This window comes from Vibrio sp. E150_011 (genome assembly GCF_053544015.1).
The window spans coordinates 115344-173014 of the sequence record NZ_JBHFOL010000005.1; the positions used below are offsets into that span (position 1 = coordinate 115344).

Here is a 57671-nt window from a genome sequence, read left to right on the forward strand (position 1 = left end):
CTCACATCAAGCACGAAAACCTCTTTTGGTTTTCGTCACTTACGTTCCCCAAAGTACTTAAAGAACGGCAGCAATGCCTTTGCACAACGGAGTCATATTGGATTTTGTCATGCCAGCAACGCTGATTCGACCAGAGCCTACAATGTAGATCGCAAACTCGTCTTTTAGCTGATTCACTTGCTCTTTAGACAGACCTGAGAAAGAAAACATACCGTTTTGTCTTTCAATGAAGCTGAAGTCTGCATTGACGCCTTCAGCTTTCAGGGTTTCCACAAAAAGGCCGCGCATTTCTTGAATACGGTCACGCATTTCTGCGACTTCATTTTCCCATTCTGCGCGAAGGGCTGCGTCGTTTAGAATATAAGTCACGACCGCCGCACCATGTGCTGGTGGGTTAGAGTAAATAGAGCGAATGATGCCTTTTACTTGAGAAAAAGCGGTTTCTGCGATGTCGTTCGACGCGGCAACTAAAGTAAAGGCACCGACACGTTCGTTATAAAGGCCGAAGTTTTTCGAGAACGAGCTCGCGACCAATATCTCTTTGTTGTGTTTTGCAAAAATGCGCAGACCCTGAGCATCTTCTTCCACGCCCTTAGCGAAGCCTTGGTAGGCAAAATCAAATAATGGAATAAGACCTTTATCAGCCACTAATTTTGCTAGTTCTTCCCATTCAGGCAATGTTGGGTCAATACCGGTTGGGTTGTGACAACAGCCGTGCAGAAGAACAATATCACCTGCGCTTGCTTGCTCTAAATCCGCAACCATCCCAGCAAAGTCTTTGTCTTTGGTCTCTGAATTGTAGTAGCTATATTGAGCCGTTTCGATACCAGCTGCAGCAAAGACACCATTATGGTTAGCCCATGTTGGGTTACTGATCCAAATTTTTGCGCCCGTCAGTTGACGTTTAATGAATTCACCAGCGACGCGTAAGGCACCCGTACCACCTGGCGCTTGCGCAGTTTTTGCGAGCTTTTGGGTGACGATTTGAGACTCTTCACCAAACAGGAGTTTTTGTACAGCAAGACCATACTCAGCCGTGCCTTCAATCGTGAGATAAGATTTGGTTTTTTCGTTTTCTAGAAGTGCGGCTTCCGCTTTCTTTACGGTAGCAAGAACAGGGGTCTGACCTTGCTCATTTTTATAAATACCCACACCAAGGTTAATCTTCTCAGCTCGAGTATCTTTTTTAAACTCTTCAGTGAGGCCTAGTATAGGGTCAGCGGGCGCGGCAACAACTTTTTCAAACATAATCTTCATCCATGTTAATTGAAGGGGCAAATGTGAACATATTTTGTAACGATAACAGCCTAGTTATACCTTTGTAGGCTATACGTGACAACCAGATTAAAGAAGAAAAACAAAAATTAGTTTGATTTGAAGCAGAAAAGGTCATTAATTCATTATTTTTACAGTTTTACTTTGTTATCAGTGTGGTGGGAACTTCGATAACGAGAGCGATCCTGAACGGGTATATTCCATTCAGGATTCATTAACATGTTATTTCGTTGCGTTTATTTCTTTAGGTCTATTTCAGATTCTATTGCTTGGGTTTCGATATCTGGATGTTGGTTAAGTTGATCTTTGAACCATTCGTTCAAATGTCTCACCACGGCGGAAATTGCGTGTTCCTTGGAGGGAGGGACTGCATCAGTTGTATTCAATGTTTCTTTAGGATGCAGGCCAGTTTCGTCTTCCGCGACGTGGAGCCAGTCGGGATGCCAATAATACGGTTGACCATTCGAGGCTTCCCATTTGTGAACGCCATTTGATTCTCCACGATAGTGAATATCTGATTCGGTAAATTTGCTCATTATCATTGCCTTCTCGTCGTTCGGAACCTTAACGTTAAATGTAGTTTGGTCGCGTGAAAAAACCAACATTAACTATGATTTGAAAGCGAAACCTAAAGATGCAATTTTGGTCACTTGAAAACGATGATGCCGACATTAAAAAAGGTCACCCAGAAGGTGACCTTTAATATTCATTGAAGCGTATTAATAGAGCTTATTAACTAAGCCACAATCAATGCTTCTTAGAAGTTAGCTGAGCGTGGTGTTCGTGGGAATGGAATCACGTCACGAACGTTGCCCATGCCCGTTACGTAAGAGACTAAGCGCTCAAAACCAAGACCGAATCCAGCGTGTGGCACTGTGCCGTATTTACGTAGGTCGCGGTACCAGCTCATGTGCTCAGGGTCGATACCCATAGCAATCATACGCTCATCAAGTACGTCTAGACGCTCTTCACGTTGTGCACCACCGATGATTTCACCGATGCCCGGTGCGAGTACGTCCATCGCAGCAACCGTCTTGCCATCGTCGTTTAAGCGCATGTAGAAAGCTTTGATGTCTTTCGGGTAGTTCTTAACGATAACCGGTGCTTTGAAGTGCTCTTCAGCTAGGTAACGCTCATGCTCAGAAGACATGTCAATGCCCCACTCAACGTCAAATTCAAATTTCTTACCAGAATCTAGTAGGATTTGGATGGCGTCAGTGTAGTCAACTTGTGCGAAATCAGCGTCAACAAATTGCTCTAGGCGAGTGATAGCTTGCTTGTCGATGCGAGAAGCAAAGAACTCAAGATCGTCACGGCGCTCTTCAAGAACAGCGGCGAATACATACTTAAGCATGTCTTCAGCGAGTTTTGCTGCATCATCAAGATCTGCAAACGCAATCTCTGGTTCAACCATCCAGAATTCGGCTAGGTGGCGGCTTGTGTTCGAGTTTTCAGCACGGAACGTAGGGCCGAACGTGTAAACTTTGCTTAGTGCACAAGCGTAAGCTTCCGCATTAAGTTGGCCAGATACCGTTAGGAACGTTTCTTTACCGAAGAAATCTTCGTTGAAATCAACCTTGCCTTCGTCGGTACGAGGTAGGTTTTCCATATCTAGCGTAGATACGCGGAACATTTCGCCTGCGCCTTCTGCATCAGATGCAGTGATAAGCGGAGCTGAAGTCCAGAAGAAACCTTGCTCGTGGTAGAAGCGGTGAATCGCTTGGGATAGACAGTTACGAACACGGGCTACTGCGCCGATCACGTTGGTACGTGGACGAAGGTGAGCCACTTCACGAAGGTATTCGATAGAGTGACGTGTCTTAGCCATTGGGTAAGTATCCGCGTCTTCAACCCAACCAACGACTTTGACGTCGGTTGCCGCAAGCTCAAAATCTTGACCTTTTGCAGGAGACTCTACAATCTTACCTGTTACTTCAACAGAGCAGCCAGTGGTTAGCTTAAGTACTTCGTCGTCATAATTATTAAGATTATTAGGGACCACGGCCTGAATCGGGTCGAAACAAGAGCCGTCGTAAATGGCAAGGAAAGAGATTCCAGCTTTGGAATCACGACGTGAACGGATCCAGCCGCGAACAGTGACTTCACTGTCTACCGCTAGCTTGCCGCCAAGTACGTCTGTTACAGGCGCGTAAGTCATGTTATTAATCTTCTCCATGGAGGTAAAAATGCAACCCAATGGCGACTGTTTAAAATACAAGCACGACATTGAGTTGATTATAAATTTCTCGTAAGAGGGATATATTACCTGTCAATTTTCATGGTTCAACCTTTATTGTGGTTATTCAGCTTTTATTATTGCCCTTCAGGCTCGTGTTGAGGCCATTGTGTCCCGTTTTGCTGTTATTTAACGCGTTTTTTACTACGCGACACCATTTTCATTGAACTCAAGATACGGTTTACCTTTGCCGCTATTGAGATTCAGTGCCGTGATTGCTCAACACAAACTGATTGAGTAAGGTTTCTAGCTGATGCGAAAGCTGTTGCAAATCAATACTAATTTGATGTGTCTGCGTCGCTGAGCTTGATGCTTCATTGGCGTGCTCAGTGATCACTGCGGTTTTTTGTCCAACACTTAAACTGGTTTGTCGATTGGTTAGTATCTGGGTTTGAACGTTATTGGCAATCTCAGTTGTCGACTCAATATGTGAGACCATCTGTTGCATTTTTTGAGCAAGGGTTTGGACATCATTGGCACGTTGGTGAGCGGTGATCGATACATCATGAACGGACTGAACCGAGACGCTACTGCCATGCTGGAACTTGACAATAATCGCTTCGATGTCACTGGTTGCTTCTGTTGTTCTACTCGCCAGTGAGCGTACTTCATCGGCCACAACCGCAAAGCCTCGTCCTTGTTCACCTGCTCGTGCTGCTTCGATGGCGGCGTTAAGTGCGAGTAGGTTAGTCTGATCTGCAATCCCTTTGATGGTGGAAAGAATGGCAGATACTTGTACCGTTTGTTCATTGAGTTCAGAAATATGTGTCGATACCTGAGTAATGTCCTGAACTAATGATTCTATGTCATTACTTGCTATATGAGCTTCCGAACTGCTCTGTTTGGTGAGCTCACTAGTTTGTTGCATCAATTGCGAAGCACGTTCCGTTGCGTCGCTAACGGTTGCTTGCTGGCCTTCAAGCATTTGCATGCTGGCTTCTACCGCGGCAGTTTCAGTCAGCTGTCGTTTTGCTGTCGCCTCATTACTTTGCGCAATTCGTGTCAGCTTATCGGCATTCCCACTGACGATTTTTGCTGTTCTTTGGACTTTATTTAAGCTGTCTGAGACGGTGTCTAAAAAGGCGTTCATGTCGGTTGTTAGATCGCCGATTTCGTCATTCTGCTGTGGTGATAGACGAATAGAAAGGTCTTTACTGTCACTGACTTGCTTCATGAACTTTGACGTAGTCTGAACTGGGCCGACAATAAAACGACGAGCAATGAAGATGGTGGCAAGGTAACCGAGCAGGGCAATAGTGCTCATAATCGCGACAGCAATCGCTGTACGTTTGTTGATGAGGGCGTTGACGTGTTCTAGATTGTATTCGATGCGTATGGCACCGAGTACCTCGCCTTCAGGCGTCATATGACATGCAATGCAATTTGTCCCGCGATAGTCTGCACTGGCTGTCATTGGCAGAGCAACCACTAAACCATTCCCCCAATCGGCCTTAAATGGCTCGAGAACCGTTTCTCCACGTAGCGCTCGCTGGTCTATCTGGTCTAATGCAACTTGATTATCTAGCCCCTCGCCATAGATTTTCGTGACGGCGTTACCACGTAACACTCGTACATTTTCTACGTTTTCTTGAGCAAGAGCTTTGTGCCGTAGTGTTTCTTTTTGCGCCATGGTGCCGGTGATCATCATCATGTTCAAGCTGTCAAAATAGTTGCTGGCCTTGTCTTCTAGCTGCTCACTGAGTAATGAATAGATAAGTTCGCGTTGTTGGCTATATTGATAAGCGGTGGAGGCCACGACGACTAAGCTAAATACCAACATGAGGGTAACAAGAAGCTTGTTTGTGATAGAAAGACGTATTTTTTTAATAGATAGACGCATAATGATTATTGTTTTTTTAGTTAGCGTAATGGGCTGATAATGTGAATTTTAAGTTAATTTCTTTGGTTGTTAAAAGGGTATGATATAAAAACCTCGTAATGCTCATGGTTTTACTGCATCGGACAATAAAATATGAGATTTAGTGCAGCTAATTCATTGTTTTAAATAATGTGTTGGGGGTTTCTAACCGGGACTATTACTGGCTTTTATTGTCTCAGCATGAGGTATTTAATCGTGATATGAACCCCATAAAAATATGTGATCTTTGACTTGGCATTGACAGACGCGAGGCTAGAGCGGCGTACAACTCACCTATACTGGTGTAACAATATGTAACTGCGCGAGCTGGGGGTTGATATCAAAGAAAATAATGACGATCGTTGGGTCTGGGGACGATCTAATATTCGACGTATAGCGATAATTATTAGCTTGACCGGCTTATCTCTTTATTACATTTGGGTTTTGTATTTGGCGACACAACCACAAGTTTCCCTTGGCTACCAAACCTATTACATCGATAAGAAAACTCGGTTTTGGGGTAAAGATAATGGTCAGTTATTGTTGGGGGAAAGTGGTGTGATTAATGTTGTTAAGCCGTCTCCTTACTTGAGTCGTGAAGGTTGGAATGACAAGGTCGAAGGCGACTCTCGGGTGTTACTACATCGAGGCGGGTTGTTTTTTAACATGACAACATTGCCAAGCAGTCACCATCTGCATGTTTCGATGACACTCGACAGGGCGATTACTGAACCTGTTTATGCCTCCCTGAATGGAGGTATTCGTGTCGAATTGCATCCACGAAGCACCAACACTCTCGAAGGGGCTGTGGTGTTAACCTCTCATGATATGAAAGAACCACTCCAGCACCTTGAGTTTGAAACACCGGCGAGTCTATCTGTGACACAAATAAAGCTGCTAGCCCAACCCATTACCCATGCACTAGGAAGCCGCTAATGCTATTCAATACTCAGTTATCACCACTCAACAATCGGGTAGGGTCTTGTCAGACTGTTATTACAGAGCGACCAAGTTTATTGGTAAGTAAAGAGCAATGGATAACTATCGTTCTTGCCGTGGTTGTCAGTCGATTAGCATTTTATGTAATCGGTTTATTAGGTGCACAAGCGTTTAACCCGGAAAGTACTGCGGGGTTAGATGTCTGGCACCAAGTCTGTCGTTTTGATTGTATTTGGTTTCAGCGCATTGCAGACAATGGTTACGATCTTGTGCCGACCTGGATGAAGGGAGGGAATGCCGCCAACTGGGCATTTATGCCAATGTCACCCTTTTTGGGTTGGTTGATGGCCAAGTTGACCGGAAGTACAGAACTCGCGTTGATTATCGTCTCCAATATTACATTTTTTCTCAGTGTGCCGGTTTTGCTTATGGCATTGAAGCAACTTAAGTTTTCGGTTGAAACACAGGAAGCGGCGATATGGTTATTGTGCTTCTCTCCTTATACCGTGTACTCGATGGCTGGCTATTCAGAACCCCTTTACATTGCACTTGTCAGTGGCGTATTTCTTGCCTGCTACCGACAACAATGGGCAGTCGTTGCATTACTAGGGATGTTAGCGGCCGTTACTCGAAACCTTGGTGTCATGCTAGTGTTTCCGGTCTTGATTTTTGGTGTGCAATACTACGGCGTGCGAAGCTTTATGCTCTTGAAAGAGAAAGCCTTGCGAGTCGTGCTGTCTATTTGGTTAATCCCCTTAGGCTTTTTCAGTTACATGGCATATCTTCATTTTTGGATGGGCGATGCCTTGGCATTTGGTCATATTCAGATTGCATGGGGAAGAACACTGAGCAACCCGCTTCATTGGCTTAGCTATGGCGTAGAACAAGGGGGGCCCAAGCTGTATTTGGTGATTGTCACGTTGTTTGGTGTTGGACTCAATGTCTATTTGTTTGCGAAGAAGCGATATGCTGAAGCGGTATTTATGATGATCAATTTGTTGATCCCGCTTTCATCAGGCGTGAATGCGATGCCACGATATATTTTTGGCCTCTATCCAACGTTGTTGGCCATTTTAATGCTTTTTGAACGCTACCCTCGTACAAAAGCACCGGTACTATTAGTGTGTTCTTCGGCATCTAGCCTGATTGCAATCGGTTTTTTCTCAAAGTTATTCTTCACAGTATAACTTGAGCAAATGATTCGTTTTCAGTAGGATTGCCTGTCATTTTTATTCAGAGCATTCCTATGAAAACTGAGTTGTATAAAGAGTTCATGTTTGAAGCCGCACATCATCTACCGCATGTTCCAGAGGGGCATAAATGTGGTCGCTTACATGGCCACTCTTTTCTAGTTCGCTTATACGTTGAAGGTGAAGTGGATCCACATACAGGTTGGATTATTGATTTTTCAGAGATAAAAGCTGTATTTAAGCCGATATATGATCGCTTAGACCACTACTACCTGAACGACATTGAGGGGTTAGAGAACCCAACAAGTGAAGTATTGGCTAAGTGGATCTGGGATCAATTAAAACCATCACTTCCTCTGTTGAGTAAAGTTGAGATCAAAGAGACCTGCACGGCTGGTTGTATTTACGTAGGCTAGGGTGTTTCTCTTGAATAAAAAAGCCCAAAGTGAGTCACTTTGGGCTTTTTGCTATTGGATGTCCTGTCTTAAAATATGCCCCGTACTGAAATGTTTTACGCATTGGAATCGAGTCATTTAACAGGGGTAAACGACATTAACACACCACTTTTATAGCAAGGCCACCTTGAGAGGTTTCGCGATATTTGGCGTTCATGTCTTTACCTGTTTCTAGCATGGTTTCAATAACCTTATCTAATGAAACACGAGGCGCCGACGCACGACGTAGCGCCATACGAGTCGAGTTAATCGCCTTCACTGCGGCAATACCATTACGCTCAATACAAGGCACCTGTACTTGGCCTGCAACAGGGTCACAAGTTAAGCCAAGATTATGCTCCATAGCAATTTCTGCGGCCATGCAGACTTGCTCAGGGCTTCCGCCCATAAGCTCAGCAAGACCAGCAGCGGCCATCGAACACGCCACGCCCACTTCACCTTGACAGCCTACCTCAGCGCCAGAAATAGAAGCATTTTGCTTGTATAATCCGCCTACCGCGCCAGACGCCGCGAAATAACGAATGTAATCTTTTTCTGTCACAGTTTGAATGAACTTGTCATAGTAAGCGAGGACAGCAGGGATAATGCCACAAGCGCCATTGGTTGGCGCAGTCACAACACGACCGCCCGCTGCGTTTTCTTCGTTGACGGCAAAAGCATACATGTTCACCCAGTCAACAACAGCCATTGGATCGGTGTTCGTTTTTTCTGATGTCAGTAGCTGCTGGCGAAGCGCCGCCGCACGACGTGGTACACGAAGTGGACCTGGCAAAATGCCTTCAGTGTTCATCCCGCGATCCATACACTCACGCATGGTTTTCCAAATGTTGGCAAAGTAAGTTCGAACGTCATCATCTGAGTAAGCCGCATGCTCGTTCGCCATCACTAACGTGCTAATAGACAAGCCATGTTCTTTACATTGGTTGACTAACTCTTCTGCCGTGTTGAACTCATATGGAGCCTTGATAGCGGACGTCACTTCTTTGCCGAAATTTTCTTCGTCAACAATGAAACCACCACCAATAGAATAATAGGTTTTTGAATAGGCGACGTCTTCATCAATCCAAGCATGGATTTGCATACCGTTTTCATGAAGAGATAAGTTGGAAGAGTGGAAGTTCATTCCGCTGTCGCGAGGAAACGAAACCGTATGGCAATGCATGCCAACAGGTAGACGTTCTGTTTCTTCAACTCGAGCAATAAAGCCTGGAATAGAATCGATATCGACTTTCTCAGGAGAGTTACCTGCTAACCCCATGATAATCGCGATATCAGTGTGGTGACCTTTCCCTGTCAGTGATAGTGATCCATAAACATCTACGGTGATTTTGGTGATGTCGCGTAATTTACCCATCGAACGTAAATCGTCGATAAACTCTTTACCCGCTTTCATTGGACCTACCGTGTGAGAACTTGAAGGACCAACGCCAATTTTATAGATATCGAAAACACTAATCATACTGATTTACCTCTAGAAAAGCCCCCTCGAACGAGGAGGCTTAAATTATTGTTATAGGGTGTTTATTTGGCTAATTGACGGAGTCAATTAAAAAGCGCCGTAGATTACAGAAGTAATGGCTGCGATACCACATAGTGCTGTAAAGATTTGTACAGGCGTAGAGGTTTTCAATTTTGCCATTGCCGGTACTTTGCGCATTGCATAAACAGGCATTAGGAACAAAATAGCCGCAATCATCGGAGCGCCCATGGTTTCAATCATACCAAGGATGCTTGGGTTGATGATTGATACGATCCAAGTAGTGATAACGATGAACAGTAGCGATACTTTTTCAATCTTCTTAATTGGCATTTTAGAGCGAGATTTACCTAAGCCAACTAGACCTTCGTGTGCACCCAAGAAGTGCCCAAAGTAGCTAGAAGTAATCGCAGCGAACGCAACTACTGGACCAAGAATAGAAATAAGTGGCGATTCATGAACGTTTGCTAAGTAAGACAGTACGCTGATGTTTTGCTCTTGAGCGGTCGCAAGTTGTTCTGGTGAAAGAGACAGAACAACGGAGAACACAAAGAACATAACAAATGTCATCAGCATCATTGCTGCGCCACCAGTAATCATGTCTGTTTTCTTCACAGCATCGTCACCGTATACACGACGTTGTTCTTTAGAGAACTGGCTGATAATAGGGCTGTGGTTGAATGAGAAAACGATAATTGGGATGGCTAACCAAATAACAGAAGGCATTGAACCCCAGTCAGGGCTCACGCTTGCCATTGATGTATTCCAATCTGGAATTAGGTACAGCGATAATGCGAGTAAAATCGCAACCAGCGGGTAAACCATTACTGATGTGGCTTTTAGCATAAGCTCTTTACCGAATACCACACCACATGTCATTGCTGCAATTAAACAGCCAGACAGTAACCAACGAGGAATGGATTCCATACCCATTTGGTTGACGAGGAAGGAATCGACTGTGTTAGTGATGCCAACACCGTAGATAAGAACAATAGGATAAATGGCGAAAAAGTAAGCAAAAGTAATAAGGTTTGCGCCAGTTTTACCAAAATGTTCTTCTACCGTATCGGTAATATCGGCATCTGGATTTTTAGCTGAAAGAACAAAGCGCGCTAAACTTTTATGAGCGAACCAAGTCATTGGAGCCGCTATTAGCGCTAGGATAACTAATGGCCAGAAGCCACCCGCACCGGCTTTAATTGGTAGGAAAAGTACACCCGCACCTACCGCGGTACCGAATAAAGACAATGCCCAAGTGAAATCTTTGTAAGTCCACTTAGAAGAAGTGCGGCTAGCAGCCGTAGTTGTTGTTGAAGTAGTCATTTATGTTACTCATTTTTGGGAACAGGAAATAAGTCGGGAGGAGTTTGCAATGTTTTTAAGTGCAAAAATTAGATCTAGGTCATGATTTTGCGGGGTCTATTCATAGTGCTGATGAATTCGTTAATTGGGTCACGTTTTTATTGTGCTACAGATTAGTTCCGCTAACTTTCAGATTAGTTTAACTAATGATAATTAGCGGAAACGATTGCGTTTTGTGACTAAGATGTGAGGCTATTGTTGCGTAAGTTGATGCTGGAGGCTTTGGATTATTTGTGCGGTTACGCCCCATATGAAATGGGTCTTGTATGGGATGGCCAAAACTCGGTGATTCTGCCCCTTTATATTGAAACGGTGCATTGTCATGTTTGATGTATGAGCTAAAAAATCGAGAGGAACTTCGAATAGATAATCGACTTCATTTTTATCTACCCTGGGTTGGTAGGTTGGTTTAACGAAAGCAATGATAGGCGTGACTTGGAATTGAGTAATCGTAATGAGATCGGGTAAATGCCCGATCACTTCTATTTCATCGTACCTTAACCCGATTTCTTCCTCGGCTTCTCTTAACGCAGTAAAGTGGGCATTGGGATCGCTAGGTTCCACTTTACCACCAGGAAAACTAATTTGTCCTGGGTGGTGTTTCAGGTGTTTAGCTCGCTTCGTAAGGATGACTTGTAGGCGTCCGTTTCTCTCAACCAAGCCTATGAGCACGCTAGCAGCGCGAAGTGTTAGGTGTTGAACATGCGCTGAACGTTGCTTTGATTCGGGATGATAATCAGAAAGAGCATGCAGCTGAAAGCGTTGTAGAAATTCATATCGAGTCATCTAATGCTACGCTACCGACGCTAAGTATTCATTGATTTGATTTTTGACGACCTGCATTTCTGCGACCACCAAATTAATATCTTCTACATTTGGAGCTTCATTATTTCGAGTCATACCTTCAATGGCCTCTAGTTTATCTACGGCCTTCGTTTCCCCAAAGCTAGCGAGGATCCCTTTTAGGGAGTGTGCAGTAATGAACAACTCACTCCAGTTTTGTGTCTGATATAGGTTGAGCACCGTCTCAGCCCCATTCTCATGTTCTTCCATAAAGGCCATAAAAACGGCTGCGATGATGTCTTCGTCATTGTCCATATAACTACGCAGTACATCGAAATCAATCATTGTTTAGTCCTTTTATTATTCATCGTTGGCAAGCTTAAAGTGATCATGTTTACTTCTTACTTCATATACTTACAAAATAGTACAGCTGGTGTAAAAATGAAAATAGAAACACCTATCATCTAAACTTCCTAGATTTGGGCTGCAAGAATCTAGTACTTTACGACTAGAAATCAAAAAAAATGAGTCATTCTTTAGCTGTAAACTTTGATGCATAGAATAAACCTGTCTATTCTTATTTGTGCGACATATGTAACAAAAAATCAACAATCGCTTCGTCAGGCTAGTGTTGCGACACAAAATAAGGAACATTGAATGAGCGCAAGGATAGAAACGCCCAATACGACAAGTCAAGGTTCAGACTATAACGAAAAAAATACAGACTTTTACTCAAAGTACATTAAGGATGTCGTTGGGGTTGACTTGCTGACGCCCGAACAAGAGTATCACTATGCAACACTTGCCCGAAGAGGTGAGAAAGCCGCGAGAGATGTATTGATCGAATCCAACCTTCGACTTGTTGTGAAAATCGCTAGAGGTTACACAAAGAGAGGGCTAAGCAATCACACTATTCTCGATCTTATCGAGGAGGGGAATCTTGGCTTGATGAAAGCGGTTGATAAGTTTGAGCCAGAAAAAGGCTTTCGTTTTAGTACTTATGCGGTGTGGTGGATTAGAGAAAGTATCGAATCGTCCTTAATGAATACAGGTCGTACGGTTCGGCTGCCGGTACATGTGATTAAAGAAATTAATCGCCTTTCCAAACAAACAAAGAAAATGAGTGCTGACTTAAAACGCTCTCCGTCAGTCAAAGAAATTGCGGATAAGGCAGATAAATCACAGGCTCATGTTAGCGAGTTGATTCACATGAGCGGCTTTATTGAATCAAGTTCGTCGGTCGATATTATCGACAAAGCGTATTTGTCGTTAGATAACTGTCGTTCAGAGGCTATCCCAGAGCCGTATGAGGTCTGCCATGATGAAAAGTTATTGCGTAATCTAGAGCTCGTTATTCTCTCACTACCTGACAAGTATAAAGATATTGTCATTCATCGCTTTGGCTTGTTTGGGAAAGAGGTTTTAACATTAGATGCGCTTGGTGAAAAATATGGTCTATCAAAAGAGCGGGTCAGACAGCTACAACAAGAAGGGGTATCAAAATTGCAGAATAAGCTTAAATTTGACGGATGGATTAACTGAGCCACTTCTTTTAGTGGGCATGTTGGCTGCTATGGGTGGTGAGGCCTTGGTTAGGAAGGTGGTAAGGCATTGGTGAGCATTATCTAACATACTTGGCCTTATTGTGAAATTTGCTAGCCCAACGATAAAGGACATACGCTGTAGCAAGCATTTCGACAATAAGAGCAAGTGTGTGAGAGCATAACCACGCTAGATTAGTGCATCGCACATCGATTTTTGGATTGATCGAGAAGCATAACAAGGCGCTCTTTACTTGCAGACTCGAGTTGGGTTGTTAAAATCCGTTCAAACGCAGCTTGGTATACCCGGTTTTTAAGCACAACTAAAATTGTTGCTTCCAACTTATTCAAACGCAGTTTCGCTGTCTTGATCTCTTCTTCAGAAGTCGCTGTCACTACAGGCTGATATGCCGTGTCATACCAGGCGGACAACATCTCCCTCACTTCAATTTCTTCTACAGGTACGTCACCATGATTCAGTTCCAAATCGCTTGACGGTAGTTGACTGTAGCGCGTGTCCAATTTGTTTTTTACAAATTTATACATAAAAATCATTCGCTTGAAACAAGTGAACTAAACTTAGCACCTTGTCCTAGGATTATCTATTGATAATATTGATAATATTGTCGAATCTCACAAAAGAAACAAATTTACGACGCTACGTATCTGGTTGCGATATTAAGGTTTATATTCTGGCGATACGTGTTTGTCGAGTAGGTAATCAAGATACTTACGTGCAAGTGACTCTCTATGCCATTGCGAAATTATTCGTTTCATGGCACAAAAATAGGCCTTGAACCTGATTAATGTTTTTAATGTACGAGTTAACCGTTCAAAGTTTTTTTTGTTTTCAAGGAAAGAACAGTTAACGGGTATGGCGCGCTCAAGTGGCTGAAGTCCTGCTTCATACCAACAAGTAATAATATCTCTAATCTCGATTTCTTCTTCAGGAACGTCATTACTGTTAAGCCGCTTAAATGCTGGCGGCACGGTAATGTAGCTCTCATCATAAATATTAAACACATAGAAGTAGCTCATAACATCATCTCGTTGTGTTGGAACGACAATAAACTAGGAAGTTATCGGTAGCATTCAAGATAAATGAGTCACTAGTAATAGAAATACCATTAAAAATGAACAAATGTCACATTTGTTTAGGCTGTGTTCATTGTAACCAGTGTGGAGGAGATAAGTGATGCGGCGTAGTAGCGTATTATCGGCAAACTAACTTGATTTCGACACTATATTTCCTAGTTTGGTAGATAAGTTCGCTGTGGTGTTTATGCAACTCGTCAATTAACGTCGCTATAGAGAAAAAGTCATGGTATCGAGTACAAACGATAGACAAAAGTTATTTTGGTCTGAAGGGCTACCGGACATAACCAAAGTCGTGTCAACGGGGGCATTTTGGCAAAACATCTTATCGCTTGAATTGAGCGCTGAACAGGTTCAACCGCCTTCATTGGAGACTATCAATCAACTGCTGAGTTTAATTCGCGATGTTGAATTGGGCGGTGTACCCGCGGCCTTATCTGTTCCTTTGCAAACCACGGCAAGAGAGATGCTCATCGTTAAATTTGAGGTTTATCTGATCGTTGACGAGCAAGTTAAAGGGTGCGTGACCTTGATGTCACGTACGGACGGCTACATCAGCGTGCTCACGTTAATAGAACAGTTGTTAGATGAACGAATGGGTGGGGTGATGATTACCAATCAAGACCACGAAGTTATCTTTGTTAACCATACCTTGTGCCAACAGCATAACGTTTCAGCGATAACAGCGTTAGGTCAAAACATCACAAACATCAGTTTATTCCACCAAAATAATGCCCATCTCGAGGTATTCAAACAAACGATTCGCAGTTGTCGTAAATGGCAAGGCGCGATGGCAACACGTTCAAAAGAAAGTAAAACCATGATCGAGATAGTGAATGTTAGAAAAATCCAATTGGCGCATTCTCAGCATGTTTATATTTATTCGTTTACTGCCGATACTGATGCTCAACCAACGCCACTCTTCTCTAGTTGTGACTTAGCGATCACAGAGCAAGTACTTGATGAAACCTCTTTCCGAATTAAAGCTCAAGCACTGTCTCGCCGCGGCGGTAAATTCATTATTCTTTCATTTCAACCTAACTTTTATTCTGAGCTTGAAGAAACATCGAGAAATAAAGTCTTGCTTGCACTGAGCCATTTCCACGATAAAGAAAGCTTTGGTTATCTCGGAAATAACACGTTTGTTGTGATTATTCGAATTAGAAATACGGATGGAAAAGATTTATCAACGATTAATTTGAGCATTAGGCAGTTTTTTTCAGGGTTGAAAACCTACCTTGATGGCCATCTTGTCAATGATATTTCAGAGGGAAAAGTAGGCGTAGCACTATATGGCCTCAATAATAACAGCGTAGATGAGGTGATATCTCAGTCAGTACAAGCCATGTTCGTCCATGAAGTGGGAAAAAGTAACATAAATTATTACGATGAAGCGCTCGTAAAAGCGAACATCAGAAGGAAGTGTTTGGAGCGTTTACTAATCGAAGCGATCAAAAGCAAAGAGATTGATGTTAATTTTCAGCCTATTGTCGATACTCAAAGTGGGGAAGTCACAAAGCTAGAAGCGCTATGTCGGTTCCGATTTGAAGACGTAAAGTATTCTGTCCAAGAGGTGATTTATATAGCCGAAGAACTCAGAGTAATCTCGGAATTAGATTTGATTGTTGCCAAGCGTGCGATTGAAGAATTTTTGATCATTCAACACTCAAGCTTACAACCCTTGTCGTTATCGTTGAACTGTTCCTTGGTGGAATCAGGGGAGTATTCTGCACACTTATGTGATTTATTTGAATTCATCGACCACTCTTCGATTGACAATGAATTGGTGACGATAGAGATTACTGAGACCGCATATTTTATCAATAACACCCAAAATGCAAACCTAATTAAAACAATCCGATCGGCAGGGGTAAAGGTTGCTGTTGACGACTTTGGCACTGGAAACGCTTCATTTTCTTATTTTAGTGATTTCGACTTTGATGAGTTGAAAATTGACAAAAAATTTATTTCTAATATTGATGAAGTTAAACAAAAATACTTTGCAGTCAATATGTTGCGGCAGTTGTCTCATGACTTGAACATTAAAGTTGTCGCGGAGGGGGTAGAGAAAGAATCGGAACTTGCTGTTTTGAAGGCGATAGGCGTTGACTACATTCAAGGTTACCTTTTTTATCAGCCGATGACGCCAGCGCAAGTAGGGGTGTTAATGGCGCAATCCACCGCGGGAAGTTCAGTATAGTATGGTGACCTTAGAACAGGTAACTTCAAACTCATCGACTTGTATTGGACGACGCAATATCGTGCAATTACCTGGCGGTACGATCGTGTTTAACCAAGATTATTTGTGCGCAGAGGTGAGTGAGTTAAAAGGATTACTACCGCAGCTTGTTTTTTTTGATGGTGTCGGTGGAATATTCAAAGACTTTGGCAATGGAATGTATGGTTTTCTGCCTATTGCCGGTTTCAAAGGCGGATTAAAATTACGATGCGTTGTAGAAAACGTCGTTATTCGTGTGAAGTGTGATCTTAAATTGTGGGGCGATGAGGCTATTCCTCTCGAGTTTGGGCATATAAGTGCTCGAGAACCAAAGGTATCTTACTCATTGCTCAGTGATGGCACGCTGTTCATATCTAAAAATCAAATCGCTGACGCACTAGCAATTAATCCTGCCGTTGATGACCACCTGCGTGTTTTGACCATAGTAAGTACGTCTAGCTGCAGTTATGTCAAACAATGCCAAGATTATGCGCTTCTTGTCCCGAGATTTCCTGGCATCGTCCAATCTCAAGCTGGAACAAAAACAGGTCTACATATTACGTTAACGAACGTGAGCGACAGCACCAGTGTCCAATATACGATATTTGTTGATCCTGTGTTGTTTGCATCGATTGTAACGCGACCTTTACAATTTTCTGCGTCGAAAGATACTTGTGTTTTAACTCAACAGCAGCTTTTAATTGATGCACATAAACAGTTAACCAGCCCAATACTGTTCGTTGAACGGTTATACTCAATTGATCGACATGCGCTGTGTGAACCGTCAGATAATGGCTCATTTGAGGTGGCGTTGGCTCCTTATAAAGGTACGTGCTGTAATATTTTGCTTTATAGCATCTCTGATGCAATAGAAACTATAGCAACAGGCGTTACTATGTTGTCGCCTCAGACTGTTGGTCAGAAAAACATTGAACATGAAGTAATGAAGTGGGCCGCAATCGAATTAAATACACGAGATATTATTGATATAGCTGCCCAGCCTGATATCGCAAAACCGACACTCAAGTGCTCTAATGGCGTCTCAAAAACCAATGACCTGGAAGGCAAGGTTACGCTTACTATCCCCTCAAGTAGCAAAGGGTTAGAGACATTATTTGTGTATCTTGGCGAGGTGTGCAATGAAGCTAGTGCCTTGTCATTTGACCTTATATTCATGCCTAATGTCTCTTATCAAAGTTGTGTTGTAGATAAGTCTGATCATCATTGGCAAGTGTCTCGTCGCGAACTGCAGCAGCTTGTGAGTCAAAGGAGTCGAAAGCGGATCCAGCGTATTGATATTCACTGCCGTCACGCTTTTGTTACGTCGAACGATCTTAAATTCTGCACGTTATGGACCATTAAACCGAGTGAAATAATGAGGTTGAACTTAACCTTGAATTTCGAAGATGGGACGGTCGGCTTTTCGTCGGTTTCCATTTGACATTGAATGCTTGTTTTCATTGTCTTGTTACGATTTCATCTTTAGGACCTAAAATATTGGATTTTATGGATATATTCATCTATTACTTTCTATTAGTAAGATAAGTAATCAAGGACACGTCGACAAGGAGGCGGTTGATGAAAGGGATAATTTTCACTGAGTTTATGGAATTGGTCGAAGAGAAATTTGGCTTGGATGTGCTAGATGAAGTACTCGATATGTCTGGCGATGAAGGCGTTTATACGTCCGTAGGAAGTTATGATCACAAAGACCTAGTTAAATTGATTGTGAATTTGAGTAAGAAAACGAATATTGACCCCTCGACGTTACAACAAGTGTTTGGACAAACCGTATTTAGCGCGTTACTGAAGTCATTACCCGACAGTGCCAGTATTGGACAGAGTGATTCGACGTTTCAATTTATACGGCATGTGGAAAACTATATTCATGTTGAAGTGAAAAAATTGTATGCCGATGCTCAGCCTCCTAAGTTTCATTTTATTAGTGAAACTGAAACCGAGATGGTCTTGGATTACGAAAGTGCACGTTGTATGTCTCACGTCTGTTTAGGATTGATCGAAGGGTGTGCCAATCATTTTGGAGAGCAGTTAGAAGTCAAGATGACACCTCAAACCGATGACAACAGCGTCGTTCGCTTTAATCTAACTCTTGCCTGAGAAGTCTATGCCTAGTGAAGCCGCACTCGAAAGGAAGATCAAACGCGAAAAAGCAGCCCGTCAGGCTGCAGAGAGGTTATTGGAAGAAAAAAGCCTTGAACTCTTTTCTGCAAATCAGAAATTAGAACAAGCGCTTAAACAAGTTGAGATGCGTTCGGAAGCCAGTTTTAAGCGATTAGAACTGCAGCAAAGTGTAGAAAAAATACTGATTCATTTTGGGCGGATGTTTTTGCGTACCAACCTCGATGATGTATTGTTGCTTGATCTTGTCAGGCAGCTTGATGATATGTCAGATAACATTAGTTGCTCTGTTAAACTTCATCCGGATCTTATCCCTTCCCTCAAACAACAAGTTTATGTTTCAGCATCAATGAATAAACAAGAAGAGGGGGATATACATATTACGGCGAGTGTTCCAATTGAAGTGGAACAACAAAGAGTGGGGTCGTTGAACCTTACAATGTTAAGAGACTCCGTTGATGTCGGCTTTGTTCACAGTCAAATGTCCTTGGTGTGTGAGTTGCTGTCGAGTTCGATATCGCGGCAATTGATCACTATTCGGCATATTGAGTCAAAAGAACGAGCGGAAGCTTCTGAACGTTCTACTCGTGAATTTTTAGCCATGATAAACCATGAGTTACGTACCCCACTTAACGGCTTATTGGGCAGTGTAGAACTGTTAGCGGATACCACGTTAACCGATTCGCAAAAAGACTTGCATCAAAATCTGAGCCAATCAGGGTTGATGTTACGCTCAATTATCAATGACTTGCTTGATTTCAGCAAAATAAATGCTGGCATGTTGGAGCTGATTCATTCTGAGTTTAGATGGCAAAATATCAACGCTATGCTGCTGAGTATTTTTGAACATAAAGCGGCAGAAAAACAAATCCATTTTCACACCGAAGCCCAATGCCTTGAAGACAAAGTTATATGTGCCGATCAGGAGCGACTGACTCAGGTTTTCGTCAATCTGTTAGGTAATGCCATTAAGTTTACTGAGCGTGGTCATGTTCGTCTAGAGGTTCAGGAAGAGGAAGGGGCCTACGTATTCTCGATCTCTGATACCGGCATTGGTATTAGTGAAAGCGCACAACTTAAATTATTTCAACCTTTTACTCAAGCTGACCGCTCTAGTTCAAGGAATTATGAAGGGACAGGTCTTGGGCTTGCCATTTGTAAACGATTGGTTGAGTTGATGAACGGAAGTATATCGCTAAGCAGTAAGATTGGCGTGGGCACTGTCTTTAAAGTGACACTGCCGCTTAGTGTCGAATTAGCCTCAAGCCATCAAGAGCGCAAAGTCATACAAGAAGAAATTGCGATCGACTTATCAACAATGAAAGTACTCGTCGTCGACGACATAAAGTTAAATCAGGTAATCATTACCAAAATGCTGAGTAAGCTAGGGATCGACCCTGACATTGCTGTCAATGGTGTGGAAGCGGTAGAGCATGCACGAAAATGTGGTTATGACCTGATTTTTATGGATTGCCGTATGCCAGTGATGGATGGATTTGAAGCCACGAGGACTTTGCGTTCTGAACACTATGCAAAGCCGATTGTCGCCCTGACGGCAGGGACGACTCGAGAAGAACGCCAAACCTGTTTTGACGTGGGCATGGACGACATACTCTCGAAACCCTATACCGCAAAAGATCTGACTAAAACGCTATCTAAATGGCATTCTGATCGCTTATAAAACAGGCAGAATCTTCGCCAGTTTATCAAAGGTTTCTTGATACTCGGCTTCACACTGACTATCAGCAACAATCCCGCCTCCAGCCCAAGCATGAATTTTACCCTGATACGCGGCAAGTGTACGGATGGTAATACTTGTATCCATCACGCCATGAGCACTGATATAACCAATACTGCCGCAATAAATATGTCGGCGATGGGGCTCTAATTCTTCAATGATCTCCATGGCGCGGATTTTAGGTGCGCCAGTAATCGACCCCCCAGGGAAGCTTGCTTTCAAAAGGTCAAGAGCGCTGTATTGTTCATCAAGTTGTGCTGTGATGGTGCTGACAAGATGATGGACAGCTGGAAAGCTCTCAATATCAAACAACTTAGGCACTTTTACACTACCTGGCTTCGCGACGCGCCCAATATCGTTACGTAACAAATCGACAATCATCAAGTTTTCAGCCTGATCTTTGCTGGCATTAGACAGCTCGAGCGCGTTGGCTTCATCTTGCCGCGGGTCTTGGCTTCTTGGCCTTGTTCCTTTAATTGGCTTTGTTTGCACTTGTTTATCATTGGCAAGCAGGAATCGCTCGGGTGAAATACTTAATATGGCGATGTCGTCTAGACGGATAAAGGCACTAAATGGCGCTTTATTTTGCTGGTCTAGTTGTGTGAATGCCTGCCATTCGCTGCCTTCGTAATCAGCTTGCCAGCGCTGGGCGAGATTGATTTGGTAGCAATCTCCTGCCTGTAAGTAGCGTTGCACTGCTGAGAACTTATCGCTGTATTCACTTTTAGTCATATTGGCGTGCCAATTCGACGTTCTCTTAAAGCATGTCGTTATGGGGGCAACTTGAGCTTGCAACCAAGCTAAGTGTTGATGGACATTTTGGCCTACGACAATGGCTTTTTTATCTCGATGGTCGACAATGAGCGCCCAATCATAAATACCGACTGCCATCTCTGGTGCATCGATATCTTGAATGGCTAAGTCGGGGAGGTGTTCAACTCTTCGGCCTAAGTCATACGAAAAATAACCGAGCGCTCCCCCTACAAATGGCCAATGACTATCGCTGTCAACGTGACCGATGTGCTCTAGTATCGCCGTCTCCAATAAAGAAAACGGGTCATTTTTGCTAGTGGTTGTTGTCGTGGAAGTGCTTGCCATCGCGCTAGTCGTTGCCGTTGTGCTAGTCGTTGCCGATGTGCTAATAGCGGCAGCCGCGGTTTGGTTTACCGTTGAAGCCTGGTTTACTGCTGCAGCTTGGTTTGTTACACATTGCGTGATGGTTGTGTTCAGGTTATGAGTGACAAGGGTCGCAACCGGCTTTGTGACAAGAATGTCGAAGCGGCTGTCTTCATGATCCAAGGACGAAGATTTCAATAACATTGACCAAGAATTGCATTCAATGGCAGCAAAGTAGTGGGTAGCGAGATCGTCTTGATAAGGAACGTCAAGGAATTGAATAGGTTGTAATTCTTTAGTATTCATTTGTGTAAATTGTGACAGAAACGTTGTCGCACACATGGCGCATGATGGAAAGCAAGAGTATCATAATTTCACAATAAAAAGTCGGACATTTATCCTTGAATTTAATAGGGTTTAGCTTGGTGTGTTGCTTGCCACGTGCTGCAATAAAACCAGTCCGTCATCCAGGAAGCAATTAAAATAAAGAGGTATTCATGGCGATTATTCGTAAAGAAGACGTAATCAGTAGTGTCGCTGATGCATTGCAGTACATCTCGTACTATCACCCTCTCGATTTTGTTCAAGCCCTAGATAAGGCGTATCAAAAAGAAGAGAGTCAAGCAGCGAAAGACGCGATTGCCCAGATTTTGATTAACTCGCGTATGTCTGCAGAAGGACATCGTCCGATTTGCCAAGATACTGGCATCGTGACGTGTTTCGTTAACATCGGGATGAATGTTCAGTGGGAGTCTGATCTCACGGTTCAGCAAATGGTTGATGAGGGCGTGCGCCAAGCCTACACCAACCCAGATAACCCTTTACGCGCATCAGTATTAAAAGACCCAGCTGGTAAGCGAATTAATACCAAAGACAATACACCGGCCGTCGTTCATATCAATATGGTACCCGGTAACACGGTAGAAATTCAGATTGCTGCTAAAGGTGGTGGCTCTGAGAATAAAACCAAAATGGTCATGCTAAACCCCTCTGATGATATTGCCGAGTGGGTAGAGAAAACGCTGCCGACAATGGGGGCAGGTTGGTGCCCACCGGGTATGCTTGGCATAGGCATTGGTGGTACGGCCGAAAAAGCGGCCGTGTTGGCGAAAGAATCACTAATGGAACATATCGACATTCAGGAACTTATCGACAAAGGCCCTGAAAATGCAGAAGAAGAGCTACGTCTTGATATCTTCAATCGAGTAAACAAGCTTGGTATTGGTGCGCAAGGTCTTGGTGGCCTGACGACCGTCGTTGATGTGAAAATCAAAACGGCACCGACTCACGCAGCGTCAAAACCTGTGTGTTTAATTCCAAACTGTGCGGCAACTCGTCATGTCCACTTTACGCTCGATGGAACTGGTCCTGCAGAGCTGACTCCACCAAAACTGGAAGAGTGGCCAGACATTACTTGGGAAGCTGGCGCTAACACGCGCCGAGTGAACCTAGATGAAGTGACGAAAGAAGACGTACAAGAGTGGAAGACAGGCGAAACGGTTCTACTTTCGGGCAAGATACTCACAGGTCGTGACGCAGCACACAAGCGTATCCAAGGTATGCTGGAGAGTGGTGAAGGCTTACCTGCTGGCGTCGATTTTAAAGGTAAGTTCATTTACTACGTTGGCCCTGTTGATGCCGTTGGCGATGAAGCCGTAGGCCCTGCGGGTCCGACTACCTCGACACGAATGGATAAGTTTACCGATATGATGTTGGATGAAACCGGCATTATGGGCATGATTGGCAAGGCGGAACGTGGCCCTGCGACGGTACAATCAATTAAAGATCACAAAGCAGTGTATCTGATGGCGGTTGGCGGGGCGGCATATTTAGTGGCAAAAGCGATTAAGAAAGCACGTGTTGTCGCGTTCGAAGACCTTGGCATGGAAGCGATTTATGAATTTGAAGTGGAAGATATGCCGGTAACAGTGGCGGTTGACTCGAGAGGTGCCAATGCTCACCAGATCGGACCAGATACTTGGAAAGTGAAAATTGCGGAAGCAGAAAAGGCATCATAGATAAAAAAAAATAAGAGGGGATGTGCAGACATCTTCTCTTTTTTATCTATAATTCAGTCGTATACTGAATAAAAACAATGAAGGAGAGCGCACGAATGCCTCGATTTATACAAATATTACAGATAGCGGTACTGCTCATCGTTGGCTTTTTTGTTGGCTACGATCTTATTTTTCATGGTGTCAGCATCTTTAATGAAAAGTATGTCACCATGGCCTGCGTATTGACCGCACTTCTTGAAATTGCACTCTTTGTTATCTACAAATTGATTGAAGACGATTAAGTTAAATCCTACGCTGTTGTATTCAAACCCCTGAATTTATTCAGGGGTTTTTTGTTCATGTTTCGTTAATCTCGTATAGTACATACTGTCACCTCGTTAATTATTTGGAGTACGTTGAATGAGCAGAATTGGTCAAGAAGTCTCTGACATCCTGCATAGAAGTATGGATTCTCATGTGAGAATTGCGGTCACTGGGTTGTCTCGTGCTGGGAAAACAGCATTCATTACTTCACTAGTCAATCAACTGCTTCATACCTCAACGCATGACAATCTGCCCTTATTAGAATGTGCGAGAGATAATCGGCTTATTGGCGCGAAACGTGTACCACAGTCAAATTTGATGGTGCCGCGATTTGCTTATGATGACGCGTTGGAACAATTGCATTCGACCCCGCCGGATTGGCCGAAACCTACTCGAGATGTCAGTGAAATTCGCTTGGCGTTGAAATACAAACCCGCAAAAGGGGCCAAGAGATTATTAAGCAAAACATCCACACTGTACATTGATGTCATTGACTATCCCGGTGAATGGTTACTGGATTTGCCTTTGTTAGACATGACATTTGAACAGTGGAGTGAGGGGCAGTTCGATAATTTGAAGGGCATTCGTCAAGAATGTGCGGAGACATGGTTGTCGAGCCTAGACGCTTTTGACGTTAATGCTGAAGCGAATGAAAAGCAGATAGCCGCGATATCGCAAGATTTTACGGACTATCTTCTGGAATGCAAAAAACGCGGCCTACACTGGGTGCAACCTGGAAGGTTTGTATTACCCGGAGAGCTACAAGGCGCGCCAGTGTTGCAGTTTTTTCCATGCCGTACCCCCGCTGAAAAATTAACAAAAAATAGCGGTTATGACATGTTGAAACGCCGCTATGAAGAATACCAAAGTAAGGTGGTGAAACAGTTTTATAAGAATTATTTCTCGACCTTTGACCGTCAAATTGTGCTGGTAGATTGCTTACAACCTTTGATGACAGGTAATGAATCATTTCATGATATGAAAGATGCGTTGCAACAAATTATGAAGAGTTTTCGATATGGACAAAGCAATTTGTTGCGTCGTCTATTTTCTTCTCGGATTGACAAGATATTGTTTGCCGCAACTAAGGCGGACCACGTGACGCCAGAGCAACACAATAACTTAGTCAGCTTATTACAACAGTTGGTTCACCCTGCTTGGCAAGATACCGCCTTTGAAAACATCGAAATGAGCTGTATGAGTGTCGCGTCTATTCGAGCGACTCAGGCAGGGTTTGTCGGAAAAAGTGCCGAGAATATGCCCGCATTGCGAGGTACAACATTGGCTGGTGAGTCGATAACCCTTTATCCAGGTGATGTACCGGCAAAGCTACCAAAACCAGAATATTGGCAAGACAATCGATTCGAATTTACGGCATTTCGGCCTCTTGAAAATGAACCGGATGCACCTTGTAGTCACATACGAATTGATAAAGCACTACAGTACTTAATTGGAGATAAACTTCGATGAATGACATAAAAGGGCGAAAAGTATTCGCCGATGAAGAACCTACATTAGAACATTCGCAAGAAGTGAATAGCCAGACCTTATTTGAGCCACAAGAAACCTTTGTCCCTGCGGCGCCGGAACCATCCGATGACTTGGAGGGACAAGAATTAGAACAAGTCGTCAAAGGAAGCAGTAAGAAAGGTTGGCTGGCAAGTTCATTCCTACTTGTGTTTACTGGGCTTGTTGGTTGGCAAGCCGTCGACAATGTCGTGACGGCAATCAATACCGGTGATTGGTTATCACTGGGTTGGTCTGGATTAGTGACCGCCGTCGCTGTGCTAGGAATTGGTGCTTTTGGCAAAGAGTTATACAAACTGAGAAAACTGAAAGACCATTTTTCTGCTCAAGAACAGGCGGAAGCCATTATTGACAATGATGGTGTTGGGCAAGGGCAAGCCTTCTGTCAAAAGTTAGCTAATGAAGCTGGCATTCAACCTGAACACCCTGCTTTTGACCGATGGAAAAACAGTGTTCATAGCGCGCACAGCGATGCTGAAGTGCTGAACATGTATCAATCTATGGTGATTAAAGAGCAAGATAAACAGGCACTCACAACGGTCTCTAGGTTATCAGGAGAAGCGGCGTTGCTGGTGGCGTTGAGTCCATTGGCGATTGCCGATATGCTGTTGATAGCGTGGCGAAACTTCAAAATGATCGATCAACTATCGGAAGTCTACGGGGTCGAGTTGGGTTATTGGTCTCGCTTGAAGTTGTTTAAATTGGTATTGGTGAATATTGCCTTGGCCGGTGCAAGTGAGCTCGCTATAGAATCGAGCGCTGACATTCTGTCATTAAACATCGCAGAGAAACTCTCCGCTAGGGCAGGGCAAGGATTAGGCGTGGGGTTGATCACTGCGCGATTAGGGTTGAAGACAATGATGTTGATGCGGCCTATACCATTCCAAGAACAAGATAAGCCAAGGTTAAGTACGATTAAAACCTCAGTGATGTCGCGTTTGAAAGATAAACTAACGTCATAGTGCAAGTATTCTTATCAATCTAATCGGTCCCCAGAATGCAACTGGGGACCCGTTAACGAATGCCTTGTTCACGTAACCTTTTGTATAAAGTATTTCGGCTGACGTTTAGGATCTTTGCAGTAGCGGAAACGTTGCGCCCGTGAGTCTCATACACGGATAACCAATCATCAGGAGGGTTGTCTAGTGCTTGTGGAATAATGGGTTCAGAAGAAGAATGAACGGTTGGTTCTAAATCATTCAAAAAGTCGTCGGGAAGGTGTTCTATGGTAATGGTCTCAGTATCAGACATCGCCACTGCAATCTGAATGACACTCACCATCTGTCGTAAATTGCCCGGCCAAGGGTGTGATTTAAATAATGACAGCACATCAAAGCTAAGCGTGGGTAACGACTCAGACTGCGAATACTTACGTAGCAGGTATGAGATTAACGCTTCTTTGTCGGTACGCTCTCTCAAGGCGGGGAGTGTGATGTTTAGTCCAGTCACTCGATAATACAAATCTTGTCGAAAAGTGCCTTGGTCAACATCGATTTTAAGATTTCGGTTCGTCGCTGAAACCAGCTTAAAATCAACAGGATAAGACGATGTTGAACCCAGTGGCGTCACTTGCCTTTCTTGTAGTACCCGTAATAGCCGAGCTTGTACATTCATTGGCATATCACCTAGCTCATCAAGAAATAAGGTACCTTGGTCGGCTTTTCTTATCAGGCCGATGTAACCTTGTGTACGAGCGCCAGTAAACGCCCCTTTTTCATAGCCAAACAGCTCCGATTCAACAAGCTCTGACGGAATAGCAGCGCAGTTTACGGCAATCAAAGGTGCGTTCTTTCGCGCACTGGATTGATGAAGAGCATTCACAAAGACTTCTTTCCCAACCCCTGTTTCCCCATGAATCAAAATCGGTATTTCGGTATGTAGAATTCGACTGGCTTGGTTAATCGCCTTTGCTAAGCGAGGATCACCCATATTGATTCCTGCGAGATCAAGAGGCGCATCGTTAACCTTGGAGGGCACGTTTTCAGGCGCAGCGAGTCGGTAATCAAGTTGTCGAGCCTTTTGCTTAGCTGGCGGAAGAATAATGGCGAACACTCGGGATTGATTAAGGGATGACACTGGAAATGGCGTAAAAGCAGGGTGTGACATCACATGATTTAGTTTCGCATCGAAAATTTGCTCAAAACGTTGCAGTGCAAGATTTTTCCCCAATACAACTTCTGCTCTTCGATTCGCCGACACGATAATACCCGCTTCATTGAATACTAAGAGTGAAGACCACTGACTATCGATATTGTCGGGCGATGAATTAAACCAAAACAGGTAGTGGTCATCTTGAAAACGGCTGGTGATGAGCTGATTTTCAATTGCTTGAGACATGAGTTTGACCATACCTAACGTATGCGCTGTAGGCATATAGGCGTCACTTGAAATCGACAACACGCCAGTAAGTCTTCGGTCGGCATCAAACAACGGCGCGGCAGATCCTGCCATAAATCGATTACATGACAGAAAGTGCTCGTCTCTAAAAATCTGCACAACGGAGCCGGTTTGTAGCGCCGTTCCTATCGCATTGGTGCCAATTAAACTCTCTTTCCAGTGCACGCCATTTTTGAAAACATGGGGTTGCTGACGGCTAAAAAAGTGCTGCTCTCCCCAGCTGTTGAGGACTTGGCCTTGAGGGTTCGCTAATGAGATCAAACAGTTACTATTGGCGAGCAGGCTATCATAAAACGGAAGTACTTTTTGTTGGGTCGTATGGATTAAACTCTCGCTTTCTTCTGCGATGTGAGTGAAGGATTGCCCGGTCGACATTTCGATAATAGGCGTGCTGGAATGGGAGAGTCCCGCTTCTCGGCAGCGTTGCCACGATTTATCGATGATAATCTTGTGAGTGTTATCCATATCGTTACCCGAATTCATTTATAGAGTGAACACACTAAAGGTTCGTTTGCGAACAATAGTGTTCACTAATTGCGCAATTAACATATCATTCTGCTGAACACTGTGAACACAAATTGTTAACAAGTGTTACCTGGATCAACAAAACAAAATAGCGACTAAAATCAAGACATGACAATGGGTTAGTGTTTTTTTGTTATTTCTTCAATGAGTTATATTTATAAATGTAATTATTTTGTTAACTTGATGGTAGGTTGGCACAACTCTCGCAATAGTGAGCAATATCGAAAGTTATTGTTTGGGAATGTAGGAGTTACTAGTGTCGCTAACACTTGAGCAGGTAAGCAAAATAGTTGATGGAGAAGCCCATATCTCCGATATCAACCTCACGTTTGAACCCGGATCGTTTAATGTGCTGCTGGGGCGCACGTTGGCAGGAAAAACGTCGTTAATGCGTCTTATCGCAGGCTTAGATCAGCCGACATCTGGGAAAATTGAAGTGAACGGCGTAGATGTCACTGGGGTGTCAGTGCGCGACAGAAATATCTCAATGGTCTACCAACAATTCATTAATTACCCTAACTTAACGGTGTTCGAAAACATTGCTTCACCGCTACGGTTGGCTGGAATGCCAAAGAAAGAGATTCAAGAGCGCGTGCATGCGACCGCCGAGATGCTGCGCATCACAGAGCACCTAAACAAGCACCCCTTGGCGCTATCTGGTGGTCAACAGCAACGCACGGCCATGGCGCGTGCGTTAGTCAAAGACGCAGAAATCATTTTGTTTGATGAGCCTCTTGTTAACTTGGACTACAAGTTACGCGAAGAGCTACGTCAGGAAATGAGAGAGTTGTTCAAGACGCGTCACACCATCGCGATATATGCCACAACAGAGCCTAATGAAGCCCTTGCTTTAGGAGGAACGACAACGATATTGCATGAAGGAAATGTCGTGCAAACCGGCATTACGCCTCAGGTTTACCATCAGCCAGACAACATTGTATCGGCAACGCTGTTTAGTGAGCCACCTATCAACTTATTGTGTGGCGATGTGACGGATAGTGAGGTCACGTTTGACCAGAGTGCGCACTTTTCGCTTAACCAATCGCTTAGTCACCTGCCAAAAGACCGATACAACTTTGGTATCAGGCCAAGTCATCTCAGCTTATTGCCAAAAAATGATGACGACGTAGAGCTAACTGTGCAAGTCGAAGTTGCTGAGATCAGTGGCTCTGAAACGTTTCTTCATGTACGCAACGCGCATTTTGATTTGGTGCTTCACTTGGCTGGTGTGCATAGCTATGACGTTGACGAAACAATCAAGATTTATATTCCTATCCACAAGTTTTACGTGTTTGGCATGGATGAAAAACTCATTCATGCCCCAATTCATGATGTGCGAGGTCGATAATCATGGTGCAAATCACGCTCAATTCACTCGCGCATACGTACGACAAATCTCCGGATGCGTCTTCGATTTATGCGATTCAAGAAATGAACCACGTATGGAAGAAAGGCGGGGCATACGCATTACTTGGTCCATCGGGATGCGGGAAATCAACGCTTTTAAACATTATTTCAGGCTTGATGAGCCCATCTCAAGGAGAGGTACTGTTTGACGATTTAAAAGTTAACGACCTGCGTCCACAAGATAGAAATATTGCGCAGGTGTTTCAGTTCCCGGTCATCTACGACACCATGACGGTCTATGAAAATCTAGCCTTTCCACTCAAAAATATGAAGGTACACAAGGCGAAAATTCACTCTAAGGTGACAGAAATTGCCGAGATCTTAGAGCTGACCAACGTGTTGTCAAAAAAGGCGCAACATTTAACGGCGGACGAAAAGCAAAAAGTCTCGATGGGAAGAGGGCTTGTCCGTGATGACGTGTCTGCGATTTTGTTTGATGAGCCACTCACGGTCATTGATCCGCAATTGAAATGGAAACTGCGCCGCAAGCTCAAGCAGATTCACCAACAGTTCAACATCACCATGGTCTACGTAACACATGATCAGCTGGAGGCGTCGACATTTGCCGACGAAATCGCCGTGATGTATGACGGAAAAATCGTGCAGTTTGGGACACCAAGGGCGTTGTTTGAACGCCCGAACCATACGTTTGTTGGCTACTTTATTGGCAGTCCTGGTATGAACTTAATGGCGGTGGCGCCCACCGAACATGGCGTGTCATTTGACAATATAGAGATACCGCTATCGCAAGCATTTCAAGAGGTCATTGCCGCAACCGCGAGCGATAACATCAAAATCGGAATTCGACCTGAGTTTGTGCACGTGTGGGAAAACGAAACGCCTAGCGCGCTGGTGTCTCGCGTTGAGCATGTTGAAGACTTAGGTACGTACAAAATCCTCACGCTCAAGCTGGGCAACCAGACAATCAAAGCTCGCCTACAAGAAGACCAACTGGTCCCTAAAGAGATTGCCTACATTAGTTTTCCTGAGCAATGGACCATGTTGTATGTGGACGAATATCTGGTGAATGTAGGAGAGAACCAATGAATAAAGTAACGAATAACAAGGCTTGGTTTCTTGTACTGCCGGTATTCGTATTGGTAGCCTTTAGCGCCATTGTCCCTTTAATGACCGTGGTGAACTACTCACTACAAGATATCTTTGACGCGAACAATGCGTATTTTGTTGGAACAGAATGGTACCGAGAAATGCTCAATGATGAACGCTTGCATGGGGCGTTGCTTAGGCAGTTCGGGTTTACGTTTACGGTGTTGTTTATTGAGGTGCCACTCGGAATCATTGTGGCGTTGACGATGCCAACAAAGGGTAAATGGTCGGCATTTTGTTTAATCATTCTTGCGGTGCCGTTGTTAATTCCTCTCAACGTGGTCGGAACCATTTGGCAAATATTTGGCCGGGCAGACATTGGTCTTTTAGGTTGGTCCCTTAACAACCTAGGCATTGACTACAACTACGCGGGGAATCCTATCGACGCATGGTTGACGGTTATCTTAATGGACGTTTGGCACTGGACTTCGTTGATTGCATTGTTGTGTTACTCAGGGCTAAGAGCGATTCCAGATGCTTACTATCAAGCGGCCAATATCGACAGAGCGTCAACCTGGTCAATCATACGTTATATCCAGCTGCCTAAACTGAAAAGTGTATTGCTAATCGGTGTTCTCATTCGCTTTATGGACAGCTTTATGATCTATACCGAACCCTTTGTCCTCACGGGTGGGGGACCCGGTAATTCGACAACATTCTTAAGCCAAACATTAACACAAATGGCGATTGGTCAATTTGATATTGGTCCAGCCGCTGCTTTCTCTATCATCTACTTCTTAATTATATTGCTAGTCAGTTGGTTGTTTTATACCGCAATGACGCACGGTGAAAACAAATAAGGGAATATACAGTGACTAAATCTAAATACACGAGATATACGCAAATAGTAGGACTGGCATTTTATATAGTGTGCCTGATGCTGCCAATTTATTGGTTGCTTAATATGTCATTTAAAGAAAACCAAGAAATATTGGGGAGCTTAAGCTTTTGGCCAGAAGTGTGGACGTTTAAAAACTACCAAACGATATTCTCTGATCCAACTTGGTATATGGGTTATGTGAATTCCGTTATCTATGTGGTGATGAATATGTGCATCACATTGCTCGTCGCCTTGCCAGCTGCGTATGCGTTTTCACGGTATAAGTTTGTGGGCGATAAGCACTTATTCTTTTGGCTTTTAACCAACAGAATGGCTCCGCCAGCTGTATTCTTATTGCCCTTTTTTCAGTTGTATTCATCGGTAGGGCTGTTTGATACCCATATTGCGGTGGCGTTGGCGCATTGTCTTTTTAACGTGCCGCTTGCGGTATGGATACTAGAGGGCTTTATGTCAGGTATCCCAAGAGAGATTGATGAAACGGCCTATATCGATGGTTACAGCTTTCCAAGGTTCTTTGCAAAAATATTCTTGCCTATGATTGGCTCGGGCATTGGTGTCACAGCATTCTTTTGCTTCATGTTTAGCTGGGTAGAGTTGTTGTTGGCTCGAACATTGACGTCGGTTGATGCAAAGCCAATCTCAGCGGTCATGACGAGAACCGTCAGTGCTTCGGGGATTGATTGGGGCGTGCTAGCCGCAGCAGGCGTATTAACTATTTTACCCGGAATACTCGTGATTTGGTTTGTACGAAATCATGTCGCGAAAGGGTTCGCATTGGGTCGAGTTTAACAGGAGAACGATGATGACTTGGATGGCATGGACAACACCATCAGCGCTGTTTTTTTTAGGTATTGCACTGATTTTATTTACTATGACAGTGTTAGAAATTAAATCGCCGTGTATAGAGAGAAAAGGCTTTTTGCCAATCAGTACCACGCGCGGTGACAGGCTTTTTATTGGGCTATTAAGCGCAGCATACATTCACTTAGGGTTTGTTGGGGCGACGGAGTTGTCTATTTGGGTGCCATTTTTACTATCCATAATTTGGTTAGCGGTGGTATTAAAATGGGGGTGAATAATAAACACTAATCAATTGAAAAGTTGAGTTAATAACAATATTAATCATGTGATTTATGAAATAACCATTATTTGGATATTTCAATGATAAGAGAATAAGAACCACTGATTAGAACGTATTTATTGTTGCCTACGCGTGATGAATAAACGAATAGCGTAACAGTAAAGAACGTAATAACCGACGTTGTAATGGCTGATATTGCAATACTTAGCATTGCAATTGTTAGCGCTATAAACACAGTCACGTAGTGACCAATAACGTAAACCGCATAAACGGAGTAAAATAATAATGAAAAAGGATATAAAAAAACCTTATCTCGCCACCTGTATTTCATTGTCACTAATGTTTGCAGCCGTGTCGCCTGATGCTTATGCAGATATGGCAGCAGCGAAAAAGTGGATGGATGAAGAGTTTACGCCATCCACACTGAGCGCCGACGAACAGACGCAAGAGATGCAATGGTTTGTCGACGCCGCGAAACCGTTCCAGGGTCTGGAAATTAACGTTGCTTCCGAAACACTCACTACCCATGAATACGAAGCGAAGGTGTTAGCAAAAGCCTTTTACGAAATTACAGGGATCAAGGTTAACCATGATCTGATCCAAGAGGGAGATGTGGTAGAGAAGCTGCAAACGCAGATGCAAACCGACCGCAACATCTATGACGCCTACGTCAATGATTCAGACTTGATCGGAACGCACATTCGATACGGAAAAGTTGTCCCAATCTCTGATTTTATTGCTGGCGACGGTAAGAGTGTGACGAACCCTTATCTAGATCTTCCTGATTTCATCGGTCTCGATTTTACAACGGGCCCTGATGGTAAAGTGTATCAATTGCCTGACCAACAATTTGCTAACCTTTACTGGTTCCGTGCCGATTGGTTTGAACGTGATGACCTTAAAGCAAAATTCAAAGACATGTACGGTTATGAGCTAGGAGTGCCGTTGAACTGGTCAGCCTACGAAGACATAGCAGAGTTTTTCAGCGACAAAGTAAAAATGATCGATGGTGAACGAATCTACGGTCATATGGATTACGGCAAAAAAGACCCGTCTCTCGGTTGGCGCTTTACTGATTCGTGGTTCTCGATGGCGGGCGCGGGTGATAAAGGGTTACCTAATGGCTTACCGGTAGATGAATGGGGTATCCGACTTGAGGGTTGTAGCCCTGTAGGCTCCGACGTAACAAGAGGTGGCGCGACGAATGGCCCTGCTGCGGTTTTTGCCACACAGAAATATGTTGATTGGTTGAAGAAGTACGCACCGCCAGAAGCACAAGGCATGACGTTTGGTGAAGCCGGACCGGTTCCCGCGCAAGGCTCGGTCGCACAGCAGATCTTTTGGTATACCGCGTTTACTGCTGACATGACCAAACCCGGACTCCCTGTCGTTAATGAAGACGGCACACCAAAGTGGCGCATGGCGCCATCTCCGAAAGGGCCATATTGGGAAGAGGGTATGAAGCTCGGTTACCAAGATACGGGTGCATGGACATTTTTGAACAGTACACCTCTTGATCGCCGTCAAGCGGCGTGGTTGTATGCTCAGTTTGTTGTCTCTAAATCGGTAAGTTTGAAGAAAACGTTGGTCGGGTTAACGCCGATTCGTGAATCTGATATCAATTCACAAGCGATGACGGATGTTGCGCCTAAACTCGGTGGGCTTGTTGAGTTCTACCGCAGTGATGCACGTAAGCAATGGACACCAACAGGCACCAATGTTCCCGATTATCCTAAGTTGGCACAGCTATGGTGGCAATATGTCTCTGAAGCAGCAAGTGGTGAGAAAACGCCGCAAGAAGCACTGGACGGGTTAGCCGCCGCGCAAGACAAAGTATTACAACGTTTAGAGCGTAGCGGTGTTCAGGGTGAGTGTGGGCCTAAGCTCAATGAGAAAAAAGATCGTGAGTACTGGTTGGCACAACCTGGTGCACCAAAAGCGAAATTGGCAAATGAAAAACCACAGGGTAAAACCATCGCATATAAAGACTTAATTGCTCAATAAGGGCACTGAGTTTTTATAATAAGAAAGGCGGCCATTGGCCGCCTTTCTTTGTGTTGTTAGCGAGAGATTGATAGGCAGGGGAGACGCCAATTCAACCCACCATTGATTTACTCGTCGATGTTACTGGCCTTACTCACAAGGTGGGGCAAGATGAATCAATGCCAAACCGCCTTGAGAGGTTTCTCGATATTTCTTATGCATATCTTTGCCAGTTTGATACATGGTTTCGATCACTTTATCGAGCGAGATAAGACATTTGCTAGTGCGCTTTAACGCCATGCGGGATGCGTTGATCGCCTTCATTGCGCCCATTGCATTTCGCTCGATGCACGGAACTTGAACCAAGCCACCGATCGGGTCGCAGGTCATACCGAGTGAGTGCTCCATCGCAATCTCAGCCGCAATACAGATTTGTTCATTACTACCGCCACGAAGCGCCGTTAAGCCCGCTGCGGCCATGGATGATGAAACACCGACTTCGCCTTGGCAACCCACCTCTGCACCAGAGATAGAAGCATTCGTCTTGTACAAAATACCGATAGCACCAGAGACGGCAAGAAAGTCTTTCAATTGTTTCGTGTCGAGCTCTTTAATAAAGCGATGGTAGTACATCAATACCGCTGGAATGACACCCGCGGCACCATTGGTTGGGGAGGTGACGACTTGTCCGCCAGCCGCGTTTTCTTCGCTTACCGCAAACGCAAACAGGTTAATCCAATCGAGGATTTCCATTGGATCATTTTCTATCGCGGCATTGGCTTCTAACTTTTTCAGTAGATTAGGCGCACGACGAGTGACATTAAGGCCGCCGTCTAAGATACCTTCGGTTTCAAAACCACGCTCCATGCAACGCATCATGACGCGCCAAATTTGTTCGGCTTTGGCATCAATGTCTTCCATACTCGTGAATGACACTTCATTGCGAAGAATGAATCCCCCTAGGCTCATGCCGCTTTTCTCTGCCTTCTCAAGCATTTCGTCTGCGCTAGAAAACGGAAATTCAACCTCTGTCGTTTTGGTTTTTTTTCCGAACTTCAGCTCATCTTCAGTTGCGATGAAGCCGCCACCAATGGAGTAATAGGTTTCAAAAGCAAGGCGGTTGCCGTCAGCATCAAAGGCCGAAATAGTCATGCCATTTTCATGCATTGGCAGGTTTTCTTCGTGGAAAAGGATGTCCTTTTTGAAATTAAACGCAATGTTCTTTTTCCCCGAAAGCGCCAATGTACCGTCTTTAATAGCGGCACGCATCGCTTCATTGGCACTGGTGATTTTAATCGTATCAGGTTGGTTACCCAGCAAACCAAGAATGGTAGCGCGATCGGTATGGTGGCCGATTCCCGTTAAAGACAAAGATCCATAGAGATCGACCTGGATGCGTTGAATGTGTTCTAAATTACTGTTCAGCAATTGTGTGAACTCAAAACCTGCAATCATAGGGCCGTTTGTGTGGGAGCTTGAGGGACCGACTCCAACTTTAAAAATCTCAAAAATCGATAACATATTTTATTAACCTTTTAGAGCAAGACTGAACCGAGCCAGTCTGGAATATAAAAACAGAGGACGATTGTGAAAGCAGCAAACAAGAAAAGTCCATAATGACTTGCTTGAGGTTTGGCAATTAATTGTTTCTGTCTTTTTATGAATTTTAGTTGTTCTGTACTATTTTTGCCCCAAAAAAAGCTCGTAATGATACCGGTTATCAAGAACGCAATAGTGCCTAGCAACGCGTACCACGGCCATGAAATCTCGAGTTCTTTGGCGGCGAAGACCATCGCAATGCTAGCAAGGCTGCCAACAATGACTCCTTTCTCATTAGCTTGTTTGAATCCAATGCCGAGAACAAAAGAGCCAAGTCGAATGCCAACAAAAATGGAAGTGAGACTTGCGATGGTTTTTAACACAGATTCATTAGATACAGCAAGCAAAGCTGGAACGACAACCAAAGCGGCAGCAAGCAAACTCAGCTTACGTGCTGTTGTATCATAATGTTCCTTAGAAGCGGTGGGTTTGATAAAACGCTTATAAAGGTCAAAGGTTGCGACAGTAGCCATAGAATTATAAGTTGAATCAAGCGTTGACATGGCTGCTGCTGCTAAGGCTGAAATAATCAAGCCTATGATGAGGGGATTGGTATGGTTAAAGACAAAATCTAAGATGACTTCATTTCGATTATCAAACACTTGTCCATCATAGTAAGCATTTAGCAACACGCCGAGTACGGCAAACAACAAATAGATAAAAAAAGCGCCATACCCGCAAAGTAGCATTGATTTTTGGGCCATTTTTACATTTTTTGTCGCAAGAGTTCTTTGTATGATCAATTGGTTAGTGCCATAAACACTAAGATGTAAGAACGCAACTGCGAATAACCCGGACCATAATGTTGTATCGACCGATAGGTCGGTACTTATATTGATAATGTTTAGCATCTCTGGTGTGGTATTTGATCCTGAATCAAGGTCAAAAATTAACTTAATTAGGATAGCGATCGTACCGATTACAAGCACCACTGACTGTAGCATATCAGTCCATATGACCGTTGATATGCCGCCAGCATAGGTATAAATTGCGGTGAAAATACTAATGTAGATAATGGCTTCGGTCGTTGATACGGGTAAGACTTGTTTGAGAATAAGCGCAACAGCATACAAAATAACACCAGCTGATATGCACTGTACGATAAGAAAAACAATAGAATTTATCGTTCTAGCGTAGATACCAAACCTCAATTCGAGGTACTCGTAAATCGACGTTAGGTTCAATTTGTAAAAGATAGGTACGAAAAAGACCACGGCAAAAAATATGACTAACGGATAATTAAGATGGATACTTAATGCTTCCATTCCCGAACCGTAGACCCATCCAGGCATACCGATAAAGGTCATCGCGCTAATGTAAGTCGCCAGAATAGACACACCTGCTGTTACCCAACCAAACTGCTTATCACCGGTGGAGAAATCGCCACCAGCATTCAATTTTCTATTGACTAAATAACTAATAAACAGAGTGCTTGTTATGTAAAGAGCAACCACAATCAGGCTTGAATACGTAACCATTTTACCGGGCTCCCGTTTTATTGATAATGATGAGCGATGAATAATAACCATATCGATGGTATTAAATATGGTTTTTGCAAGGTTTATGTGATTTCAATCAACTTAAAATTGAATTATGGCTAAAAAATCAAATGATGCATTGATAATGTGATCTCTGTCCACTTTGAGTTATAAATGGGTGCGTATTCATTTGTTTTTGATGTGGATCACGGATCTGTGACGACAATAGAAAGTAAGATCCTTTCCGAAATAACGAAGGCGGTTATCGCACTAAATCAATAGCTGCTGAAAAATACAAACCATAATTAATACAATTAAAATAGAGGTTTAACGGATATGTCCGCTAAAAAACACATGAGTGAAATACCAGTAATTCAAAGGGTGGCCGCTTACCTTGCGATCTTGGTAGGTTACTTTTTCTATTGTTATAACTTCGTAATAATTGACTACGTACGCCCTTACATTGTAGAGGCTTATGACGGTATTAGCCTGTCTGATACGGCTCAGTTCTATACATGGCAATCAGTAGGCGCATTGATTGGCGCACTAAGCTGTGCATGGTTTGCCACTAAACTGGGTAAAAAATCGACGTTGATCGCAATTACAGCACTTAATGGTGGCGCGACCATCATTAACATGATGTTCACGGATTACACAACCTGGGCAGCGATGCGTTTTATTATCGGTTTATCGCTAGGTGGCTATTTCACCGTCGCGGTAAGTTTAATGATTGGTCTATTTGAACCTTCGGTGCGTGGCAAATTAACGGCATTTGCATCGTCAATGTTTTCTGTTGCTTTGGTTGCAATGGGTGCTTATGCCGCCTTTATTACAAGTATAGATGCTCCTTGGGAAAGCCTAATGTGGGTCGGTGGTATTCCACCATTAGTCGCTGCTTTCGCCATGGTGTTTGTACTCCCGAGTGATAAAAAAGTGATTGCATACGGAGAGGAAGCACAACAAACGACAGTTAGCGAAAGTGGTGTTGAAGTTAAAGCGAAGCAAGGCTCATGGGGAGAAATGCTGAGTAAGCCCTACCGCACAATTACAATGACGTGTTTGTTGCTGTCTGGCTTGAATTTCTATGGATTTCAATTCTTCGGTGGCTTTGTAACCACTTACCTTCGTGATGTCCGTATGTTTGATGGCGGCACGATTGGCCTCATTTTCTCTATTTCGGCATTCGGTTCACTGTTTGGCGCATGGTTTTGGGGATGGGCATCAGATAAGTACGGTCGTAAAGTGAACGCATTTGGTTTTATTCTTGCGGGTATTATGGTCTCAGTTTTTTTCGTCGCACCCGGAGACATGGTTGTTGGCGGTTTAAATATGCTAGCGATCCTCGGTCTTATCTATAACTTTGGCCTATCTTCTTCCGCCGTTTGGGGTGGATATTTCTCTGAACTATTTCCTGCTCATTTACGCAGTTACGGCGCAGCACTATTTCACGGTGGTCGTATTATCGGTATGTGGGCACCTATGGTACTTATTTTTATTCAAGAGCGTACAGACTTGCAAACGGCGATGTGGGGTTCACCAATCGTGTGGATTATTGCGGGTCTTCTATGGCTAACACTCCCAGAGACATTAAAAGGCGGCGTTTTCTATAAAGAGAAAAAAGTAGAAAAAGTCCACGCCTAACGATAAGTGATTCTACAAATGGTGAGTTCTGATAAATGAAGTCACTTTTTGACAACCAGTTTTAATTCGAGTCCTGTTCCAAACTGACTCATCAGTAAAAGAGAGATGATAATGTCACAATATCAAGATGCTAAACGCGTTGTTCGTAACTACTTCGACGCAATGGAAAAAGCGACACATGAAAATGTAGCAGACGTACTAAAAGCGCATACCTCAGACGATTACTTATGGCGTGGTGTCTACCCATTTCGTGAGCAAGAAGGGGCTGACGCAGCCGCAGAAGTTTTTTGGGCACCATTGATGAAATCAATGACTCGCATGCAACGTCGCCAAGATATTTTTATCGGTGGTGAAAATGAAGTGACCTCTGGTGAGATTTGGGTCATGAGCATGGGGCATTTCATGGGGTTGTTTGACGCTGAATATCTAGGGATGCGACCAACAGGCAAGATTATGAACATTCGCTACGCAGAATTTAACTGTGTAGAAAATGGAAAAATTACCAAAACAGGCCTGTTTTTGGACTTGTTGGGCGCAATGGATCAAGCGGGTTGTTACCCGCTACCTCCATCAACGGGTAAGCATTTTGTATATCCTGGTCCACGTAACCATGATGGCCTGTTATTTGAAGATGCAGCTCCAGAGGAAGGGGTAGCGACGCTTGCATTAGTTAATAAAATGGTCGAAGACCTTTCGGCGCTTAATGACAGTGGCGCGATGGGTTGTCCACCAGAAGTCTTAGCAAAAAGCTGGTCTGAAGACATGATTTGGTATGGCCCTTGTGGTATCGGTGCTTCATATACTATCCCTCGTTACCAGAAGCAGCACCAACTTCCGTTCCGCAACAACCTAAAAGATAAAAAGTTTAACGGTCACGTATGTCGTTTTGCTGAAGGAAGCTTCTCTTGTTTCTTTGGTTGGCCAAACTTGTCGAATACTCCAACAGGTGGTTTCCTAGGAATGCCTGGTGGAGAGGTGCGCGCCAACATGCAAGTGGTCGATGTTTATTACCGTGACGGTGACAAGCTTTCTGAAAACTGGGTGCTGATTGACCTACCTTATTGGCTACAACAACAAGGTATTGATGTGTTCGAACGTACGGCTTCGATTGTAAACCCTTCTTTGTAGTTCACCAGTTACACCTACGATTCGGAATATGCATTATTCCGAATCTGCTCCCAACAGATGCCACAGGATGTGGCATCGCTTTCCTTTATAAATATTTCAAACGGGCGCTTAGGCACGGAGGCACTCTATTGCCTGAAAAGTAGGAAGCAAATGAAAAAGTCTGTATTAAGTGCATTAGTGGTTTCTGTACTTACTTCTACCACCACGATAGCGGCACACACTTTTACTAATGATAACGGTGACTCACTGACTCTTGATGGCCGTTTTGAAGTTCGTTATCAAAATAAAGCCCGTAACTTTGATGAAGATAGCCAATCTTATGACGCGCGCACAGATGAATTCAATAGCGGTAGTTCTCGCTTTGGGTTCAGAGGTGTTAAACAGCTAGAGAATGGTTGGCAAGGGTTTGGCCATGCTGAGTGGGGTTACAATTCATCATCTACCGCAAATGATATCTATAGTCGTCTTTTATACGCAGGTGTTGAGCACGACAAGTGGGGTAAAGTGGCTGCTGGCACTAAACAATGGAGCACCTTTTATGACGTTGCGTGGTATACGGATTTAGGTCGTACTTATGGCTCGCGTGGTACAGGTTATTATAACCTAGCCGATTGGGGTATCGCTTCTGGTACTGGTCGTGCTGAGAACTCTATTACTTATCGAAATGATATTGCCGGTGATTGGAAGTATGGTTTCACCTACCAAACCACGCGAAATGATGTTTCGTTGGCAGGGACGGGCGCGAGTGCTGCAACCGCCACATTAAAGAATGGTATGGGGGCATCAACGTCTTATGCATTTGATAATGGCTTAACGTTGGGTGTGGCATATCATCAAAATGAATTCGCGGATATAAAAAACGCGTTTAACATCCAGGACGGAGACGTTCAGAGAATAGCGCTCCTAGGGGCTAACTACACATTAGATGGGTTCTATGTTGGTGCGACTTATAGCCAAGGGGATAAGTGGGAAGTAAATGATAATGCAGAGTTTTACGACTCACGCGGTGCAGAGTTGTATACGTACTACCACTTTGAAAATGGTTTCCGTCCAACACTTAATATTAATTATCTCGTGAGTACCGATGAGAACGCCAGCGGTTATGAGCGCCAGACGATTATCCCGGGGGTAGAGTATCATTTCACCAAAAATACATTTTTGCTTTGGGCTGAATATCAGTTCGACCAAGGTAATGATCAGTATGTAAATGATCACTACGATAACCGAGATAATCAGTTCTCTGCGGGTATACGTTACTACTTTTAATTTAGAACCTCTCACTCTATTGTCACTTTGAGTAAATACTCATCAAAAAGTGATTGGGTACGACCCAAAAAATGGTGGATACTCACAACAAAGCCTTATGTTTTTTGGAACATAAGGCTTTGTTGATTTATGATTACGTACCATTTTATGATATATTTTGACGTCATTTGTTGGCTAATTAAAATTAAAATGACTACTTCTAAACAGACGGTGACATCGAAAGATGTGGCTAAATTTGCGGGAGTCTCGCAATCAACGGTATCAAGAGTATTTGTTGAGGGCAGCTCTGTTTCAGAAAAAACCAAACAAAAGGTGTTTGAGGCGGCAAAAGCACTGAATTATCGTCCAAATGCGTTTGCACGAAGTTTAACAACGAATCAATCAAAACTGATTGGTTTAGTCTTTCCTGATGCTGATTACCCAATCCATATGAAAACACTGCAACTTATCAGTAGTGAACTGCAAAACATGGGTTACTCAGCGGTTCTTATACCTTGGCAAGTCGACGGTGATAACCAACACTCTATCCCCAACATTTTCCAATATCGTGTAGACGGAGTGATTGCGGCTTCTGCTACTTTCAATACCGCCCTGTATGAAGAATGCGAAGAATTTAATATACCCGTGGTGCAATATGCGAGGGTGGTTGGTGGGACGAAAAGTAGTTATGTTATTAGTGATAACTATTCCGCAGGCCAGATTGCAGCTCAGAAATTTTCGGATAATGGTCTAACCGATGTTGTCTACCTCACAGGGGAGGTGCCAACACTAACTAACCAAGATCGAGTCGATGGATTTTGTGATGAATTCCAAACGTTAACTGGGAACAAGCCGGAGGTCATAGAAGCCGATTATGATTATTCAGGTGCGCTCGACGATATTCGCAGGCTACTCAAAAACAACCGTCGACCACAGGCTGTATTTTGTGCGACTGATAACCTAGCGATGGCCTTTATGGATGTCGCACGATATGAGTTTAATCTCAATATCCCGCAAGACATTCAAGTTATTGGCTTTGATGATATACCTCAGGCAACGTGGTTAAGTTATGAACTATCAACATTCCGACAAGACTTTACTCGTTTAGCGAAAGAATCCGTTAAAATCATCGCCAGCCAGATAAAAGAAAGAGATACAAGCTTGGTTCGCTTGATGGTGCCCGTTCGTTTTATTGAACGAAACAGCACGGTTTGATGCTCTTTGACCGATTAGTGACGTTGTTCGCTTAAAGAGCATCTATAATCCAGATACCGTTGCCTTTACATTCAGTGATTTTGCCTATCCTTTGAATAGGTAAAACTTATTTTCATTTTATCTGGCACGCTGTTAACATTGCGTCCGCTAAACCATTGCCCCCATTGTTAAAGGAAAAAAGATGCTAATCCCTGAAAACAGCAGCATCGTTATTTTTGGTGCTTCAGGCGACCTTACTTACCGTAAGTTGATCCCTGCACTTTACCATTTGTTTGCTAGCAATCAGCTGCCAAAATCATTCGCAATTCTTGGTGTCAGTCGCACACAATACAGTGACGAGTCGTACCGAGAAAAGCTCAAGAAATCGCTTCAAGAAATGGAGAAGACAGAACCAGAATCGCTTGATGCGTTTTGTGAGTTTCTTCATTATCAAGCCATCGATACTTCTGATACACAAGATTACGCCAAGCTGTCTACTCGACTAGATGATCTGGCTGATAAGTATGGCTTTGAGCAACGTAATACCTTGTTTTATTTGGCGACTCCGCCAAGCCTATACAGCATTATCCCAGCTAGCCTTGCCGCGCACGGACTGAACGATGAAACAGAAGGTTGGAAGCGCCTGATCATCGAAAAGCCATTCGGTTATGACCTTGCATCGGCACGTAAGCTAGACAAAGAAATCCACGAGCATTTTCAAGAACACCAAATCTACCGTATTGACCATTACTTAGGGAAAGAAACGGTTCAAAACCTTTTGGTTTTGCGTTTTTCCAATGCGATGTTTGAACCGTTATGGAATCACCAGTATGTCGATTATGTCGAGATTACCGGCGCTGAATTCCTTGGGGTTGAAGAGCGCGGCGGTTACTACGATGGTTCTGGTGCGGTTCGTGACATGTTCCAGAATCACCTGCTTCAAGTGTTGGCGATGGTGGGCATGGAATCTCCCGCTCAAATCAATGCAGACGCGATCCGAAACGAAGTGGTTAAAGTACTACAATGTTTGCGTCCTCTGTCTGAAGATGACCTTCGTGACAACCTAGTACTAGGCCAATACACGGAATCAAATGTACGTGGTCAATTTCTGCCTAGTTACCGTGACGAGCATGGTGTCGCGAGTGATTCGAGAACGGAAACGTACGTTGGCTTGAAAATGTTTATCGATAACTGGCGTTGGAACGGCGTGCCGTTTTATGTCCGCTCGGGCAAACGCCTTCCGACACGAGTGACTGAAGTGGTTATCCACTTTAAACAAACCCCCCACCCAGTGTTTGGCAAAAATGCACCAGAAAACAAGCTCGTGATTCGCATCCAGCCAGATGAAGGCATTCAGATGAGCTTTGGTTTGAAAGAACCTGGTGTTGGCTTTAATGCCAAAGAAGTGAAAATGAACTTCCACTATGCCTCGCTACAAGAGACACAAATGCTTACGGCTTACGAGCGGTTATTACTTGATGCGCTCAACGGTGATGCTACGCTGTTTGCTCGTACTGATGCAGTGGAAGCGTGTTGGGAGTTCGTACAGCCTATTTTGGACTTCAAGCAAGGTCCTCAGGCACTTTATGGTTACGCGTGTGGCACGTGGGGACCAAAAGAATGCGATCAACTGTTGCACAACGATGGTCGTGCATGGCGTTTCCCTTGTAAAAACCTAACCGATACCGATTACTGCGAACTGTAATCGCAACATAATTTATCCGGCAGAACGGTTGTTTCTGTCGGAGTGAAGTGAAATATAACTTAATCGCAGCAAGTTAAGTTGCCGAATTAATGGAGAGAACGATGAAAGGTGATATTGGTGTAATTGGTTTGGCTGTAATGGGTCAGAACCTTATCCTAAACATGAACGATCACGGCTTTAAAGTTGTGGCGCATAACCGTACTGCTGCCAAAGTTGACGAATTCTTAGAAGGCCCTGCGAAAGGCACTGACATTGTTGGCGCTTACTCATTAGAAGAGCTGGTTGATAAGCTAGAAACACCACGTAAAGTGATGCTTATGGTTCGTGCTGGTGACGTGGTAGACACGTTCATCGACAAGCTTGTCCCGCTTCTAGACAAAGGCGACATCATCATCGATGGTGGTAACACTAACTTCCCAGACACTAACCGTCGTGTAGCTGCGCTTCGCGAGAAAGGTATCCACTTCATCGGTACGGGTGTTTCTGGTGGTGAAGAAGGCGCGCGTTTTGGTCCTTCAATCATGCCAGGCGGTTCTCCTGAAGCGTGGGAAGCGGTTAAGCCTATCTTCCAAGGCATCTCTGCGAAAACTGACGCAGGTGAGCCTTGTTGTGATTGGGTTGGTAACGATGGTGCTGGTCACTTCGTTAAGATGGTTCACAATGGCATCGAATACGGTGACATGCAGCTTATCACTGAAGCATACCAGTTCATGAAAGATGGCCTAGGTATGAACCACGACGAAATGCAGGCGGTATTTGCTGACTGGAACAAAACGGAGCTAGACAGCTACCTAGTAGAAATCACGGCTGACATCCTTGGCTACAAAGATGAAGACGGTGAAGCGCTAGTAGAGAAAATCCTAGACACGGCTGGCCAAAAAGGTACCGGTAAATGGACAGGTATCAACGCACTAGACATGGGTATCCCACTGACTCTAATCACTGAGTCTGTATTCTCTCGTTGCCTATCTGCACTTAAAGACCAACGTGTTGAAGCTGAAAAACTGTTCGGCAAGACTGTTGCTCCCGTTGAAGGCGACAAGCAAGAGTGGGTTGACGCAATCCGTCAGGCTCTACTGGCGTCTAAGATCATCTCTTACGCTCAAGGTTTCATGCTAATGCGTGAAGCGTCGAACGAAAACGGCTGGGATCTAAACTACGGTAACGTTGCACTTATGTGGCGTGGCGGTTGTATCATCCGTTCTGCATTCCTAGGCAACATTCGTGATGCTTACGAAGCGAACCCAGAGATTGCATTCCTAGGTTCAGATGCATACTTCAAAGGCATCCTAGACAACTGCATGGGCGCTTGGCGTAAAGTTGCAGCTAAGTCTATGGAATCAGGCATCCCAATGCCATGTATGACTTCTGCACTAACGTTCCTAGACGGCTACACAACAGCGCGTCTTCCAGCGAACCTGCTACAAGCTCAACGTGACTACTTCGGTGCTCACACTTATGAGCGTACTGACCGTCCACGTGGTGAATTCTTCCACACAAACTGGACTGGTACAGGCGGCGATACTGCATCGACGACATACGACGTTTAATAAACAAAGTTGATGTTTAATACGCATCGATAAGTAACGAAAAAGGATACCAATTGGTATCCTTTTTTTATTATCTGCTGTTGGTGTTTTATGGTTTAGCACCTAGCACCTAGCACCTAGCACCTAGCACCTAGCACCTAGCACCTAGTACATAGCACCACACCTTAATTTTTCATCATTTTTGCAAGATCAGCGAATGGGTTGTGAGTCGCACTTTCATGCTCATCTTGTCCCGGCTTGATCTCGCTACCGTAACGTTCATGGTCACTGTACTTAGAGTGCTCATGATCGTGGCAATACAGACACAAAAGCTCCCAGTTGCTGCCGTCGTTAGGGTTATTTGTGTGATCGTGGTCTTTGTGGTGAACCGTCAGTTCACGAAGATTGGAATAGACAAACTCACGGGCACAGTTTCCACATACCCATGGGTAGAGTTTCAACGCTTTCTCACGATAACCACTTTCTTGGCGGGCGTACGCAGAGCTAGAACCAGTGTAATCAGAAGACATGTTATATCCTACATTGCTAAGACTAAAAATAACCGGTGAATTTTATCATATTAACGACACCGTGAGGCGATCACAATCTGGGCTGTGTCATAATTTCCTGCTTTTCAATCGCTTTTCAATGACTAAGACTCGCCCGTGTTCTGTTCGTTGACCTCTGCCGCTCGCAGTGTATGGAATCCTGAATAGATACGAGTGAATGTGGTGAACCAACATGCGATGCCAAACGTTACTGCAATGGCCGAAAAATATTGTGGGAATAAGCAGAGTATGACAAAGCAACCAATGGTCTCGGTGCCTTCCGTTAACCCACTCATATAATAGAGCGATTTGTGTTGATACACAGGGTTTTCAATCCCTCTTTTTCCTGCCATAACGGCAAAGGCTAAAAAGCTCGACCCAGTGCCAATAAAAGAAAAAATGAGAAAAGCGCCTGCGATAGCATTGCTTTCAGGTGCCGCGAGAACAAACCCAAATGGGATAAGAGAATAGAACAAGAAATCTAGGCTGATATCCAAAAAACCACCGGCATCGGATATTCCTTGAATACGCGCGATGGCGCCATCAAGCCCGTCACAAATACGATTGAGTACGATGAACACCAAGGCAAGTGTGTACTGCTCAGTCACGAGCGCAGGAAAGGCAAGACAACCCAGCAAAAAACCAAACAACGTCGTTTGATTGGCGGTGATGCCGCATCTATCTAAGTGCTTAGCGCCCTCAGATAATGGCCAGCGAATCAGTTTAATACTAACGCGATCAAGCATGGTGCTTCTCCCAAGGCCAGTCAAACACTCGGCTATTGGTTGGAATGTCATCACGATCGTGGGTCACCATTAACGCGGGGATGTTGGCGATAGACAGTTGCTCTACAACCCAGTCCCGAAACTGACCACGTAACGTTTTATCCAGTTTACTAAAAGGCTCGTCAAGTAAGGCGACATTCGGCTGAGCGAGTAGCATCCTTGTCAGGCTGATCCTTGCTCGCTGACCTCCTGATAATTGCTCAGGAAAATGCTGAGCAAGTTGCGTCAGTGAGATGTCTTTTAGCGCTGCTAATGCGGCTTCTTTTCGTGTCTGTCCTTTGATGGTATTGGGCAGTGCAAAGGCGAGGTTTTCCCATACGTTTAAATGCGGAAACAGTAGGTCATCTTGGAACAAAATCCCGACTCGCCTTTCGTGCGCGGGTAGCGTATCGATCGCTTTATCATTTAACCGCACGTGACCAGAATACGTGAACGCTGGCGATAAATGACCAGCGATGACATCAAGTAACGTTGACTTACCGCAGCCACTTGGTCCCATGAGCGTGACAATTTCTCCGGGTTGAATCGTAATGTTGAAATCAGAAAACAACACCTCACCATCATGCTTACGGATGGCGAGGTTTTCTAGCAAGAGACTCATTCAGTAATAATCCTTTCACTCTTAGTGTTCGGTAACGCGTATGCAGACGACTGACTAACATGGCCAGCGTAAAAAATAGCAATGGAAGTAACGCTTGAAATAGGGCATAGATTGCGGTCACGCGGCGATCATAGCCGCTCGATAGCGCGACGGCTTCGGTCGTAATCGTGGAGACTCGACCAGCGCCAAGTACTAGTGTTGGTAAATACTGAGCCAAGCTGACGCTGATGCCCACCGCCCATGCAAAGACGATTGCCGGCAATAATTGCGGCAGTTTGATATGGAACCATGTGTAAATTGGACTCTTCCCGAGGCTCAATGACACTTGGGTGAGTTTATGATTATAGCTTCGCCATGGTCCATCTAAGGCAAGGTAAACGAAAGGAAAAGCAAAAAATACGTGTGACCAACATACCCAGAATCCATAATGCCCATCACTCACGACCAGCGTCACAATCTGTAACCCAAACAACACACTCAATTGAGGAATAAGCATAGGGATGGCGATGACGAAACCGGGGACTTGCAATCGATAACGAAGTCGATATTCATGACCGACAACGGCGAGTATGAGCGCCGTCGTCGATGCGACTAACGCAATCGATAGGCTTTGTGACATGACATCAACGACCCCGTGCCATTCATATTCCCAAAATCTTCTGGTGAATTGGCTAGGTATGATATCGGGAAAACGCCAACGCTGTGCGAAGGTCCATGTCACGATCAAAGGCACGATAATCGCAAATAAACACATGATCGCTAATATAACTAACCTACCTGGGAAACGCGGGGCGCGACGTCCAGAGTACTGCCATTGCTTAAAGCGAATACACAGGGCACGCTCAAGGACCCGAGCAAAGGCGATAAGCAGTGAAGCGATCACAAATAAGATCACTGCTCCCGCCGATGCCCTTGGTAGAAGATGAAGATCGGGGTCATTGAACCATTGCCATACTAGGACCGCAAAGGTCGGTGGGTTGGTTGGCCCAAGAACCAGTGCCACGTCGACTACCGACAAGCTGTAGGCGATGACGGCCAGCATAGGAAAGCGCATTTTGGTGAACCATTGAGGTAAGATCACTTTCCACCATGTCGCGTGATGGTTGTATCCCAGCGCGGAGGAGACCTTAATCGTTTCTCTAATTTTAAGTTGTTTTAGTATTGGGATACTCATCAGCAGTAAGAAAGGCACTTCTTTGATCGCCAACATGAGGGTCAAGCCAATGCCGTAAGGGTCTTTGATTAACCACGTGAGTGAATCATTATTGGGTTGCAGGTTAACCCCAAGCAGCTCGTATACCGCTCGAACGCCAAAGCCAGTAGGCGCAAAGAGGAAAGCAAAACCAATCGCAAAAGCCACATGCGGCATGGCAAGTAGCGGTGATAACGCTAATTCTAACTTGTTCCAAAAAGGGCGGTTCCAGCACGCTTCTAAGATGAAAAACGTCAGTAAACACGCAAGATAACTGCTGACTAAGGCGGTCGATACGGTCAATAAAATGGATGTTTCGACGCCTTGCCATGCGAAGACTTGGCTAAACCCACTCACGTTAAACTCATTGAGGTTAAGCGGTGGGATGTAACCAAGCGACGCAATAACAACACCGAGTAACCCCGGTATTGTTGGTAAAATACAGACTACGACTAACACGCCGTACAACAGTCTTAACATGATTAATTAGCTACCATATCGTTTCAGCCATTCTTGCTCGATAGCCGCCTGCCAACTCGGGTGGGGCTCTGCAACCGACTTAAATGATTGGCTCTTAGCGGCCGATCCGGTTAAGTATTGTTTTTCCAGTACGGATGGGTCTCCCCACACCTTAATGTCTCCTTTGCGAGATTGAGCTTCTGGACTTAACAGAAAATCAATGGCGACGAGTGCACCTGCCTTTGCATTAGCATTCCATGGTATTGCGAGAAAGTGGATGTTAGATAACGCACCACTGTCCAAGGCATAAGCGGCGGTTGAAGTGCTGAGGTTGCCATTTTCTTGGGCAGAAAATACCGCATTTGGATTGAACGTAATGGCGAGGTCGAGCTGCCCGTCATCGAGTAATTGAATAGATTCAGCCGTGCCTGCAGGGAATTGCTTACCGCCACGCCATGCGACTTTGTGAAAGGCATCAAGGTAGGTCCACAGAGGCTGAGTGACACCGGCAAAGTCAGCTTCAGCTACTGGTTTTGACAGAGATGGATCATCGTCAGTAAGCTCGATAAGCAGTGATTTTAAGAAGCTAGTGCCGTGAAACTCTGGAGGTTTGGGATAACTCAGTCTTCCTGGGTAAGCTTGCGCATAGCTTAACATTTCCACATAAGAGGCCGGAGGGTTTCTAAGCGTCTCGGTATCGTGAATGAACACAAGTTGCCCAACCCCCCATGGTGCCTCGTAGCCGTCTGTTGGTACCGAAAAATCAACGTCGATAGGCAAAGACTTGTCAACATACTGCCAGCTTGGTAACGAATGAGTGAAGGGCCCATTCAGTAATTGGTTTTCCTTCATTGACTTGAAGTTTTCACCGTTGATCCACACCATGTCGACACTGCCGTTTTCATTCTTACCTGCTGCTTTTTCTGCTAGTAAACGAGCACTGGTTTCAGCAATATCCGTGACCTTGACGTGATTGAATGTGACACCATATTTCTGTTTTATTTCTTTTCCTGCCCATTGCAAGTAGCGGTTTATCTCTTGACTGCCGCCCCAAGCGTGAAAATATACAGTTTGCCCCTCAGCTTCCTTTACGACTGCGTTCCAGGCTTCACTTTGAGCGTGTGAATCTTGGGCATAAAGCTGAAACGGAAAAGCACAGGCTAATGAAGTAAGCGTGAGCGTGCTGAATATTTTTTTATTCATTTTGTCATCCATTGTGAATAGTGTGGCAAACCATGCCGAGTTGTTAATAAAAGATAGTAAAGCTTAGCGTGTGAGAATCAATAGTCAGAGTGCATTGAGCCCAATCAGGGCAAAAAATTTAGTCAAATATCACACCTACGACATTCGACCGGATAAAATTCGAATAAATTTCAATGATTTCGATTATTTATTGCTGAAAAGCCTCAGTATTACATTGCGCAGGGAAAGCGTTCATCATGCTTAGACTCGAATGGGGCAGAGAGTAGGGCGGAGCAGGCCAGTACAGAGGTATCCGCTAAGTTAAAGAGGAGGCTGACACGCGCAGGAGAGTGACAGCGCATTGGCAAAAAAAGCAGAGATGATGAAAAGCAAAGCGTTACGTCTAAACAGGATCAATCGACGCACTCAATTTATCACTGACGTGTAAATTCATGGTTCACTGCCATCTCTCGGGAGCGAAATTCAAGCTGCAAGCGTCAAGTTACTCCTCGACACCGACCGAATCAAGCTGACATGAGGAGTTGGTTGATGTGGTCAGTCTTAATGGTTTTAATTGAGCGAGTCAGGTGCCCTTGTTCGTAAATATTGAGACGAACCTCATCACCCTCCGCGTTGACGTGAGCAGAAGTGAGCTCATCGATGAGCATCTCAATTTGATAAAAACTGAGAGACAGCGAGCCAATCAGTTGTCCGGTACGACACTGAAGTATTTGGATTCGGTTCTTCATGCACTCATGTCCTTTCATCTACGTTTTCCTTTGTCGAATTACTTACTACGTGTGTTACGGGATGAGATATCAGACCGAATAAAGAAAAAAATAATTTCACGACTCAAGAAGAGTCAATCCGTTGCGAATGAGTCCTCTACGGACGCTATGGCATAACTTCCCAAACCGACGTAACTCTTCAAAGTTTGGCGCAACACCACGTGCCAACGAATGCTCCCAGTAACTGACTTCGGTTTCTACGAGTTCGAGAAGTTTTTTAGGACACCCAATACACGTGCTGTCTGGGCCACATTTAAATGTTGATTCGTCATAAAGAGGGAGGATGGATTTAACCTGGTGGATCAAATCCAGTGTTGCCATCTTTAAATTAGGCTTCGTGGTTTGGGGTTGGATACTCATAAGACGTGCCACCGATAGCATTTGCCGCAAAATGAAAAAAAGAAAGCGGCGATGCTATTACGTATCGGATAAATGCGACATGCCACAAAATGAGTAATCAAACATTAGTTTGATCTGTCTCAATTTTGAGTATCTTGTAAATAACGATGTTGAGTAGGTTCGATTTTGATTCATTTCAAGCTTCAATAGAATGGTTGCGGAGCGAAACTCGCTCTTTTTACCGGAAATGAATCGGAAATATCGACCCATGTTGTTAGCAGGGGACAGCACGCAGGTTTTTCTGGGCTGAGTGATTTAGCATGGTGACAACTCAACGGAGGACAGGCTTCTGAGTCTAGATAATGCAATTTTCAAACTGTTTGACGTGACTCCAATACCAACGATTGTCAGCGATCGTGACGGTAAGCTAGAGTACGTCAATCGAGCCCTACTCAACTTGTTAGGGTATACACTCGAGGAAATATCACGCCCAGAAATCGTGATTACGCATCAGTCAGACATCGCCTTAAACAGCAAGATTCGCATTGAGCTCGAACAAGATCCGGCCAAGCCAATAGAAGTATCTAAGCGCTACATTCATAAAGATGGCCATACAATCTATGCGATTTTGTGTATCGTGGCCCACCAAGATATTCACGGCGTGACCACTCAATTTATCGCTCAAATCCGCGACCTATCCCGTGAGCGCCAGTCGCAAGCTGGAGAGGTGTTGCTTGAACAACTCGTACTAAAATCCAATGACGCTATTTATGTCGTCGATCCTTTGACGGCGCAAATTCTAAACTGCAATGAACTAGCCTACAAACGGCTGGGTTACAGTAAGCTTGAGTTACTGCGGTTGACGGTTCCTGATATCAACCCTTTGTTTGATGCCAGTGCTTCATGGGAAGAGCATGTTGTGAAAATGAAACTTGCAAAAAACCAATTTATTGAAGCAACACACAGAAGAAAAGATGGCTCTGAAATACCCGTGGAGGCGAGTGTCAATCTAGTTGAATATAATAAAGTTGACTACTTATTGGCGATCGTTCGAGATATTTCAGAGCGAAAAGCGCGCGAAATAAAAGTGATTGAAGCGCAAAATCTAGATCCGTTAACCAATTTACCCAACCGACGATTGCTGGAGAGCCGACTTCAACAAATGACGGTTGATAACCAAAATTATGGTCAGTCCGTGGCGTTCTTGTATTTAGATGTTGATAACTTTAAGATCATCAACGATAAGCATGGTCATGCGATTGGTGACCAAATTTTGGTCGAGCTTGCTCAGCGGATCCATGACTTTACACGGCAGTCAGATATTATTGCGAGATTAGGAGGGGATGAGTTTCTTGTGGTGATGCGGGGTATAAAAAATCGCCCCCATGCTGAAAGTATCTCTGAACATTTGTTACAAGTCTTTTCGCATCCATTTAAGATCCAAGACGGTGAGGACCTTAACGTCAACATGAGTATTGGTGTGACCTTATGTAAAGAATCTCAATGGGATTCCTCTGATGCCATCGCCATTGCTGACCGCGCGATGTATCAAGCGAAGACCTACGTTGGCTCCGCGACCTACTTTATGGATTATCAGTAACAGCCACTGCCTCACCCTCCATGTTGTCCCTCTCGTACTCTCCTGTGATTCGTTACCTACGTTATCTCTCATCGCTTCCCATCGGCGTCATTATCTTAAGTTAGCCATGTATTAAATCTTACAAAAAATCCAAGCGAATTCACTGACTTTCATCTAGTTTGAGGGTAGGGGAATCACTTTTTTAGCTCCGTTCACGATTCGATGAATTGATCCGATGACATAACGATGTCTTTCCTCTATCGAAAGTGAACGGTTGCGTTTGTAAATTAAGGAGCCAGTGGGATGAATAAATCATGGTCACTGCTGTTAGCATCTATGACTTTGTGTTCGTCTGCTTACGCTTATGCGTTGGTGACACCTAATCCACCAACATTAAATGCCAAAGGCTACGTGTTGATGGATTATCAATCAGGCAGCATCTTGGTATCAGGAAATCAAGATGAGGCCTTGGCACCAGCAAGCCTAACAAAACTGATGACCGCATATGTGGTTGGTAAAGAAATTGAATCAGGTCGCACAAGTTGGGATAGTCCAGTAGCGGTTAGTGAGAATGCGTGGTCTGTGAAGTTTCCAGATTCATCAAAAATGTTCATCAAGCCAGGTGACAGTGTCACGGTTGCTGATTTGATGCGTGGACTCATCATACAGTCGGGTAACGACTCTGCGGTAGCACTGGCAGAACACATTGCGGGAACAGAAAGTGGATTTGTCGCGTTGATGAATCAATGGGCCATCTCGTTGGGTATGGACAAAACCGAGTTTATTAATGCACATGGTTTAGATGGCGACGGTATTCATACCACCCCGCAGAACATGGCCGTTCTAATGAGGCGCATCATCGAAGATGTTCCTGAAGTATACGATCTTTATGCCGAGAAACGTTTTACCTGGGCGGACATTAAGCAATACAATCGTAATCGATTGTTGTGGGATAATTCTCTCAACGTGGATGGCGGAAAAACGGGCTACACCTCGGAGGCGGGTTACAGCTTAGTGAGTTCAGCAACACAAGGGCAAATGCGATTAATCTCGGTAGTGATGGGTACACCAAGTACACAGACCCGTGTAGAGGCATCGAGACAGCTGCTTAATTACGGTTTTAGGTTCTATGAAACAGAGCAGCTCGCCCTCGCCGATAAAGATGAGAAATCGTTACGAGTCTGGAAGGGGGAAGGAAAACAAATCTCGGTAGGTTTTGAACAAGATGTCTATGCCACCTATCTTCGTGGTAAAGGAAAGCAGCTATCAAAAGACGTCGAGATTTACGCCCCGCTAATTGCGCCTGTTAAACAAGGGGACATTGTTGGTAACGTCACGTGGCGAATTGGCAACGATGAGATCATATCGGAACCTTTAGTCGCAAAATCGAGTGTTGAGCAGGGCTCTATCTTTAATCGTATTATCGATACGGTTGTACTGTGGTTTAAATCTTTGTTTTCAGATGCAAAATCGCTTTGGTGACGCTAGGTTAAACCGTTTTTGGGGGTAAAAAAAAGCCCAAACCAATGGTGGTTTGGGCACATACAAATAGGAGTTTATAAGAAAAAAGCAGCGTTGTAGCCAACAATGAAAAATCAGTGGAGGTGGTATCTTGTCGCTTCATTACTGACTACCTTTAAATAGACCCACCTTTCCGGCGTTAGTTCCCTTCAGTTCGTAAAAAATCCAAATAAATTTCTATCGGTAAATTCCTAATGTTATTGAGTGTTTTTCTTTTCTGGTCTAACCAGTATTAAAATATTTGATGTTAATCACTTGTTATGTTGCTGTTGCGGGGTTATATTCAAACGTATGTTTTATACGGATGATTGAAATGGCAAAGATAACCACAAAGGAAAAAATCTTAGATGTTGCAGAGGTCTTGTTTGCTGAGCAAGGCTTCAATGATACGTCTTTGCGCACCATTACGAGTAAAGCGAATGTGAATCTTGCCTCGGTCAATTACCACTTTGGCGACAAAAAAACGTTGGTGAGAGCGGTATTGAACCGTTACTTGGAAGCGTTTATGCCCGCGGTTGAAAGTGCCTTGTATGAACTTAACGATCGAGAGTCTCATTCGATGGAAGATGTTTTCAAAGCACTTAAAAAGCCGTTGTTAAGTTTGAATCAAGTGAAGCCTAACGGTGCGAGTCGGTTCATGCTTTTGGTCGGTCGAGGCTATACCGACGTACAAGGACACTTACGCTGGTTCATTACAACGCGATACACAGAAACGTTAGCCATGTTTACGCAAGCGGTTCTCAAGGCCAACACAAACCTTACGCCGGAAACGCTATTTTGGCGCTTGCACTTCACATTAGGAACTTGTGTTTTCACCATGGCTTCTAGCCAAGCACTATCAGAAATTGCCTATAGCTCGTTTAAGCGAGATGTCGATGCCGAGGTGATTATTGACCAAATTATTCCTTATCTTTCCGCGGGGGTGGCTGCAGATTAACCTCGGTTAAGTTAAGCGAAAACAGTTTTACTCTATACAACGACTAGAAATTTATAACGACTAAAAATAACAAAAACGTATTGTGAACAAAAGGATAGGTAACATGAGCTCTCTAAGAAGAAAATGGGTTAGTGACCCTGCGTTTAAAATGTTTAAGAAAGTTTTACCACCGTTGTCAGCGACAGAGCGTGAAGCTATGGAAGCGGGTAGCGTCTGGTGGGATGGGGAGCTGTTCTCTGGTACCCCAAACTTTAAGACATTGCACCAGTATCCAAAGCCAACGCTTACGGCAGAAGAGCAGTCCTTCATGGATAACGAGCTTGAAACCTTGTTGGAAATGCTGGATGACTACACTATCGTGACCCAAGACCGAGATCTCCCTAAAGAGGTTTGGGATTACTTGCGAAACGAGCGCTTTTTCTCTTTGATCATCTCAAAAGAGTACGGCGGCCGTGAATTTTCTTCACTTGCTAACTCCACCATTGTGACCAAGATAGCGACGCGCAGTATCAGTGCCGCGGTATCGGTCATGGTGCCAAACTCTCTCGGTCCGGGGGAGCTACTGTCTCACTACGGTACACAAGAACAAAAAGATTACTGGTTACCTCGTTTAGCTGATGGTACTGACATCCCTTGTTTTGCTTTAACGGGGCCGGAAGCGGGCTCTGACGCTGGTGGTATTCCTGATAAAGGCGTGGTTTGTTATGGCGAGCATGAAGGCAAAGAAGTGCTTGGTATTCGCCTAAATTGGAACAAGCGTTATATTACACTTGCCCCTGTGGCGACGGTACTTGGCCTAGCATTCAAACTGCACGATCCCGATCAGCTTATGGGTGAAAAAGAGGACTTGGGCATTACCTGTGCCTTAATTCCAGCTGACCACAAAGGCGTTGAGATTGGTGAGCGTCACGATCCAATACACCTAGCCTTCATGAACGGCCCGACTCGCGGCAACGATGTATTCATCCCTATGGATTGGCTGATTGGTGGCGCAGACTACGCAGGGCGCGGTTGGCGCATGCTGGTGGAATGTCTATCAGCGGGTCGCGGGATTTCATTACCTGCACTTGGCACCGCAATTGGTCACCTTACTACTCGTACGACTGGCGCTTATGCGTATGTTCGTAAGCAATTCGGCATGTCGATTGGTAAGTTTGAGGGGGTTGCGGAAGCCATGGGCCGCATCGGCGGGATGACCTATCTGCTCGAAGCCACACGAACCATGACAACCACGTCTCTTGATATGGGTGAAAAACCGGGGATTGTCACCGCCATTGCTAAGTACCATATGACGGAAATGGCGCGAACAATTTTGAATGATTCGATGGATATTCACGCCGGTCGAGCGATTCAAGACGGGCCTATGAACTACCTGTCATCAAGCTACCTCGGGATCCCGGTTGCGATCACCGTAGAAGGGGCCAATATTCTAACCCGTAACCTGATGATATTTGGTCAGGGAGCGACGCGTTGTCACCCTTATGTACTGCAAGAGATGGAAGCAGCGGCCAATCCGGATCAGACACAAGCGGCAGAAGACTTTGATAAGTTATTGTTCAAACATATTGGACACGCGACTAAGAATACATTTGGTGCGTTTGGTGCCGCGT

At 44.3% G+C, this 57671-nt stretch carries 49 protein-coding genes (1 of these 49 only partly in view); 28 read left to right on the forward strand and 21 right to left on the reverse strand.

All coding sequences use genetic code 11. The features are described from left to right. Positions 1–57: 57 nt before the first annotated feature. The 4 genes from ACE1OE_RS10385 to ACE1OE_RS10400 form a co-directional block, all read right to left on the reverse strand. On the reverse strand, positions 58–1248 hold the full coding sequence (locus ACE1OE_RS10385; RefSeq protein ID WP_449210967.1) for an amino acid aminotransferase: 1191 nt from the start codon (positions 1246–1248) through the stop codon (positions 58–60). Positions 1249–1511: 263 nt separating this feature from the next. Further along, positions 1512–1811 (reverse strand): hypothetical protein, encoded by a 300-nt coding sequence (locus ACE1OE_RS10390; protein WP_449210968.1) that lies wholly within the window; start codon positions 1809–1811, stop codon positions 1512–1514. 221 nt (positions 1812–2032) lie between these two features. Continuing rightward, complete coding sequence (gene asnS, locus ACE1OE_RS10395; RefSeq protein WP_102471543.1) at positions 2033–3433, reverse strand: asparagine--tRNA ligase; 1401 nt, start codon at positions 3431–3433, stop codon at positions 2033–2035. Positions 3434–3704: 271 nt separating this feature from the next. Then, positions 3705–5330, reverse strand: a complete 1626-nt coding sequence (locus ACE1OE_RS10400) for a methyl-accepting chemotaxis protein (protein WP_449211100.1) — start codon at positions 5328–5330, stop codon at positions 3705–3707. A gap of 489 nt (positions 5331–5819) precedes the next feature. Between ACE1OE_RS10400 and ACE1OE_RS10405 the strand changes: the two genes are divergently transcribed. From ACE1OE_RS10405 to queD, 3 genes are read left to right on the forward strand one after another with little or no spacing between them, the layout of a single operon-like run. Beyond that, positions 5820–6305, forward strand: coding sequence for a hypothetical protein (locus ACE1OE_RS10405; protein WP_449210969.1), 486 nt, complete (start codon positions 5820–5822; stop codon positions 6303–6305). Next, positions 6305–7495, forward strand: coding sequence for a hypothetical protein (locus ACE1OE_RS10410; RefSeq protein ID WP_449210970.1), 1191 nt, complete (start codon positions 6305–6307; stop codon positions 7493–7495). Before ACE1OE_RS10405 ends, ACE1OE_RS10410 begins: the two co-directional genes overlap by 1 nt. Positions 7496–7554: 59 nt before the next feature. Further along, positions 7555–7914 carry a 6-carboxytetrahydropterin synthase QueD gene (gene queD, locus ACE1OE_RS10415; RefSeq protein WP_198593034.1) on the forward strand — a complete coding sequence of 120 codons (360 nt, stop codon included), beginning with the start codon at positions 7555–7557 and terminating at the stop codon, positions 7912–7914. A gap of 136 nt (positions 7915–8050) precedes the next feature. Here the strand turns inward: queD and ACE1OE_RS10420 are convergent, their stop codons facing one another. From ACE1OE_RS10420 to ACE1OE_RS10435, 4 genes are all read right to left on the reverse strand, one after another. Beyond that, on the reverse strand, positions 8051–9412 hold the full coding sequence (locus ACE1OE_RS10420) for an L-serine ammonia-lyase (protein WP_102471545.1): 1362 nt from the start codon (positions 9410–9412) through the stop codon (positions 8051–8053). An 87-nt stretch (positions 9413–9499) separates the two neighbouring features. Next, positions 9500–10753 carry an aromatic amino acid transport family protein gene (locus ACE1OE_RS10425; protein WP_449210971.1) on the reverse strand — a complete coding sequence of 418 codons (1254 nt, stop codon included), beginning with the start codon at positions 10751–10753 and terminating at the stop codon, positions 9500–9502. A gap of 231 nt (positions 10754–10984) precedes the next feature. Then, positions 10985–11578 carry a CoA pyrophosphatase gene (locus ACE1OE_RS10430; RefSeq protein WP_449210972.1) on the reverse strand — a complete coding sequence of 198 codons (594 nt, stop codon included), beginning with the start codon at positions 11576–11578 and terminating at the stop codon, positions 10985–10987. Between the two features lie 6 nt (positions 11579–11584). Then, entirely contained in the window at positions 11585–11920 is a 336-nt protein-coding gene (locus ACE1OE_RS10435) for an Hpt domain-containing protein (RefSeq protein WP_449210973.1), read from the reverse strand. A 312-nt stretch (positions 11921–12232) separates the two neighbouring features. On the opposite strand from ACE1OE_RS10435, the gene ACE1OE_RS10440 reads away from it, so the two are divergent. Beyond that, positions 12233–13117: a sigma-70 family RNA polymerase sigma factor gene (locus ACE1OE_RS10440; RefSeq protein WP_372059982.1), complete on the forward strand. Its 885-nt coding sequence runs from the start codon at positions 12233–12235 to the stop codon at positions 13115–13117. A 194-nt stretch (positions 13118–13311) separates the two neighbouring features. Here ACE1OE_RS10440 and ACE1OE_RS10445 read toward each other — a convergent pair whose 3' ends face one another. Both ACE1OE_RS10445 and ACE1OE_RS10450 read right to left on the reverse strand, forming a co-directional pair. Beyond that, entirely contained in the window at positions 13312–13662 is a 351-nt protein-coding gene (locus ACE1OE_RS10445; protein WP_449210974.1) for a hypothetical protein, read from the reverse strand. Between the two features lie 132 nt (positions 13663–13794). Next, positions 13795–14154, reverse strand: a complete 360-nt coding sequence (locus ACE1OE_RS10450; RefSeq protein WP_449210975.1) for a hypothetical protein — start codon at positions 14152–14154, stop codon at positions 13795–13797. A gap of 283 nt (positions 14155–14437) precedes the next feature. Between ACE1OE_RS10450 and ACE1OE_RS10455 the strand changes: the two genes are divergently transcribed. From ACE1OE_RS10455 to ACE1OE_RS10470, 4 genes are all read left to right on the forward strand, one after another. Continuing rightward, a complete protein-coding gene (locus ACE1OE_RS10455) occupies positions 14438–16411 on the forward strand; it encodes an EAL domain-containing protein (protein ID WP_449210976.1) in 1974 nt (657 codons plus the stop codon). Between the two features lies 1 nt (position 16412). Next, positions 16413–17870, forward strand: a complete 1458-nt coding sequence (locus tag ACE1OE_RS10460; protein WP_449210977.1) for a hypothetical protein — start codon at positions 16413–16415, stop codon at positions 17868–17870. 137 nt (positions 17871–18007) lie between these two features. Further along, positions 18008–18547, forward strand: a complete 540-nt coding sequence (locus ACE1OE_RS10465) for a heme NO-binding domain-containing protein (RefSeq protein ID WP_449210978.1) — start codon at positions 18008–18010, stop codon at positions 18545–18547. A 7-nt stretch (positions 18548–18554) separates the two neighbouring features. After that, positions 18555–20249: an ATP-binding protein gene (locus tag ACE1OE_RS10470; RefSeq protein ID WP_449210979.1), complete on the forward strand. Its 1695-nt coding sequence runs from the start codon at positions 18555–18557 to the stop codon at positions 20247–20249. Here the strand turns inward: ACE1OE_RS10470 and pabB are convergent. After that, entirely contained in the window at positions 20244–21728 is a 1485-nt protein-coding gene (gene pabB, locus ACE1OE_RS10475; RefSeq protein WP_449210980.1) for an aminodeoxychorismate synthase component I, read from the reverse strand. The genes ACE1OE_RS10470 and pabB overlap by 6 nt on opposite strands. A 191-nt stretch (positions 21729–21919) precedes the next feature. Here pabB and ACE1OE_RS10480 point away from each other — a divergent pair, with 191 nt between their 5' ends. The 4 genes from ACE1OE_RS10480 to ACE1OE_RS10495 all read left to right on the forward strand — a co-directional run bounded on the left by ACE1OE_RS10480 (position 21920) and on the right by ACE1OE_RS10495 (position 26232). Beyond that, on the forward strand, positions 21920–23440 hold the full coding sequence (locus ACE1OE_RS10480; RefSeq protein WP_449210981.1) for a fumarate hydratase: 1521 nt from the start codon (positions 21920–21922) through the stop codon (positions 23438–23440). Positions 23441–23535: 95 nt separating this feature from the next. After that, on the forward strand, positions 23536–23721 hold the full coding sequence (locus ACE1OE_RS10485; RefSeq protein ID WP_102471558.1) for a hypothetical protein: 186 nt from the start codon (positions 23536–23538) through the stop codon (positions 23719–23721). A gap of 118 nt (positions 23722–23839) precedes the next feature. Beyond that, positions 23840–25213 carry a YcjX family protein gene (locus ACE1OE_RS10490; RefSeq protein ID WP_449210982.1) on the forward strand — a complete coding sequence of 458 codons (1374 nt, stop codon included), beginning with the start codon at positions 23840–23842 and terminating at the stop codon, positions 25211–25213. Then, the gene (locus ACE1OE_RS10495; RefSeq protein ID WP_449210983.1) at positions 25210–26232 is read left to right on the forward strand and encodes a YcjF family protein; all 1023 of its coding nucleotides are present in this window, start codon (positions 25210–25212) and stop codon (positions 26230–26232) included. Before ACE1OE_RS10490 ends, ACE1OE_RS10495 begins: the two co-directional genes overlap by 4 nt. A 52-nt stretch (positions 26233–26284) precedes the next feature. On the opposite strand, the gene ACE1OE_RS10500 is transcribed toward ACE1OE_RS10495, so the two are convergent. Further along, a complete protein-coding gene (locus ACE1OE_RS10500) occupies positions 26285–28132 on the reverse strand; it encodes a sigma-54-dependent Fis family transcriptional regulator (RefSeq protein WP_449210984.1) in 1848 nt (615 codons plus the stop codon). 316 nt (positions 28133–28448) lie between these two features. Between ACE1OE_RS10500 and ACE1OE_RS10505 the strand changes: the two genes are divergently transcribed. From ACE1OE_RS10505 to ACE1OE_RS10530, 6 genes are all read left to right on the forward strand, one after another. Then, positions 28449–29540, forward strand: a complete 1092-nt coding sequence (locus tag ACE1OE_RS10505; RefSeq protein WP_449210985.1) for an ABC transporter ATP-binding protein — start codon at positions 28449–28451, stop codon at positions 29538–29540. A gap of 2 nt (positions 29541–29542) precedes the next feature. Beyond that, positions 29543–30646 carry an ABC transporter ATP-binding protein gene (locus ACE1OE_RS10510; protein ID WP_449210986.1) on the forward strand — a complete coding sequence of 368 codons (1104 nt, stop codon included), beginning with the start codon at positions 29543–29545 and terminating at the stop codon, positions 30644–30646. Then, positions 30643–31506, forward strand: a complete 864-nt coding sequence (locus tag ACE1OE_RS10515; protein ID WP_372059996.1) for a carbohydrate ABC transporter permease — start codon at positions 30643–30645, stop codon at positions 31504–31506. The genes ACE1OE_RS10510 and ACE1OE_RS10515 overlap by 4 nt, the downstream gene beginning before the upstream one ends. Before the next feature lie 11 nt (positions 31507–31517). Beyond that, positions 31518–32336 (forward strand): carbohydrate ABC transporter permease, encoded by an 819-nt coding sequence (locus ACE1OE_RS10520; RefSeq protein ID WP_449210987.1) that lies wholly within the window; start codon positions 31518–31520, stop codon positions 32334–32336. Positions 32337–32349: 13 nt separating this feature from the next. Continuing rightward, positions 32350–32622 carry a DUF2160 domain-containing protein gene (locus tag ACE1OE_RS10525; protein ID WP_449211101.1) on the forward strand — a complete coding sequence of 91 codons (273 nt, stop codon included), beginning with the start codon at positions 32350–32352 and terminating at the stop codon, positions 32620–32622. 291 nt (positions 32623–32913) lie between these two features. Next, positions 32914–34632 (forward strand): ABC transporter substrate-binding protein, encoded by a 1719-nt coding sequence (locus ACE1OE_RS10530; RefSeq protein ID WP_449210988.1) that lies wholly within the window; start codon positions 32914–32916, stop codon positions 34630–34632. A gap of 129 nt (positions 34633–34761) precedes the next feature. On the opposite strand, the gene ACE1OE_RS10535 is transcribed toward ACE1OE_RS10530, so the two are convergent. Together ACE1OE_RS10535 and ACE1OE_RS10540 are read right to left on the reverse strand one after the other, a co-directional pair. Further along, the gene (locus ACE1OE_RS10535; RefSeq protein WP_449210989.1) at positions 34762–36132 is read right to left on the reverse strand and encodes an L-serine ammonia-lyase; all 1371 of its coding nucleotides are present in this window, start codon (positions 36130–36132) and stop codon (positions 34762–34764) included. 14 nt (positions 36133–36146) lie between these two features. Further along, entirely contained in the window at positions 36147–37688 is a 1542-nt protein-coding gene (locus ACE1OE_RS10540; protein WP_449210990.1) for a sodium:solute symporter family transporter, read from the reverse strand. 336 nt (positions 37689–38024) lie between these two features. On the opposite strand from ACE1OE_RS10540, the gene ACE1OE_RS10545 reads away from it, so the two are divergent. From ACE1OE_RS10545 to gnd, 6 genes are all read left to right on the forward strand, one after another. After that, positions 38025–39329, forward strand: a complete 1305-nt coding sequence (locus ACE1OE_RS10545) for an MFS transporter (RefSeq protein WP_449210991.1) — start codon at positions 38025–38027, stop codon at positions 39327–39329. Positions 39330–39440: 111 nt separating this feature from the next. Further along, on the forward strand, positions 39441–40457 hold the full coding sequence (locus ACE1OE_RS10550) for a nuclear transport factor 2 family protein (protein ID WP_449210992.1): 1017 nt from the start codon (positions 39441–39443) through the stop codon (positions 40455–40457). Positions 40458–40607: 150 nt separating this feature from the next. Beyond that, positions 40608–41723: a porin gene (locus ACE1OE_RS10555; RefSeq protein WP_449210993.1), complete on the forward strand. Its 1116-nt coding sequence runs from the start codon at positions 40608–40610 to the stop codon at positions 41721–41723. A 189-nt stretch (positions 41724–41912) separates the two neighbouring features. Then, positions 41913–42917, forward strand: coding sequence for a LacI family DNA-binding transcriptional regulator (locus ACE1OE_RS10560; protein WP_449210994.1), 1005 nt, complete (start codon positions 41913–41915; stop codon positions 42915–42917). A gap of 181 nt (positions 42918–43098) precedes the next feature. After that, positions 43099–44601 carry a glucose-6-phosphate dehydrogenase gene (gene zwf / locus ACE1OE_RS10565; RefSeq protein ID WP_449210995.1) on the forward strand — a complete coding sequence of 501 codons (1503 nt, stop codon included), beginning with the start codon at positions 43099–43101 and terminating at the stop codon, positions 44599–44601. A 101-nt stretch (positions 44602–44702) separates the two neighbouring features. After that, complete coding sequence (gnd, locus tag ACE1OE_RS10570; protein ID WP_102471570.1) at positions 44703–46151, forward strand: decarboxylating NADP(+)-dependent phosphogluconate dehydrogenase; 1449 nt, start codon at positions 44703–44705, stop codon at positions 46149–46151. Positions 46152–46315: 164 nt separating this feature from the next. Here gnd and ACE1OE_RS10575 read toward each other — a convergent pair whose 3' ends face one another. The 7 genes from ACE1OE_RS10575 to ACE1OE_RS10605 form a co-directional block, all read right to left on the reverse strand. Next, a complete protein-coding gene (locus tag ACE1OE_RS10575) occupies positions 46316–46660 on the reverse strand; it encodes a YajD family HNH nuclease (protein WP_449210996.1) in 345 nt (114 codons plus the stop codon). 122 nt (positions 46661–46782) lie between these two features. Next, the gene (locus ACE1OE_RS10580; RefSeq protein WP_449210997.1) at positions 46783–47424 is read right to left on the reverse strand and encodes a CDP-alcohol phosphatidyltransferase family protein; all 642 of its coding nucleotides are present in this window, start codon (positions 47422–47424) and stop codon (positions 46783–46785) included. Beyond that, entirely contained in the window at positions 47417–48064 is a 648-nt protein-coding gene (locus ACE1OE_RS10585; protein ID WP_372063069.1) for an ATP-binding cassette domain-containing protein, read from the reverse strand. The genes ACE1OE_RS10580 and ACE1OE_RS10585 overlap by 8 nt, the downstream gene beginning before the upstream one ends. Next, the gene (locus ACE1OE_RS10590) at positions 48030–49736 is read right to left on the reverse strand and encodes an ABC transporter permease (protein WP_449210998.1); all 1707 of its coding nucleotides are present in this window, start codon (positions 49734–49736) and stop codon (positions 48030–48032) included. Before ACE1OE_RS10590 ends, ACE1OE_RS10585 begins: the two co-directional genes overlap by 35 nt. Positions 49737–49742: 6 nt before the next feature. Continuing rightward, entirely contained in the window at positions 49743–50918 is a 1176-nt protein-coding gene (locus ACE1OE_RS10595; RefSeq protein WP_449210999.1) for an ABC transporter substrate-binding protein, read from the reverse strand. A 503-nt stretch (positions 50919–51421) separates the two neighbouring features. After that, entirely contained in the window at positions 51422–51646 is a 225-nt protein-coding gene (locus ACE1OE_RS10600; RefSeq protein WP_449211000.1) for a hypothetical protein, read from the reverse strand. A gap of 96 nt (positions 51647–51742) precedes the next feature. After that, positions 51743–52045 carry a hypothetical protein gene (locus ACE1OE_RS10605; protein WP_449211001.1) on the reverse strand — a complete coding sequence of 101 codons (303 nt, stop codon included), beginning with the start codon at positions 52043–52045 and terminating at the stop codon, positions 51743–51745. A 364-nt stretch (positions 52046–52409) separates the two neighbouring features. On the opposite strand from ACE1OE_RS10605, the gene ACE1OE_RS10610 reads away from it, so the two are divergent. The 4 genes from ACE1OE_RS10610 to ACE1OE_RS10625 all read left to right on the forward strand — a co-directional run. Next, complete coding sequence (locus ACE1OE_RS10610; protein WP_449211002.1) at positions 52410–53624, forward strand: diguanylate cyclase domain-containing protein; 1215 nt, start codon at positions 52410–52412, stop codon at positions 53622–53624. Between the two features lie 282 nt (positions 53625–53906). Continuing rightward, positions 53907–55085 carry a D-alanyl-D-alanine carboxypeptidase family protein gene (locus tag ACE1OE_RS10615; RefSeq protein WP_449211003.1) on the forward strand — a complete coding sequence of 393 codons (1179 nt, stop codon included), beginning with the start codon at positions 53907–53909 and terminating at the stop codon, positions 55083–55085. A gap of 343 nt (positions 55086–55428) precedes the next feature. After that, the gene (locus tag ACE1OE_RS10620; RefSeq protein WP_449211004.1) at positions 55429–56061 is read left to right on the forward strand and encodes a TetR/AcrR family transcriptional regulator; all 633 of its coding nucleotides are present in this window, start codon (positions 55429–55431) and stop codon (positions 56059–56061) included. Positions 56062–56164: 103 nt separating this feature from the next. Further along, positions 56165–57671: the 5' portion of an acyl-CoA dehydrogenase gene (locus ACE1OE_RS10625; protein WP_102471580.1), read on the forward strand. It continues 776 nt past the right edge of the window; the window shows 1507 of its 2283 coding nt (coding positions 1–1507); the start codon lies at positions 56165–56167; its stop codon lies beyond the right edge, outside the window.

What these genes read in the sequence shown, in the direction of transcription:
- ACE1OE_RS10385 (WP_449210967.1), bottom strand. Translation starts at nt 1,248, where the DNA reads ATGTTTGAAAAAGTTGTTGCCGCGCCCGCTGACCCTATACTAGGCCTC.
- ACE1OE_RS10390 (WP_449210968.1), bottom strand. Translation starts at nt 1,811, where the DNA reads ATGAGCAAATTTACCGAATCAGATATTCACTATCGTGGAGAATCAAAT.
- asnS (WP_102471543.1), bottom strand. Translation starts at nt 3,433, where the DNA reads ATGACTTACGCGCCTGTAACAGACGTACTTGGCGGCAAGCTAGCGGTA.
- ACE1OE_RS10410 (WP_449210970.1), top strand. Translation starts at nt 6,305, where the DNA reads ATGCTATTCAATACTCAGTTATCACCACTCAACAATCGGGTAGGGTCT.
- queD (WP_198593034.1), top strand. Translation starts at nt 7,555, where the DNA reads ATGAAAACTGAGTTGTATAAAGAGTTCATGTTTGAAGCCGCACATCAT.
- ACE1OE_RS10420 (WP_102471545.1), bottom strand. Translation starts at nt 9,412, where the DNA reads ATGATTAGTGTTTTCGATATCTATAAAATTGGCGTTGGTCCTTCAAGT.
- ACE1OE_RS10425 (WP_449210971.1), bottom strand. Translation starts at nt 10,753, where the DNA reads ATGACTACTTCAACAACAACTACGGCTGCTAGCCGCACTTCTTCTAAG.
- ACE1OE_RS10430 (WP_449210972.1), bottom strand. Translation starts at nt 11,578, where the DNA reads ATGACTCGATATGAATTTCTACAACGCTTTCAGCTGCATGCTCTTTCT.
- ACE1OE_RS10435 (WP_449210973.1), bottom strand. Translation starts at nt 11,920, where the DNA reads ATGATTGATTTCGATGTACTGCGTAGTTATATGGACAATGACGAAGAC.
- ACE1OE_RS10440 (WP_372059982.1), top strand. Translation starts at nt 12,233, where the DNA reads ATGAGCGCAAGGATAGAAACGCCCAATACGACAAGTCAAGGTTCAGAC.
- ACE1OE_RS10445 (WP_449210974.1), bottom strand. Translation starts at nt 13,662, where the DNA reads ATGTATAAATTTGTAAAAAACAAATTGGACACGCGCTACAGTCAACTA.
- ACE1OE_RS10450 (WP_449210975.1), bottom strand. Translation starts at nt 14,154, where the DNA reads ATGAGCTACTTCTATGTGTTTAATATTTATGATGAGAGCTACATTACC.
- ACE1OE_RS10455 (WP_449210976.1), top strand. Translation starts at nt 14,438, where the DNA reads ATGGTATCGAGTACAAACGATAGACAAAAGTTATTTTGGTCTGAAGGG.
- ACE1OE_RS10460 (WP_449210977.1), top strand. Translation starts at nt 16,413, where the DNA reads ATGGTGACCTTAGAACAGGTAACTTCAAACTCATCGACTTGTATTGGA.
- ACE1OE_RS10465 (WP_449210978.1), top strand. Translation starts at nt 18,008, where the DNA reads ATGAAAGGGATAATTTTCACTGAGTTTATGGAATTGGTCGAAGAGAAA.
- ACE1OE_RS10470 (WP_449210979.1), top strand. Translation starts at nt 18,555, where the DNA reads ATGCCTAGTGAAGCCGCACTCGAAAGGAAGATCAAACGCGAAAAAGCA.
- pabB (WP_449210980.1), bottom strand. Translation starts at nt 21,728, where the DNA reads ATGAATACTAAAGAATTACAACCTATTCAATTCCTTGACGTTCCTTAT.
- ACE1OE_RS10480 (WP_449210981.1), top strand. Translation starts at nt 21,920, where the DNA reads ATGGCGATTATTCGTAAAGAAGACGTAATCAGTAGTGTCGCTGATGCA.
- ACE1OE_RS10485 (WP_102471558.1), top strand. Translation starts at nt 23,536, where the DNA reads ATGCCTCGATTTATACAAATATTACAGATAGCGGTACTGCTCATCGTT.
- ACE1OE_RS10490 (WP_449210982.1), top strand. Translation starts at nt 23,840, where the DNA reads ATGAGCAGAATTGGTCAAGAAGTCTCTGACATCCTGCATAGAAGTATG.
- ACE1OE_RS10495 (WP_449210983.1), top strand. Translation starts at nt 25,210, where the DNA reads ATGAATGACATAAAAGGGCGAAAAGTATTCGCCGATGAAGAACCTACA.
- ACE1OE_RS10500 (WP_449210984.1), bottom strand. Translation starts at nt 28,132, where the DNA reads ATGGATAACACTCACAAGATTATCATCGATAAATCGTGGCAACGCTGC.
- ACE1OE_RS10510 (WP_449210986.1), top strand. Translation starts at nt 29,543, where the DNA reads ATGGTGCAAATCACGCTCAATTCACTCGCGCATACGTACGACAAATCT.
- ACE1OE_RS10515 (WP_372059996.1), top strand. Translation starts at nt 30,643, where the DNA reads ATGAATAAAGTAACGAATAACAAGGCTTGGTTTCTTGTACTGCCGGTA.
- ACE1OE_RS10525 (WP_449211101.1), top strand. Translation starts at nt 32,350, where the DNA reads ATGACTTGGATGGCATGGACAACACCATCAGCGCTGTTTTTTTTAGGT.
- ACE1OE_RS10530 (WP_449210988.1), top strand. Translation starts at nt 32,914, where the DNA reads ATGAAAAAGGATATAAAAAAACCTTATCTCGCCACCTGTATTTCATTG.
- ACE1OE_RS10535 (WP_449210989.1), bottom strand. Translation starts at nt 36,132, where the DNA reads ATGTTATCGATTTTTGAGATTTTTAAAGTTGGAGTCGGTCCCTCAAGC.
- ACE1OE_RS10540 (WP_449210990.1), bottom strand. Translation starts at nt 37,688, where the DNA reads ATGGTTACGTATTCAAGCCTGATTGTGGTTGCTCTTTACATAACAAGC.
- ACE1OE_RS10545 (WP_449210991.1), top strand. Translation starts at nt 38,025, where the DNA reads ATGTCCGCTAAAAAACACATGAGTGAAATACCAGTAATTCAAAGGGTG.
- ACE1OE_RS10550 (WP_449210992.1), top strand. Translation starts at nt 39,441, where the DNA reads ATGTCACAATATCAAGATGCTAAACGCGTTGTTCGTAACTACTTCGAC.
- ACE1OE_RS10555 (WP_449210993.1), top strand. Translation starts at nt 40,608, where the DNA reads ATGAAAAAGTCTGTATTAAGTGCATTAGTGGTTTCTGTACTTACTTCT.
- ACE1OE_RS10560 (WP_449210994.1), top strand. Translation starts at nt 41,913, where the DNA reads ATGACTACTTCTAAACAGACGGTGACATCGAAAGATGTGGCTAAATTT.
- zwf (WP_449210995.1), top strand. Translation starts at nt 43,099, where the DNA reads ATGCTAATCCCTGAAAACAGCAGCATCGTTATTTTTGGTGCTTCAGGC.
- gnd (WP_102471570.1), top strand. Translation starts at nt 44,703, where the DNA reads ATGAAAGGTGATATTGGTGTAATTGGTTTGGCTGTAATGGGTCAGAAC.
- ACE1OE_RS10575 (WP_449210996.1), bottom strand. Translation starts at nt 46,660, where the DNA reads ATGTCTTCTGATTACACTGGTTCTAGCTCTGCGTACGCCCGCCAAGAA.
- ACE1OE_RS10580 (WP_449210997.1), bottom strand. Translation starts at nt 47,424, where the DNA reads ATGCTTGATCGCGTTAGTATTAAACTGATTCGCTGGCCATTATCTGAG.
- ACE1OE_RS10585 (WP_372063069.1), bottom strand. Translation starts at nt 48,064, where the DNA reads ATGAGTCTCTTGCTAGAAAACCTCGCCATCCGTAAGCATGATGGTGAG.
- ACE1OE_RS10590 (WP_449210998.1), bottom strand. Translation starts at nt 49,736, where the DNA reads ATGTTAAGACTGTTGTACGGCGTGTTAGTCGTAGTCTGTATTTTACCA.
- ACE1OE_RS10595 (WP_449210999.1), bottom strand. Translation starts at nt 50,918, where the DNA reads ATGAATAAAAAAATATTCAGCACGCTCACGCTTACTTCATTAGCCTGT.
- ACE1OE_RS10600 (WP_449211000.1), bottom strand. Translation starts at nt 51,646, where the DNA reads ATGAAGAACCGAATCCAAATACTTCAGTGTCGTACCGGACAACTGATT.
- ACE1OE_RS10605 (WP_449211001.1), bottom strand. Translation starts at nt 52,045, where the DNA reads ATGAGTATCCAACCCCAAACCACGAAGCCTAATTTAAAGATGGCAACA.
- ACE1OE_RS10615 (WP_449211003.1), top strand. Translation starts at nt 53,907, where the DNA reads ATGAATAAATCATGGTCACTGCTGTTAGCATCTATGACTTTGTGTTCG.
- ACE1OE_RS10620 (WP_449211004.1), top strand. Translation starts at nt 55,429, where the DNA reads ATGATTGAAATGGCAAAGATAACCACAAAGGAAAAAATCTTAGATGTT.